Annotated in this window: 52 protein-coding genes and 1 tRNA gene (1 of these 53 only partly in view); 31 read left to right on the top strand and 22 right to left on the bottom strand. The window is 73.8% G+C overall.

The genetic code is table 11. The features are described from left to right. Both ACGF3A_RS26900 and ACGF3A_RS26895 read left to right on the top strand, forming a co-directional pair. On the top strand, positions 1–183 hold the 3' portion of the coding sequence (locus tag ACGF3A_RS26900) for a hypothetical protein (protein ID WP_393732902.1). It extends 183 nt beyond the left edge of the window; 183 of the gene's 366 nt are visible here — the last part of the coding sequence; its start codon lies off the left edge, out of view; the stop codon is at positions 181–183. A 53-nt stretch (positions 184–236) separates the two neighbouring features. Beyond that, entirely contained in the window at positions 237–494 is a 258-nt protein-coding gene (locus ACGF3A_RS26895) for a hypothetical protein (protein ID WP_393732901.1), read from the top strand. 116 nt (positions 495–610) lie between these two features. Here the strand turns inward: ACGF3A_RS26895 and ACGF3A_RS26890 are convergent, their stop codons facing one another. After that, positions 611–1,174 carry a putative immunity protein gene (locus tag ACGF3A_RS26890; RefSeq protein ID WP_393732900.1) on the bottom strand — a complete coding sequence of 188 codons (564 nt, stop codon included), beginning with the start codon at positions 1,172–1,174 and terminating at the stop codon, positions 611–613. 152 nt (positions 1,175–1,326) lie between these two features. Further along, positions 1,327–2,265, bottom strand: coding sequence for a LysR substrate-binding domain-containing protein (locus tag ACGF3A_RS26885; RefSeq protein WP_393732899.1), 939 nt, complete (start codon positions 2,263–2,265; stop codon positions 1,327–1,329). Positions 2,266–2,381: 116 nt separating this feature from the next. Between ACGF3A_RS26885 and ACGF3A_RS26880 the strand changes: the two genes are divergently transcribed. The 6 genes from ACGF3A_RS26880 to ACGF3A_RS26855 all read left to right on the top strand — a co-directional run bounded on the left by ACGF3A_RS26880 (position 2,382) and on the right by ACGF3A_RS26855 (position 8,928). Continuing rightward, positions 2,382–3,632 carry a M24 family metallopeptidase gene (locus ACGF3A_RS26880; RefSeq protein WP_393732898.1) on the top strand — a complete coding sequence of 417 codons (1,251 nt, stop codon included), beginning with the start codon at positions 2,382–2,384 and terminating at the stop codon, positions 3,630–3,632. 5 nt (positions 3,633–3,637) lie between these two features. Then, positions 3,638–4,984 carry an MFS transporter gene (locus tag ACGF3A_RS26875; RefSeq protein WP_393732897.1) on the top strand — a complete coding sequence of 449 codons (1,347 nt, stop codon included), beginning with the start codon at positions 3,638–3,640 and terminating at the stop codon, positions 4,982–4,984. Beyond that, positions 4,981–6,264, top strand: coding sequence for an NAD(P)/FAD-dependent oxidoreductase (locus ACGF3A_RS26870; protein WP_393732896.1), 1,284 nt, complete (start codon positions 4,981–4,983; stop codon positions 6,262–6,264). The genes ACGF3A_RS26875 and ACGF3A_RS26870 overlap by 4 nt, the downstream gene beginning before the upstream one ends. A gap of 101 nt (positions 6,265–6,365) precedes the next feature. After that, a complete protein-coding gene (locus ACGF3A_RS26865) occupies positions 6,366–7,172 on the top strand; it encodes a class I SAM-dependent methyltransferase (RefSeq protein WP_393732895.1) in 807 nt (268 codons plus the stop codon). An 86-nt stretch (positions 7,173–7,258) separates the two neighbouring features. Continuing rightward, positions 7,259–8,179: a permease gene (locus ACGF3A_RS26860; RefSeq protein ID WP_393733387.1), complete on the top strand. Its 921-nt coding sequence runs from the start codon at positions 7,259–7,261 to the stop codon at positions 8,177–8,179. Continuing rightward, positions 8,176–8,928: a TIGR03943 family putative permease subunit gene (locus ACGF3A_RS26855; protein ID WP_393732894.1), complete on the top strand. Its 753-nt coding sequence runs from the start codon at positions 8,176–8,178 to the stop codon at positions 8,926–8,928. Before ACGF3A_RS26860 ends, ACGF3A_RS26855 begins: the two co-directional genes overlap by 4 nt. 17 nt (positions 8,929–8,945) lie before the next feature. Here ACGF3A_RS26855 and ACGF3A_RS26850 read toward each other — a convergent pair whose 3' ends face one another. Genes ACGF3A_RS26850 through ACGF3A_RS26835 form a run of 4 tightly spaced genes read right to left on the bottom strand, consistent with a single transcriptional unit; the run spans position 8,946 to position 12,824 of the window. After that, positions 8,946–9,917, bottom strand: a complete 972-nt coding sequence (locus ACGF3A_RS26850) for a sugar kinase (protein ID WP_393732893.1) — start codon at positions 9,915–9,917, stop codon at positions 8,946–8,948. Continuing rightward, entirely contained in the window at positions 9,914–10,579 is a 666-nt protein-coding gene (locus ACGF3A_RS26845; RefSeq protein ID WP_393732892.1) for a bifunctional 4-hydroxy-2-oxoglutarate aldolase/2-dehydro-3-deoxy-phosphogluconate aldolase, read from the bottom strand. The genes ACGF3A_RS26850 and ACGF3A_RS26845 overlap by 4 nt, the downstream gene beginning before the upstream one ends. Next, positions 10,579–11,925: an MFS transporter gene (locus ACGF3A_RS26840; protein ID WP_393732891.1), complete on the bottom strand. Its 1,347-nt coding sequence runs from the start codon at positions 11,923–11,925 to the stop codon at positions 10,579–10,581. The genes ACGF3A_RS26845 and ACGF3A_RS26840 overlap by 1 nt, the downstream gene beginning before the upstream one ends. Positions 11,926–11,981: 56 nt before the next feature. Then, entirely contained in the window at positions 11,982–12,824 is an 843-nt protein-coding gene (locus tag ACGF3A_RS26835) for an IclR family transcriptional regulator (RefSeq protein WP_393732890.1), read from the bottom strand. 86 nt (positions 12,825–12,910) lie between these two features. On the opposite strand from ACGF3A_RS26835, the gene ACGF3A_RS26830 reads away from it, so the two are divergent. Beyond that, entirely contained in the window at positions 12,911–14,089 is a 1,179-nt protein-coding gene (locus ACGF3A_RS26830; RefSeq protein WP_393732889.1) for a mandelate racemase/muconate lactonizing enzyme family protein, read from the top strand. 77 nt (positions 14,090–14,166) lie between these two features. Then, the gene (locus ACGF3A_RS26825) at positions 14,167–15,072 is read left to right on the top strand and encodes a dihydrodipicolinate synthase family protein (RefSeq protein WP_393732888.1); all 906 of its coding nucleotides are present in this window, start codon (positions 14,167–14,169) and stop codon (positions 15,070–15,072) included. 40 nt (positions 15,073–15,112) lie between these two features. On the opposite strand, the gene ACGF3A_RS26820 is transcribed toward ACGF3A_RS26825, so the two are convergent. Beyond that, positions 15,113–15,622 (bottom strand): MarR family transcriptional regulator, encoded by a 510-nt coding sequence (locus ACGF3A_RS26820; RefSeq protein ID WP_393732887.1) that lies wholly within the window; start codon positions 15,620–15,622, stop codon positions 15,113–15,115. 65 nt (positions 15,623–15,687) lie between these two features. Between ACGF3A_RS26820 and ACGF3A_RS26815 the strand changes: the two genes are divergently transcribed. Genes ACGF3A_RS26815 through ACGF3A_RS26805 form a run of 3 tightly spaced genes read left to right on the top strand, consistent with a single transcriptional unit; the run spans position 15,688 to position 17,883 of the window. Beyond that, positions 15,688–16,530 (top strand): SDR family oxidoreductase, encoded by an 843-nt coding sequence (locus tag ACGF3A_RS26815; protein ID WP_393732886.1) that lies wholly within the window; start codon positions 15,688–15,690, stop codon positions 16,528–16,530. Further along, positions 16,527–17,087 (top strand): anthrone oxygenase family protein, encoded by a 561-nt coding sequence (locus tag ACGF3A_RS26810; protein ID WP_393732885.1) that lies wholly within the window; start codon positions 16,527–16,529, stop codon positions 17,085–17,087. The genes ACGF3A_RS26815 and ACGF3A_RS26810 overlap by 4 nt, the downstream gene beginning before the upstream one ends. Before the next feature lie 10 nt (positions 17,088–17,097). Beyond that, the gene (locus tag ACGF3A_RS26805) at positions 17,098–17,883 is read left to right on the top strand and encodes an IclR family transcriptional regulator (RefSeq protein WP_393732884.1); all 786 of its coding nucleotides are present in this window, start codon (positions 17,098–17,100) and stop codon (positions 17,881–17,883) included. On the opposite strand, the gene ACGF3A_RS26800 is transcribed toward ACGF3A_RS26805, so the two are convergent. Next, positions 17,877–18,590 carry a DUF6928 family protein gene (locus tag ACGF3A_RS26800; protein WP_393732883.1) on the bottom strand — a complete coding sequence of 238 codons (714 nt, stop codon included), beginning with the start codon at positions 18,588–18,590 and terminating at the stop codon, positions 17,877–17,879. The genes ACGF3A_RS26805 and ACGF3A_RS26800 overlap by 7 nt on opposite strands. Positions 18,591–18,739: 149 nt before the next feature. Here ACGF3A_RS26800 and ACGF3A_RS26795 point away from each other — a divergent pair, with 149 nt between their 5' ends. Continuing rightward, positions 18,740–20,293, top strand: coding sequence for a PucR family transcriptional regulator (locus ACGF3A_RS26795; RefSeq protein WP_393732882.1), 1,554 nt, complete (start codon positions 18,740–18,742; stop codon positions 20,291–20,293). 15 nt (positions 20,294–20,308) lie between these two features. Here the strand turns inward: ACGF3A_RS26795 and ACGF3A_RS26790 are convergent, their stop codons facing one another. The 3 genes from ACGF3A_RS26790 to ACGF3A_RS26780 all read right to left on the bottom strand — a co-directional run bounded on the left by ACGF3A_RS26790 (position 20,309) and on the right by ACGF3A_RS26780 (position 24,119). Next, positions 20,309–21,433, bottom strand: coding sequence for a serine hydrolase domain-containing protein (locus ACGF3A_RS26790; RefSeq protein ID WP_393732881.1), 1,125 nt, complete (start codon positions 21,431–21,433; stop codon positions 20,309–20,311). Between the two features lie 169 nt (positions 21,434–21,602). Continuing rightward, positions 21,603–23,612, bottom strand: a complete 2,010-nt coding sequence (locus ACGF3A_RS26785) for a RiPP maturation radical SAM C-methyltransferase (protein ID WP_393732880.1) — start codon at positions 23,610–23,612, stop codon at positions 21,603–21,605. 36 nt (positions 23,613–23,648) lie between these two features. Beyond that, the gene (locus ACGF3A_RS26780; RefSeq protein WP_393732879.1) at positions 23,649–24,119 is read right to left on the bottom strand and encodes a hypothetical protein; all 471 of its coding nucleotides are present in this window, start codon (positions 24,117–24,119) and stop codon (positions 23,649–23,651) included. Between the two features lie 216 nt (positions 24,120–24,335). Between ACGF3A_RS26780 and ACGF3A_RS26775 the strand changes: the two genes are divergently transcribed. The 3 genes from ACGF3A_RS26775 to ACGF3A_RS26765 are packed head-to-tail and all read left to right on the top strand — an operon-like array spanning position 24,336 to position 25,891. Continuing rightward, on the top strand, positions 24,336–24,914 hold the full coding sequence (locus ACGF3A_RS26775; RefSeq protein ID WP_393732878.1) for a hypothetical protein: 579 nt from the start codon (positions 24,336–24,338) through the stop codon (positions 24,912–24,914). A 10-nt stretch (positions 24,915–24,924) separates the two neighbouring features. Further along, positions 24,925–25,521, top strand: a complete 597-nt coding sequence (locus ACGF3A_RS26770; protein ID WP_393732877.1) for a TIGR03086 family metal-binding protein — start codon at positions 24,925–24,927, stop codon at positions 25,519–25,521. Positions 25,522–25,549: 28 nt separating this feature from the next. After that, on the top strand, positions 25,550–25,891 hold the full coding sequence (locus ACGF3A_RS26765) for a hypothetical protein (RefSeq protein ID WP_393732876.1): 342 nt from the start codon (positions 25,550–25,552) through the stop codon (positions 25,889–25,891). On the opposite strand, the gene ACGF3A_RS26760 is transcribed toward ACGF3A_RS26765, so the two are convergent. Both ACGF3A_RS26760 and ACGF3A_RS26755 read right to left on the bottom strand, forming a co-directional pair. Beyond that, positions 25,888–27,420, bottom strand: coding sequence for a serine/threonine-protein kinase (locus ACGF3A_RS26760; RefSeq protein ID WP_393732875.1), 1,533 nt, complete (start codon positions 27,418–27,420; stop codon positions 25,888–25,890). The two genes, ACGF3A_RS26765 and ACGF3A_RS26760, sit on opposite strands and share 4 nt — an antisense overlap. 108 nt (positions 27,421–27,528) lie before the next feature. Beyond that, a complete protein-coding gene (locus ACGF3A_RS26755; protein ID WP_393732874.1) occupies positions 27,529–28,905 on the bottom strand; it encodes an MFS transporter in 1,377 nt (458 codons plus the stop codon). Between the two features lie 354 nt (positions 28,906–29,259). Here ACGF3A_RS26755 and ACGF3A_RS26750 point away from each other — a divergent pair, with 354 nt between their 5' ends. The 9 genes from ACGF3A_RS26750 to ACGF3A_RS26710 all read left to right on the top strand — a co-directional run bounded on the left by ACGF3A_RS26750 (position 29,260) and on the right by ACGF3A_RS26710 (position 40,712). Next, positions 29,260–30,279 (top strand): LacI family DNA-binding transcriptional regulator, encoded by a 1,020-nt coding sequence (locus ACGF3A_RS26750; RefSeq protein WP_393732873.1) that lies wholly within the window; start codon positions 29,260–29,262, stop codon positions 30,277–30,279. Positions 30,280–30,376: 97 nt separating this feature from the next. Continuing rightward, positions 30,377–30,447: transfer RNA gene (locus tag ACGF3A_RS26745), tRNA-OTHER, on the top strand. Positions 30,448–30,483: 36 nt separating this feature from the next. Then, positions 30,484–31,884 carry an SDR family oxidoreductase gene (locus ACGF3A_RS26740; RefSeq protein WP_393732872.1) on the top strand — a complete coding sequence of 467 codons (1,401 nt, stop codon included), beginning with the start codon at positions 30,484–30,486 and terminating at the stop codon, positions 31,882–31,884. Beyond that, positions 31,881–33,092 carry a ribonuclease inhibitor gene (locus tag ACGF3A_RS26735; protein WP_393732871.1) on the top strand — a complete coding sequence of 404 codons (1,212 nt, stop codon included), beginning with the start codon at positions 31,881–31,883 and terminating at the stop codon, positions 33,090–33,092. Before ACGF3A_RS26740 ends, ACGF3A_RS26735 begins: the two co-directional genes overlap by 4 nt. 138 nt (positions 33,093–33,230) lie before the next feature. After that, positions 33,231–34,457 carry a hypothetical protein gene (locus tag ACGF3A_RS26730; RefSeq protein WP_393732870.1) on the top strand — a complete coding sequence of 409 codons (1,227 nt, stop codon included), beginning with the start codon at positions 33,231–33,233 and terminating at the stop codon, positions 34,455–34,457. After that, positions 34,444–36,081, top strand: a complete 1,638-nt coding sequence (locus ACGF3A_RS26725) for an AMP-binding protein (protein WP_393732869.1) — start codon at positions 34,444–34,446, stop codon at positions 36,079–36,081. The genes ACGF3A_RS26730 and ACGF3A_RS26725 overlap by 14 nt, the downstream gene beginning before the upstream one ends. Positions 36,082–36,083: 2 nt before the next feature. Then, complete coding sequence (locus ACGF3A_RS26720; RefSeq protein WP_393732868.1) at positions 36,084–37,280, top strand: CaiB/BaiF CoA transferase family protein; 1,197 nt, start codon at positions 36,084–36,086, stop codon at positions 37,278–37,280. Then, a complete protein-coding gene (locus ACGF3A_RS26715; protein WP_393732867.1) occupies positions 37,277–38,119 on the top strand; it encodes an enoyl-CoA hydratase/isomerase family protein in 843 nt (280 codons plus the stop codon). The genes ACGF3A_RS26720 and ACGF3A_RS26715 overlap by 4 nt, the downstream gene beginning before the upstream one ends. A gap of 109 nt (positions 38,120–38,228) precedes the next feature. Continuing rightward, on the top strand, positions 38,229–40,712 hold the full coding sequence (locus ACGF3A_RS26710) for a PQQ-binding-like beta-propeller repeat protein (RefSeq protein ID WP_393732866.1): 2,484 nt from the start codon (positions 38,229–38,231) through the stop codon (positions 40,710–40,712). Between the two features lie 15 nt (positions 40,713–40,727). Here ACGF3A_RS26710 and ACGF3A_RS26705 read toward each other — a convergent pair whose 3' ends face one another. The 5 genes from ACGF3A_RS26705 to ACGF3A_RS26685 form a co-directional block, all read right to left on the bottom strand. Beyond that, positions 40,728–41,405, bottom strand: a complete 678-nt coding sequence (locus ACGF3A_RS26705; protein ID WP_393732865.1) for a VOC family protein — start codon at positions 41,403–41,405, stop codon at positions 40,728–40,730. Continuing rightward, on the bottom strand, positions 41,402–42,265 hold the full coding sequence (locus ACGF3A_RS26700) for a phosphotransferase enzyme family protein (RefSeq protein WP_393732864.1): 864 nt from the start codon (positions 42,263–42,265) through the stop codon (positions 41,402–41,404). Before ACGF3A_RS26700 ends, ACGF3A_RS26705 begins: the two co-directional genes overlap by 4 nt. Positions 42,266–42,283: 18 nt before the next feature. Further along, positions 42,284–42,853 carry a GNAT family N-acetyltransferase gene (locus ACGF3A_RS26695; protein ID WP_393732863.1) on the bottom strand — a complete coding sequence of 190 codons (570 nt, stop codon included), beginning with the start codon at positions 42,851–42,853 and terminating at the stop codon, positions 42,284–42,286. Between the two features lie 57 nt (positions 42,854–42,910). Continuing rightward, positions 42,911–43,342, bottom strand: a complete 432-nt coding sequence (locus tag ACGF3A_RS26690) for a PaaI family thioesterase (protein WP_393732862.1) — start codon at positions 43,340–43,342, stop codon at positions 42,911–42,913. 101 nt (positions 43,343–43,443) lie between these two features. Next, complete coding sequence (locus tag ACGF3A_RS26685; RefSeq protein WP_393732861.1) at positions 43,444–44,694, bottom strand: rRNA adenine N-6-methyltransferase family protein; 1,251 nt, start codon at positions 44,692–44,694, stop codon at positions 43,444–43,446. 303 nt (positions 44,695–44,997) lie between these two features. Between ACGF3A_RS26685 and ACGF3A_RS26680 the strand changes: the two genes are divergently transcribed. Both ACGF3A_RS26680 and ACGF3A_RS26675 read left to right on the top strand, forming a co-directional pair. Then, the gene (locus ACGF3A_RS26680) at positions 44,998–45,768 is read left to right on the top strand and encodes a D-Ala-D-Ala carboxypeptidase family metallohydrolase (RefSeq protein ID WP_393732860.1); all 771 of its coding nucleotides are present in this window, start codon (positions 44,998–45,000) and stop codon (positions 45,766–45,768) included. 38 nt (positions 45,769–45,806) lie between these two features. Continuing rightward, positions 45,807–46,394 (top strand): hypothetical protein, encoded by a 588-nt coding sequence (locus ACGF3A_RS26675; protein WP_393732859.1) that lies wholly within the window; start codon positions 45,807–45,809, stop codon positions 46,392–46,394. Positions 46,395–46,427: 33 nt separating this feature from the next. Here ACGF3A_RS26675 and ACGF3A_RS26670 read toward each other — a convergent pair whose 3' ends face one another. Then, a complete protein-coding gene (locus ACGF3A_RS26670) occupies positions 46,428–48,185 on the bottom strand; it encodes an ankyrin repeat domain-containing protein (RefSeq protein WP_393732858.1) in 1,758 nt (585 codons plus the stop codon). A 39-nt stretch (positions 48,186–48,224) separates the two neighbouring features. Further along, the gene (locus ACGF3A_RS26665) at positions 48,225–49,592 is read right to left on the bottom strand and encodes an aminopeptidase P family protein (RefSeq protein ID WP_393732857.1); all 1,368 of its coding nucleotides are present in this window, start codon (positions 49,590–49,592) and stop codon (positions 48,225–48,227) included. Positions 49,593–49,684: 92 nt separating this feature from the next. Here ACGF3A_RS26665 and ACGF3A_RS26660 point away from each other — a divergent pair, with 92 nt between their 5' ends. Next, positions 49,685–50,740: a proline racemase family protein gene (locus ACGF3A_RS26660; RefSeq protein ID WP_393732856.1), complete on the top strand. Its 1,056-nt coding sequence runs from the start codon at positions 49,685–49,687 to the stop codon at positions 50,738–50,740. Positions 50,741–50,752: 12 nt separating this feature from the next. Here the strand turns inward: ACGF3A_RS26660 and ACGF3A_RS26655 are convergent, their stop codons facing one another. Next, positions 50,753–51,379: a MerR family transcriptional regulator gene (locus ACGF3A_RS26655; RefSeq protein ID WP_393732855.1), complete on the bottom strand. Its 627-nt coding sequence runs from the start codon at positions 51,377–51,379 to the stop codon at positions 50,753–50,755. Between the two features lie 112 nt (positions 51,380–51,491). Between ACGF3A_RS26655 and ACGF3A_RS26650 the strand changes: the two genes are divergently transcribed. Beyond that, entirely contained in the window at positions 51,492–53,705 is a 2,214-nt protein-coding gene (locus ACGF3A_RS26650; RefSeq protein ID WP_393732854.1) for an MMPL family transporter, read from the top strand. Here ACGF3A_RS26650 and ACGF3A_RS26645 read toward each other — a convergent pair. Further along, positions 53,654–54,625: a GlxA family transcriptional regulator gene (locus tag ACGF3A_RS26645; RefSeq protein ID WP_393732853.1), complete on the bottom strand. Its 972-nt coding sequence runs from the start codon at positions 54,623–54,625 to the stop codon at positions 53,654–53,656. The two genes, ACGF3A_RS26650 and ACGF3A_RS26645, sit on opposite strands and share 52 nt — an antisense overlap. 112 nt (positions 54,626–54,737) lie before the next feature. Between ACGF3A_RS26645 and ACGF3A_RS26640 the strand changes: the two genes are divergently transcribed. Then, positions 54,738–55,337: a hypothetical protein gene (locus tag ACGF3A_RS26640; protein WP_393732852.1), complete on the top strand. Its 600-nt coding sequence runs from the start codon at positions 54,738–54,740 to the stop codon at positions 55,335–55,337. The last annotated feature ends 177 nt before the right edge of the window (positions 55,338–55,514 follow it).

Genomic DNA, 55,514 nt, shown 5'->3' with positions numbered 1-55,514 from the left:
GACTGGCTCACCGGCCAGCTCGGAGAGATCGCCCGCGTCCCCGCCTCCGACGAGGACGGGGACCGCGTCCAGGGGCTCTTCCTGGCCAGCCACGAGATCGACGGCATGAGCGAGTGGCAGGTGCGTGAGGGGCGGCTCTTCGTCGCACCGGCGGACCGCCGGTACCGGTACCTCGACGAATGATCCCCCGCTCTCCGCCCTTGCCGCGCGCGTGCCCGGACGGTGATGCTGTGCCGGTGCCAGGACAGCGGAAGAGGAAGAGCCAGCGGCGGCACGCGGCTGAGCGGATGGCCGCTCGCACCAGTGGTCCGGGCCGCTGGGAGGTGGTCTTCGAGACCCAGTCGGCGGCCGAGTGGCGGGAGGGGCTGCGCCGCCTGCGTACCGAGGCGGCGGACATCGACTGGGAGCTGACCCGGATCGACACCCTCTGCGGACGCCTCCAGCAGCCGACCACGTACCGGCTGAGCCGCTTCGTGCCCGCCACGGGCCGGTGAGTGCCGGAGTCACCGCGTCATGGAGGCGGCCAACTCCCGTGCCCTCGCGCCCAGCCGTTCCGTATCCGCGCTGCCGGGCCAGGAGGGCAGCGGGACGTCCACGTCGTCGGACTGGCTCATGACGAGGGGTGCGGGCGGAGCGCCGCGTCGAGGTCGCGGATCAGCTGTCCGACCCGTCCGCCGCCGGGCGGCGCCGCCGGATAGCGGCGCAGTACGTCCACGACCGTGCCGTCCGCCAGGGCGAGGGCCGCGAACCGGGCGAGGTGGGCCGCTCCTACGTCCGGGTCGTCGCCTTCGGCCAGCTCGTACGCGCGTGCCGTGTGGGCGGCAGAGGCGAGGATGTGCTTGACCTGGGTGGCCTTCGCGAGGGGGTGGAGGTAGGCCGCGCCGCAGGTGTGGGCGGCGGCGCGGGCGGCGTCGCTCGCCACGGGCGCCCCCGCGTCGCGCGTCTCCTGGGCCGCGCGGTGCGCCGCCCACGCGCCGTCCCGGATCGCCTTCGTCCGCTCGGCCCCGTCCGCGAACGCCCGCGCGGCATCGAGGGCGGCGCGCGGGCGCCGGTCGTCGGGGCGTGCACGCTCGTAGAGGGGAAGGGAGGGCCGCGCGCACGCCACCGCGTAGCCGGTCACCGCGCGGAGATCGGACCGGCTGAGCTCGATCGTCGCGGTGTCGTCGTCCGCCATGGGGCCGTCCTCCCGGAGAAGATCACCTTTGCTTCGATCGTATCGTTGAACCAACGGGTGGAGACTTTCGCGGGATTCGCGCTTACGGCGACGCCTGAAGCCTCAAATCGAGTCGGCGGCCCGCGCTGACGGCTCTCGGCGCGTCGTGGGCGTCAGCTCAGCAGGCGGAGTGAGCTTGCCGTGTCCAGGGCGGCGCGGAGGAAGGCCTGTTCCGAGGGGCGGTCCCTTGTCGAGGTCTTGCGGATGACGGTGATCCGGCGTTCGACGGGGCTGCGGAAGGGGAAGACGTCGACCCCGGCGGGCCGTAGGGGCATCGCGAGTTCGGCGACCATGGTGACGCCGAGACCGGCCGCGACCATGGCCATCGCCGTCAGCTGCTCGTCGATCTGGTGCGCGAGGTACGGGGTGAACCCGGCCGCCCGGCACACCGCGAGCAGCACCCGGCCGAACTCGGTGTCGCTGCCCGACGCGACCCAGGAGCAGTCGGCCAGATCGGCGAGTTCGACCGGGGCTCCCAGGTCCGTACCGGCGGCGTCCTCGCCGAAGGCGCCCCGCGGCGTGACGAGATGGAGGTGCTCCACGCCGATGGCCGTGGACTCCAGGGCCGTGTCCCGCACGCCGGACCCGGGCACCGCCGGGTAGTCGAGGACGAACGCCAGGTCGAGGTCCCCGTCCCGTACGGCCGCGTGGGTCTCCTCCGGAACGACCTCGCGGGTCTTGACCCGTACGCCGGGGTGGCGCTCGGCCAGCGTCGTCAGTGTGGGCGGCACCAGCGTGCCCGCCAGGGTCGCGAGCACGCCCACGGTGAGGTCGGCGGTGAGGGTCTCCCGCGCCTGTTCGAGTGCTGTCCGGGCGCGTTCCTCGGCGGCCAGGACCTCTCCGGCGTGCCGCGCCAGCACCTGCCCTATCTCGGTCAGCCGCACCCGGCGCCCCACGTGCTCCAGCAGCGCCACGCCGACCTCGCGCTCCAGCGCGGAGAGCTGCTGGGAGACGGCCGAGGGCGTGTAGTGCAGCGCCTCGGCGGCCTCCGTCATCGTGCCGCAGCGGGAGAGCTCCCGGAGCATCCGCAGCCGCTTCAAGGAGAGTTCCATTTACGGAACCTACAGCGATACCTGAAGGACTTGTCGATGGACGTGAAGAAAGCGGAGGGATCAGACTTCTTTTCCAGTGAGGTCGTCAGGAAGCCCCTCGTCAGGAGGAGAGTCGCATGGCTGGTACGGCGCACGGCGGGCACGGCCCCGACATCACGCAGCTCGGCAGCGCTCCGGCGCCGAGTTGGCTGACGGAGCAGAGCGCGGAGAGGGTACGGGCGGCCGAGGGCCCGGCCTTCGATCCGGCCGAGTACGCGGCGCGGCTCGACGAGCTGCGCGGCCGGATGTCCCGGCTGCCGCTGGACGCGATGCTCGTGTTCCGGCCCTCCAGCGTGGAGTACCTGTGCGGCTTCCACACCGCCGAGACGGCCCCGCAGCCCCTGCTCGTCACGCCGTCGGACACCCACCTCTACATCCCCGACCTGGAGGTCGGCAGGGCGCTGGCCAGCTCCCTCGTCGGCAACCTCCACTTCTGCGGCTACGCGGACGCGCTGCGCGGCCTCGAACTCTTCCTCCAGCACGTGGCCTCGGTGCTGCCCCAGGGCGCCCGGGTGGGCGTCGAGACCGGGCACCCCTCCACGCCGCCGCGCGCGCTGGACATCCTGCGCACGCACGGCCTGGTGGCGGTCGAGCCCGACTATCTCGTCGAGCGGGCCCGCCTGGTGCTCTCCGCCGCGGAGCTGAGCCGGATGGAGGAGGCGGCCGCGGTGACGCAGCGGGGCGTCGAGGCGGGGGTGGAGGCCGCCCGGGCCTCCGGCGTCACCGACTCCTCGGTGGCGGCCACGATCGCCGCCGCGCTCTACGACGGCGCCGACTCGGCATCCGCCTGGGGCCCCCTCGTCGTCGGCGGGCGGCGGAGCGGCATCCCGCACTCCAGCTGGGTGGGCGACCCGCTGGTGGGCGGGCCCACCTTCATGGAGTTCGCCGGAACGCGCTCGCGCTACCACGCGCCCGTCATGCGCACCGTCGTACGGGAGGGGCCGCTGAGCCCCGCCGACCGGCGGCTCGCCGACCTCGCGCGGACGGCCGTGGCGGCGGTGCTGGAGCACGCGGCGGAGGGCGTCACCGCCTCGGACGTCGCCACGCGGGCGGGGAAGGCGCTGGGGCGGCTCCCGGACGACGTGATGTTCCATCAGCTCTTCGGCTATCCCGTCGGCCTGGCCCACAAGCCGCACTGGATGGACGGCGCCCCCTTCTACCTCACCCCCGACAACCACGAGCCGCTGGTGAGCGGGATGGTCTTCCACATCCCGGGCTCCTTCCGCTCGTTCGGGAACGCGTGCGTGGGTCTGAGCCAGACCTTCGTCGTGGAGCGGAACGGCACCCGCGCGCTGACCCACGGCGCGGCCGACGTCATCGAGCTCTGAGCCGGATGAGCGAGGTGCGGGAGACCGCCGGTCCGCGCGAGTCCGAATCCGCCCTGCGACGGCGCGCGGTGACGGCCGCGATGATCGGGAACGCCACCGAGTGGTACGACTACGCGACCTACGGCTATCTCGCCGTGGTGCTGGGAGACGTGTTCTTCCCGCAGTCGCAGCCCGGCCTCTCGCTCCTCGCCTCCTACGCGACCTTCGCGCTGGCCTTCGCCATCCGCCCGCTCGGCGCCTTCGTCCTGGGACCGCTGAACGACAAGATCGGCCGGAAGAGAACCCTCTCGCTCACCATCCTCACCATGGCGGCGGCCACCTGCGTCATCGGGCTGCTGCCCAGCTATGCCACGGCCGGGGTCATCGCCCCCGTCGCGCTGATCCTGGCGCGGCTCGTCCAGGGCTTCGCGGTGGGCGGGGAGTACGGCGGCGCCTCCACGTTCGTCGTCGAGTACGCCCCCGACCGGCGCCGCGGATTCTGGGCCAGCTGGCTGGAGTGCGGGGCGCTGGGCGGCTTCCTGCTGGCCTCGGGGCTCACCACCGCGCTCACCTACGGGCTCTCCGACGCGGCGATGGAGTCCTGGGGCTGGCGGATCCCGTTCCTGATCGCCCTGCCGCTCGGCACCATCGGGCTCTACCTGCGGATCCGGCTGACCGACACGCCGAGCTTCCGGGCGCTCGCGGAGGAGGAGGCCAGGCCCGAGACCCCCGTCAAGGAGGTGCTCACCGGCCACCGCGCCCGGGTGCTCATCTGCGGCGGCATCGTCATCTACTCCAGCATCGGCACGTACGTCCTGCTCACCTACCTGCCCAGCTACCTCTCCGAGGAGCTGGACATGGCCTCGGCGACCGCGCAGGTGCTGGTCTTCGTCGCCGGGGCGCTGCTGACCGCGGGCATCCCGTTCGCGGGCATCCTCTCCGACCGCCTCGGCCGCAAGCCCCTCCTCGCGGGCGCCGCCGTCGCCTACGCCGTACTGGCCTACCCCGCCTTCCGGCTGATCCAGCACGCCAGTTGGGGCAGCGCGCTCGCCGGGATCATTCTCCTGACCCTCTGTCACATACCGATCCTGGGGACGACCACCGCCACGCTGCCCGCGCTGTTCCCCGCCCGTGTGCGGGGGACCGGGGTGGCGATCGGCTACAACGTCTCCTTCGCCGTGTTCGGCGGCACGGCACCGCTCCTGATGACCTACGTCGTCGACCGGACCGGAAATCTGGACGTCCCCGCCTTCTACCTCGTGCTGGTGGCGCTGGTCACGCTGATCCCGGTGAGCCTGATGCCGGAGACCGCGCGCAAACCGCTCGACCGACCCGCCCCTTCACCGGATGCAGCAGAGAGGACTTCGAGGTGAGTGCCATCACTGGACGTACAGCCCCTGGACACGTCGCCGTCGTGGGCGCCGGAATGGCGGGGCTCTCCACCGCGTGGTTCCTCCAGCAACGCGGCGTGCGCGTCACGGTCCTGGACCGTACGGGCGTCGCCGCCGGGGCCTCCTGGGGGAACGCGGGCATGCTGAACCCCTCCTTCACCGTGCCGCTGCCCGAGCCCTCGGTGCTGCGCTACGGCGTCAAGTCCCTCTTCGACCGCTCCTCCCCGGTCTCGATCCCGCCCGCGGTCGACAAGGAGCTCTGGGCGTTCCTCCTCGCCTTCACCCGCAACTGCACCGCGGCGCGCTGGCAGCGCACGATGGCCGTGTTCAACGAGCTCAACCGCGCCTGCCTCACGGCGTACGAGCAGCTCGTCGACAGCGGCGTGAAGGCGCCCGTGAAGAGCGCGGACCCGCTCGTCATCGCCTGCCGCGACAGCGCCGACCAGCGGCACGTCCTGGACGAGTTCGCGCACATCAGCGCCTGCGGCGGCGACGACGCGTCCTTCGAGACCGTCTCCGGCAAGGAGCTGCGCGCCCTCGAACCCGTCCTCAGCGCCGAGGTCCGCACCGGCATCCGCGTGTACGGGCAGCGCTTCATCAACCCGGCCGACTTCATGAAGACCCTCGCCGAAGCCGTACGGAACGGGGGCGGGGAGATCGTTGAGGACTACCCCGTGGGCCGGGTCCTCGACCGCGGCGCCGACGGCGTCGAACTGCTCCCCGCGGCCACCGCCCCCGCGCGCGAGACGGTACGCGCCGACGCGGCCGTACTCGCGGGCGGCGCCTGGCTGAACGGCCTGGCGCGGCCCTTCGGCGTACGGGCACGCGTCCAGGCGGGCCGGGGCTACAGCTTCACCGTGCGGCCCCGGGACATGCCCGTCCACCCGATCTACCTGCCGGGCCAGCGCCTCGCCTGCAACCCCCTGGGGGACCGGTTCCGCGTCACCGGGACCATGGAGTTCCGCGCGCCGGACGCCCCGCTGGACCCCCGGCGCATCCGGAACATCGTCGAGGCCGCGCGGCCGATGTTCAGCGGCATCGACTGGAACGACCGCCACGAGGAGTGGGTCGGCTCCCGCCCCTGCACCCCGGACGGCCTGCCGCTCGTCGGCCGTACGCGCTCGCCCCGGGTGCACATCTCCGGGGGGCACGGCATGTGGGGCATGGTGCTCGGCCCGCTCACCGGCCGGATGCTCGCCGACTCCCTGACCGGCGAGGGCGACGCGCACCCGCTGCTCCGCCACCTCGACCCGCTCCGCTGAACCGGCCGCCGGACGACTCCGCCCGTGACTCTGATTTACTGGAAATGATTGTCGTCACTGGCGGAGTGCCGCGGAGTGCCGCGGAGTGTTCAGGGGGTGCCATGACCGGCCAAACGGATGCCGGAGACGTGTTCACGGCGGGGGCCCGGGAGTTCCACGCCTGGTCCGAGGGGCTGTGGGATCCGATCGGGAGAGCGACCGCCGAGGCGGCCGCTCCCCGTACGGGACAGCGGGTGCTCGACGCCTGCTGCGGTGCCGGGGCCTCGGCGCTCCCCGCCGCACGGGCGGTCGGCCCCGCCGGGGTGGTCGACGGCGTCGACCTCTCCGCCGGGCTGATCGCCCTCGCCCGGCGCCGGGCGGAGGAGGAGGGGCAGCACCATCTCCGCTTCCACCAGGACGATGTGACGACCTGGCCGCGCCGGGACCTGCCGTACGACATCGCCCAGTGCGCGCTCGGGCTCTTCTTCCTCCCCGACATGGAAGCGGGCGCCAGGACGCTCATGGGGCACCTCCGCCCCGGCGGGCGGCTCGTGCTCACGGTCTGGGAGAACGGCGCGCTGGGAGCCTGGGGCGCCGCCTTCAAGGAGGCCGTCGAGAGCGAACGCGAGTGGCCCTCGGACCCCGAGCTGCCCCGGCGGCTGGGCCTGATCGACACCGTCCCCGCCTTCCGCTCCTGGCTCGGCGCACTGGGCCTGCGCGAGGTACGGGTGGAACAGCACGGCGTCCCGGCGCCGTTCACCCCGTCGAGCGCCTGGCAGCTCGTCATGGGCAGCGGCATCCGCCAGGTCCTCGACGGCATGGAACCGGCCGCGGTGGAACGCGTACGCGCGCGGTTCCAGGAACGCCTCGGCGCCGGATCCGACAGCGACCTCGACGTGCGGATCCTCGTCGGAGCGGGCTCGGCGTGACGGACGGCGCGGGGACGGCGGCGACGCCCTCGCCAACGTCCCCGGCTGGACAGTCCGAACGCACCGCGCGCTGGCTCTCGGTCGTCATGGTGGCCGGAGTCGCCACGCTCGGGCTCGGCGGGCCCGGCCTGCTCACGCACCCGGGGTTCCTCGCCTGGCAGACCGTCGCCGTCGCGATCACGCTCCAGGCCGTGCCGTTCCTGCTGCTCGGCACGGTGGTCTCCGGAGCCGTCAACGCCTTCGTCCCGGCGGACGCCTTCACCAGGGTGCTGCCCCGCCGGCCGGCCGCCGCCGTCCCCGTCGCGAGCGCCGCCGGAGTGGTGCTGCCCGGCTGCGAATGCGCCTCGGTGCCGGTGGCGCGGAGCCTCATCGGCCGCGGGGTGACCCCCGCCGCGGCGTTCGCCTTCCTCCTCTCGGCCCCCGCCGTCAACCCCGTCGTCCTCGTCTCGACGGCGGTGGCCTTCCCCGGACGGCCGGAGATGGCCGGGGCGCGGCTCGTCGCCTCCCTCGCCGCCTCGGCCGTCATGGGATGGCTGTGGCTGAGATGGGGCAAGGAACGCTGGCTGCGGATGCCCGCGCGGCGCCTCGGACATGAGCCGGGGCGCGGCCGCTGGGAGGAGTTCCGGCTCGGGTTCCAGCACGACTTCCTGCACGCGGCCGGGTTCCTCGTCCTCGGCGCCATGGCCGCCGCCACGTTCAACGTGGCCGTGCCCCGGTCGGTGATCGACACCTTCTCGGAATCGCCGTGGCTCTCGGTGCTGTTCCTCGCGCTGCTCGCCGTCGTGCTCGCCGTGTGCTCGGAGGCGGACGCGTTCCTCGCCGCGTCGCTGACGAGCTTCTCGCCCACGGCGCGGCTCGTCTTCATGGTGGTGGGACCGATGGTCGACCTCAAGCTGATCGCCATGCAGGCGGGGACGTTCGGCAGGCCCTTCGCCCTGCGGTTCTCGGCCGCCACGCTGCTGGTCGCGGTGGTGTGCGGGGTACTCGCGGGGTGGGCGCTGCTGTGAGGAGACCCTTCCAGGCGCTGCTGCTCGTCCTCGCCGGTGGCGCGCTGCTCCACGCCGCACTGCTGAGCGACCTCTCCCTGCGGTACGTGAAGGAGGGGATGCGGCCCCTCCTGATCGGCTCCGGAGCGCTGCTGCTCGCGGCCGGGACGCTCGCCGCCGCGCGCGACGGATTCCCCTTCCTCGCCCGTTCCGGGACGGCGGACTCCGAGGAGAGCGCCCACGGCCATGACCACGGCCGTGGGCCCGGCGTCGCGTGGCTGCTCTTCCTGCCGGTGCTCGCCGTGCTGTTCTTCCCGCCGCCCGCCCTCGGCTCGTACACCGCCGCGCGCGACAGCGACCGGGCCGCCGACTCCCTGGGCGAGGACAGCGGACCGGTCGCGCCCCTGTCCCGGAAGGACCCGGCCCCGCTCTCCCTCACGGAGTTCACGATCCGCGCGCGGCAGGACGGCGGGGAGACCCTGCGCGGGCACACCGTGCTGCTGAAGGGCTTCGTCACCCCAGGACGGCACGGCACCTGGTACCTGACGCGGATGATCGTCAACTGCTGCGCCGCCGACTCCCTCACCGTGAAGGTCGCCATGCGCGGAACGAGCGCGCCACCGGCCGACAGTTGGGTGACCGTGACCGGCACGTTCCGTCCGGGCGCGGACCGGAAGACGCCCGCACGGCCCGTACTGGAGGTGCGGACGACGAAGAGCGTCCCGGCCCCGTCCAGCCCGTACACGGACTCGACCCCGGTGAACGGGTAGACGGGCGGCGGGGTGCGTCAGCGCGCCACCGCACCCGCCTCCGCTCCCGCCGTCCCCAGCCGGTCGCGTTCCGGCAGGCCCTCCCAGTCGCCCTCCGCCGCGACGCACAGCGCCGCGACGGCCGCCGCGCGGCGCATGCGGTGCTCCTCCGGCAGGTCGTCGAGCAGGGCCGAGAGGTATCCGGCGACGAAGGCGTCGCCCGCGCCGACCGGATCGACGGCGGTGACGGGGACGGCCGCCACGGGGACCGTCCCGGCGGGGGAGACGGACACGGCGCCCGCGGCGCCGTCGGTGATCACCACGGTGTGCGGGCCGTACGCACGCAACGCGCGGCCCAGCGCGGCGAGTCCGTCCGCCGGGGCGCCGCAGAGCAGCGCCGCCTCGTCGGCGCTCGCGAACACCACGTCGGCCAGCGGCAGTACGGCGCTCCAGGCCGTACGGGCCTCGTCCTCGCCCCACAGGCGCGCCCGGTGGTTGAGGTCGAAGGAGACCGTGCCGCCCGCCGCCCGTACCCGCCGCATGGCGGTGTGCGCGGCGTCGCGCGCGGTGGCGGAGAGGGCCAGGGCGATGCCGGAGCAGTGCAGGACGCGGGTGCGTTCCAGGAGGCCGTCCGGCAGGTCGGCGGGGGAGAGCCGGGATCCGGCGGAGCCCGCGCGGTAGTAGTGGACGCGGCCCTGGCCCGCGGACGGCCGTTCCTTGAGCATCAGCCCGGTGGGGGCGAGCGGGTCGGTGACGGCGTGGACGTCCAGGTCCTCGCCGCGCAGCCGGGTGAGGACGAGGCGGCCCAGCTCGTCGTCGCCCACCCGGCCCACCCAGGCGGCGGGGTGGCCCAGCCGCCTGGCCCCGATGGCGACGGTCGACTCCGAGCCCGCCACCGAGAGCCCCAGCCCGCGGGCGTGGCGCAGGGGCCCGACATGGTCGGGGGAGAGGGCCGCCATGGTCTCCCCGAGCACGGTCAGGCCGGTGCGCGCCGCCCTGGGCCCGCTCATCGGGCACCCGCCACGGTGGCGAAGTGCCGCGCGCGGGCGGCCAGTTCGGACAGGGACCCGCCCTCCAGCGCGTCGCCGAGCAGCGGCGAGCCGACGCCCACGGCGCGTGCGCCCGCGGCCCGGTAGACCGGGACGTCCGCGGCCGTCACCCCGCCGGTGGGGACGAGCGGGATGTCGGGCAGGGTGCCGCGTACGTCCTCGACGTACGGCGGTCCCAGCCGCGCGGCGGGGAACACCTTGACCGCGGTGGCGCCCGCCCGGTGCGCGCGCAGGAGCTCGGTCGGGGTCAGGGCGCCGGGCAGGCTGCCCAGCGCCGCGTCCCCCGCCGCACGGATGAGCTCGGGGTCGGTGTGCGGGCTCACCACGAAGCTGCCGCCCGCCTCGTGGACGGCGGCCACCTCGTCGAGGGTGGTGACGGTGCCCGCGCCGAGGTGCACGGCGCCCTCGAACTCCCCGGCCGCCCGGCGGATCGCCGCCAGGCTCCCGGGCGTGGGGACGGTGATCTCGATGAGGCGTACGCCCGCGTCGGCGAGCGTCCGCACGACGTCGAGCAGGGGGGCCGCCGGACGGCGGGTGCGCAGGATGGCGACCAGGCCGTGCCGTTCGAGGGCTTCGGCGAATCCCGGAGCCGGGGGAGGGGAAGGGGGAGTGGAGGAGGACATCAGCCGGTCACCGTCTTCTCCGCGCGGGGGCCCGCCGTCTCGCGGACCCCGAGCACGACGGCGACGAGGGTGATCAGCCCGGCGAACATCAAGTAGTAGGACGGCGCCAGGTCGTAGCCCGTGGAGCTGACCAGCCAGGTCGCGATGTAGGGCGCCGTGCCGCCGAAGAGGCTGACCGAGATGTTGTACGGGATGGCGATGGCGCCGGTGCGGATCCGGGCCGGGAACAGCTCGGCCATGCTGGCGTTGGCCGCGCCGTCGTACGCCGCGATCGGCAGGCCCAGGAGCACCATCGCGGCGACCGCGAGCGGCGCGTTCTCGAACGACATCAGCAGCAGGCAGGGCCAGGCGAGCACGATCAGGCCGACCGAGCCGCCGATGAGCAGCGGCCTGCGGCCGACCTTGTCGGAGAGCAGCCCGGCGCAGGGGATGAGGAGGGCCACCGCGCCCATGCACACCGTCGAGGCGGCGAAGGACTGGGCCTGGCTGAAGTGCATGGTGTCGGTGAGGTAGCTGACCATGAAGGTCTGCAGGATCCAGTGGGCCACGCCCTTGAGGACGATCACCCCGGCGAGCACGAGCATGGGCCTGCCGCTCGTACGGAACGTCTCCTTCATCGGGGCCGTGGCGACCTCCCCGGCCTCCTCCATGCGGACGAACTCGGGCGTGTCGTCGAGCTTGAGGCGCAGATACAGGCCCGCTACGCCCAGCGGCAGGGCGAGCAGGAAGGGGATGCGCCAGGCGTAGGCGCTCATCTGGTCGTCACCGAAGCTGAGGGAGAGTACGAGGGCCACCCCGGCGCCGCAGACGAAGGCGACGAAGCCGAGCGCCGCGCCGTAACTCGTGTAGTAGCCGCGCCGGTTCCTGGGCGCGTACTCGAAGAGCAGGCTGACGGCGCTGGAGGTCTCGCCGCCCGCCGCGAAGCCCTGGACCAGCCGGGCCAGTACGAGCAGCAGCGGGGCGAGGGTGCCCACGGTGGCGTAGGTGGGCAGCACGCCGATGGCGAAGGTCGCCGCCGAGGTGATGAGGACGGTGATCGCGAGGACCCGGTTGCGCCCGACGCGGTCGGCGAGCGGGCCGAAGTAGAGGGCGCCGACGGGGCGGATGGCGAAGCCCACGGCGAAGATCGCGAAGGTCGAGAGCAGCGCGGCCGTACGGTCGCCCTGGGCGAAGAAGTTCCCGGCGATGACCGAGGAGAGCGTGCCGTAGATGCCGATGTCGAACCACTCGACGAAGTTGCCGATGCTGCCCGCGATCAGGACGCGGCGGGACGGCGTGGCGGTGACGGGCCCGGCGTCGGCTTCGGGCGCTGGGGACGGGGTGTGCTGGGTGGTCTGCTCTGGCATGGGGTGCCTCGCGTGGGTGAGGGTCGGGGATCGGGTACGACGGGGTGCGGCGGGGGTCAGGACGGGCGTCCGGCCTCCCGGGACCGGGGCCGGGGCTGAGGCCGGGACCGGGGTGGCGGCAGCGGGGCGGGGACGTGGCCGAGGGCCAGGCTGACGGCGTCGGCCGCCTCGACGACCCGCCGTCCGAGCGTGGCCTCGCGCTCGTGGAGCGCCATGGCCGAGAGCGTCCCCGACACGGACAGCGCGGCGACCACGGTCCCGGTCCGGTCCCGGACGGGCGCGGCGACGCAGGCCCGGCCGAGGGCCAGCTCCTCCACCTCGCCGGCCCAGCCCCGCTCGGCCACGCGGGCCAGCTCGGCCCGCCAGGCCGCGGCGTCGGTGAGGGTGTGCGCGGTGCAGGCGCGGTAGGGGCCGGGGCCGAGGTGGCGGGCGCTCTCCTCGGGGGTCATCCCGAGGGCGAGGCACTTGCCCATGGCGGTGGCGTGCAGCGGGTTGCGCTGCCCGAGCAGGGTGTACGGGCGCGGGGCGAGGCCGCCCTCGACGTGGTGCAGGTAGAACAGCTCGCCGCCCCGGCGCACCGCCAGATTGGCGCCCAGCCCCAGCTCCCAGGCCAGCCGCTGGGCGACGGGCCGGGCCTCCCGGTGGACGGGGTGGTGGTTCAGCGCGGCCCCGGCCAGCGAGAGGACCTCGCCGCCCAGCTCGTAGCACTGGCCGTCGGGCGCGCGCTGGACCAGCCCGGCCGCCTCCAGCGTGGCGAGGATCCGGGAGGCCGTGGAGAAGCTGAGGCCGGTGGCCCCGGCGAGGTCGGAGACCCGCTGGGCGGGGCGGCCGCGGCGGAGGGCCCGCAGGACGGCCGCGGCGCGTTCGACGGACTGGTTGCCGCCTGACTGAGAGCGCATAGCCACGATATTAGGCATGCTTGCTCTATTTACAAGAGCTATGCAAACTATGGATACAGCACGTCACTGTGAGAGAGGGGCGCCGCATGACCCGCATGGCCCGCATCACCGAGGTACGCACCCACGTCCTCAAGCTCCACGGCCCCCGGGCCTACCTGGGCCGGCTGGAGGACGGAGCCGAGCTGACCCCGGAGCGGGGGTACGTCGTCCGGGAGCCGTGGCGCAGCCTCTACTCGGGGCGGTACGAGACGCTGCTCGTCGAGATCCGCACCGATGACGGCTGCCGGGGCTGGGGTGAGGCGCTCGCGCCCGTCGGCCCGGAGATCCCGGCTGCCGTCGTGGACCGGCTGCTGGCCGACCAGCTCGTGGGGCAGGACCCCACGCGCGTACGTCCGCTGTGGCACCGCATGCGCGACCTGATGCGCGAGCGCGGCCACCTGACGGGGCATCAGGCCGATGCCATGGCCGCCGTCGACATCGCCCTGTGGGACCTGCACGGCAGGCTCACCGGGCTCTCCGTCGCCGAGCTCCTCGGCGGGGCGCACCGCGAGCACGTGCCCGCGTACGTCTCCGGCCTGCCCGAGCCGACCGACGAACTGCGCGCCGGGCTCGCCGCCTCGTACGCCCGCGAGGGCGCCACCATGGTCAAGCTGGCCCTCGGCAAGGGCGTCGAGGCCGACCTGGCCACCTACGACGCGGTGGCGGCGGCGGCGCCCGGACTGCGGATCGCGGTGGACGCCCACTGGGCGTACCGCATCGGCGAGGCCCTCACCCTCGGCCGCGAACTGGACCGCCGCGGCGCCCTGTTCTACGAGGCGCCCCTCGCCCCCGAGGACGTCGAGGGCCACCGCGAGCTGGCTTCGCGGCTCACGACGCCGGTCGCCGTCGGGGAGGCGCTGCGCAACCGCTACGAGTTCGCGGACTGGATCGGCCGCCGCGCCCTGCGCCTGGCCCAGCCCGACGTCGCCCGTACGGGCATCACCGAGGCCGTCTCCGTCACCGAACTGGCCGCCGCCGCGCACGTCCCCGTCGCCTGCCACCACTCCGTCGGCCTCGGCGTCGCCCTGGCCGCGGGCATCCACCTGAGCGCCGCCACGGAGGACTGCCCGTTCTTCGAGTTCCAGGCCGACTCGCTGTCCGTCGCGCAGAGCATCCTGCGCACCCCGCTCGACGCCACGCCCACGGGCTTCGTCCTGCCCACCGGACCGGGCCTGGGCATCGACGTGGACGTGGAGAGGATCGCCGAACTCACCGCGGCAGCCTGACCCCGACCACCTCGTCCTCGACCGCCTCGTCCCCGACCACCTCGTTCCCGACCACCTCTTCTCAGGAGAACCCACCCGTGACCGCACTGCCCCACGGCCTCATCCCGATCCTCGCCACGCCCTTCTCCGACGACGGCGCGCTGGACCTGCCCTCGCTCCGCTCCCTGGTCGAGTTCCAGCTCGCCAGCGGGGTCGACGGGGTGGCCGTCTTCGGCATGGCCAGCGAGGGCTTCGCCCTCACCGACACCGAGCGGGCCGCGATCCTGCGCGAGGTCCGCGCCGTGGCCGGACCCGATCTGCCCCTGGTCGCAGGGGTCAACGGCACCAGCACCGTCACCGCGCGCGAACTCGCGCTGCGCGCGGTCGAGGGCGGCGCCGACCACCTCATGGTCCTGCCGCCGTTCCTCACCAAGCCCTCGCCCGCGCAGACGCTGGAGTTCTTCGCCGGGGTCGCGGCGGCGACGGAGGCCTCCGTGATGCTCCAGGACGCCCCCGGCGTCACCGGGGTCGCCCTCGGTGTCGAGCAGATAGCCGCCCTCGCGGCCGAGCCGCGCATCACATCCGTCAAGATCGAGGTCCCCGCGCCGCCCGCCAAGATCGAGACGGTCGTCGGGAGGACCGGCGGGGACTTCGCCGTACTGGGCGGCCAGAACGCGCAGTACCTGCTCGACGAGCACGCCGTGGGCGCCGTCGGCACCATGCCCGCCTGCGAGTTCTCGGACGTCCTGCGCGAGGTGCTGGACGCGCTGGACGAGGGCGAACGGGCCCGGGCGCGCGCCCGTTACCGCGCCCTGCAGCCGCTCATCCACCTGGGCGTCCGCGCGGGCCAGGCCTGGGCGGTCCACAAGGAGGTCCTGGTCCGGCGCGGCATCATCGCCTCGGCGGCGGTACGCCTGCCCGCCGCGCCCCTGGACGCGGTGACCCGGCGTGCGCTGGACGAGGTCCTGGAGGAGGGCGCGGTCCCGCTGACCGGACGCCCGTAGGCGGCTTCGCCCGTCGGCCCGCGCCCGCGGCGGACGGGCCTCAGTCGGTGGTGCCGGTGGTGTTGGGGGTGTCGGGGGCGGCGAGGTCCTGGGCGGCGGTCTGGCCCGCGGCCGTGGCGCGGGTGAGGAAGTCGGTGAGCAGGGCGAGGTCGGTGTCGCTGTAGTCGTCGCAGATCGCGTCGATCGCGGAGTTCATCCCGGCGTAGAGGGAGATCAGCTCGCCGTTGCGTTCGCGGAGGGCGCGGATCCGCATGGCCCGCCGGTCCTCGGGGTCGCGCTCGCGGGCGATCCATCCGGCGCGTTCGAGCCGGTCCAGGATCCCGGTGAGCGTGGCGGGATGGAGGTTCGCCTGGCGTGCGAGTGCCGTCGGGGTGAGCGGTCCGGTGCGGTTGATCAGGTCGAGGCAGTCGAGATCGACGTCCTTGAGCGAGACGCGGGCGCTCACCTGCCGGTCGAGCAGGGTCAGTTGGAGGCTCAGCTCCCGCAGGGCGCCCTTGACCTCGGTCGTCGCGCGTCGCCGGTCGCGGGGGCTTGGTGTTACGGAACTCATAATGTACGGTCCTCAAAGGAAAGTATTACGACTCCCGTACTTTACGGGATGGAGAGGACCGCGTCATGTATCTCATCACCGGTGCCACCGGCCCCATCGGCAGGCCGCTCGTCGAAACCCTGCTCGCGGAGGGAGCCGCCGTACGCGCAGTCAGTCGGGACCCGTCGGCCGCCGGGCTCCCGGCCGGGGCCGATGTCGTGGAGGGCGATCCGCGCAAGCCCGAGACACTCTCGTTCCAAGGGGTCTCCGCGCTCTTCGTGCACCCCCGGGCCGTCGGCGAGGAGGCCGTGGGCCGCCTGCTGGCCGCGGCGGCCGAGCAGGGCGTACGACGGGTCGTCGTGATGTCGGCGATCAACGTCGAGGACGAGCCCGCGCACCAGCCCTCGCGCTTCAACGGGGACCGCAACAAGGAGGTCGAGGAGGCCGTCGTCCAAGGGCCGCTGCCGTGGGTGAGCGTGCGCCCGGCGTCGTTCGCGCTCAACACCCTCGCGATGTGGGCGGGCCAGATCCGGGCGGGCGACGTGGTGCGCGGGCCGTACGCGGACTTCGCCGAGGCCTTCGTGCACGAGAGGGACGTCGCCGAGCTGATCGCCCGGGCCCTCCGGGACGAGACGCTGGACGGCCGCCGCCTCCCGGTGACCGGACCGGGGTCGCTCACCCATGCCGAGGCCGTGACGGCCATCGGCGAGGTGCTCGGCCGCCCGCTCCGGCACGAGGAGATCCCGGCGGAGGCCGCCGCGCGAGCCATGGCCGGCTCCGGCGGGCTCCCCGAGCCGTTCGTCCAGGCGCTGATGGCCCGCTACGCGCGCGGCGAAGGGCGCCCCGCGACCGTCGCCGGACCGGGCGCGCGGACGTTCGAGCAGTGGGTGACCGACCACGCGGCGGCCTTCGGGGGCGAGGGGCGATGACCACGCGCCTCGCCCGCCCCGACCGCCCCGCCCGCCTCGCACGTCTCGCTCACCTCGTGGGGCTGCTGTGCGGCGGCCTGTTCGCGGGGTTCCTCGTGGCGGTGCTCGTGCTGGAGAACTCGCTGCGCTCCTACGAGGCCTCCGTCTACACCCAGGTCCGGCAGGTCGAACTCGACGGCCTGGACAAGCTGGCTGCCGCGACCCTGCTCCCGGCGGCGGCCGCCACCGCGCTCCTCGTCGTCCTGGCCTTCCGGGCGCGGGCAAGGACCCGTTGGTTCGCGCTGGCGGCGCTGGCGCTGATGGCCGTGGTCCTCGTGGTGACCGTGAGCGTCAACCTGCCGGTCAACGGCGATCAGCTCGACTGGTCCGTCCGTACACCGCCCGCCGACTGGGCGGACGCACGGGACCGCTGGCAGCTCGCCCACGCGCTCCGCACCGCCCTCGCTGTCGCCGCCTTCGCGCTGCTGGCGACCGCGAGGGTGCTCCGTTCGCCGTCGGCACCGGGCGGGCCGTCCGCCGTCCGACGGGGTGCGGCGCCGTCTCGGGCGACGATGTAGCATCCACGATATGGATGCTACATCTCGTGTTGGCGGTGCCGGGACGCAGAGCGTGGAGCGGGCCCTGTCCCTGCTCACCCACTTCACGGACGAGCACCCCGAGCGCAGGATCGCCGAGTTGGTGGAGCTGACCGGCCTCGGCCAGTCGACGGTCTCCCGGCTGGTCAGCGCCCTCGAATCGCTCGGCTATCTGGCCCGCGACGAGCGCAGCGGCCTCCACCGGCTCGGCCCCCGCCTGGTGGGGCTGGCGGGGATCGCCCTCAACCAGTCGCCCGTCCACCGGGCCGCCCGCCAAGTCGCGCAGAACCTGGCGCACGAGACCGGCCTCGGGGCCAACGTCGCGGAGCGCCAGGGCGACCAGATGTTCTACCTCTGCCACTTCGAAGGCCCGCGCGCGGGCCGTAACTTCACCCTGACCGGCCGCCTGGCCCCGCTGCACGCCACCGCCATGGGCAAGGCCCTGCTCTCCGGCCTGAAGGACGACGAGGTCGAGAAGGTGATGGGCACGGCGTACCCCGCGTACACCACGCACACCGCCACCACCCTCAAGGCCCTGTGCGCGGCCCTGGACGAGGTGCGCACCCGGGGGTACGCCACGGAGGTCGAGGAACTCGCCCTCGGCCGCGCCTGCCTGGCCGTCCCCGTGCGGGACCGCTCCGGCGGCGTCGTGGCCGCGCTGTCCGTCTCGGGCTCGCTGTCCGCGATGGACCTGGGCACCCGGGAGCGCGAACTCGCGGGCCAGGTCATCGAGTTCGCCGACGAGATCTCGACGGGCCTGGGGTACCTGCACTACTGACCCACGCGGAACCCGTACACGCTGATGGTGAACGGATCCAGCGGCGCGGGCGGCAACTGCGGCGCCGACTCCGCCGTGAAGCCGAAGTCGTGCAGCAGGTACGCCTCGCCCAGGTGCAGGGGATGGAACGGGGGCGGTCCCTCGTACCCGTCCCACGGCGGGCGCTCGCCCCGCCAGTAGGGGAGTTCGAAGTCGCGCCGCTCGCCCTCCTCCCAGGCGCCCTGCTCCAGCACGGCCAGCACGCCGCGCTCCTCCGCCCCGCCGGTGCGGACCGAGGCGTAGAAGCTGTCGGTGACGCTGCTCATGTGGTGCACGTACAGCCGCTGACCGGGCCCCGGCCGCAGGTGATCCGGCAGCGTCTCGGGCTGCGCGGCCAGTCCGGCGGCCACGTCGGCGCAGCACACGAGGTCCACGCCGGGGAACGATGCCGCGTAGACCATGCCGTCCGGCGGGAGGAGGGCCTCCGCCAGCGGGAGGCTCCCCACCGCCGTCAGGCGGGCGCCGGGCAGCGCCCGCGCCGCCACCTCGTGCGCCGTGCCCGGCTGAGCGGTCAGCCCGTCCCGCAGTGCGGCGTGCGGGTTCCGCCCCCACGCCAGCAACGCCGTCTTCGCCCCCACGCGTACCTCCCACGGTCGCCTGTCACCCGGCCTGCTGTGCTGCTCGTGCTGCCCGTGCTGCTCGTGCCGTCCGTGCTGCCCGTAGTTCATCAGGTTCTCCGGGAGGACAGAACGGGACGGCTGATTTCCCTCCCCCGGAAGGCCGGTGTCTCCCCGCCGATGTGCGGGTTGTGGCGGTGAACGACGGAGACATACGTTCCTGGGAGTCCGGACCGGGGGCCGACGTGGGAGGAGCACCCATGGACGCCTTCACGCTCGGCGACCTGATGGACGTCGTCGGCAGCGCCGCCCTGCGGCTGCACACCGCGCCCGCGGGCCGCGCCGTCCCGGTGACCGAGGCGGTGCTGTACGACGCGCAGGCCCCGCTGCCGTCCGCGCCCGGAGCCCTGCTGCTCGCCGTCGGCGTCCGCGCGCCCGAGGCCGGGCCGCTGGTGCGCGCCGCGGCGGAGGCCGGGATGACCGGCGTCGTGGTGCGGGGCCCGGACGGGCCCGTCGGCGAGGCCGAGGCGCGCGGCGTGGCGCTGCTGGCGGTCGACGAGGGCGCGGCCTGGCACCACGTGCACCTGACGCTCTCCTCGGCCCTCGGCGCCCGCCCTGACCACGGGGGCGGACCGGGCGGCCTGTTCGCGCTGGCCGACGCCGTCGCGGCGGCGACCGGCGGGGCGACGGCCGTCGAGGACCCCCGCCAGCGGATCCTGGCCTACTCCACCGTGCCGGGCCAGCCCGTGGACGAGGACCGCCGTCAGGGCATCCTCGGCCTCCAGGTCCCGGGCAGCGTGGCGAACGGGCACCAGGTCCGTACGGTGTTCGGCGCGGACGGGCCCGTGCGGCTGCCCGCGCTCGCCCCGGGCGTCCTGCCGCGCCTCGCCGTCGCCGTCCGGGCCGGGGGCGAGACCCTCGGCTCCCTCTGGGTGGTGGACAGCGGCACGCTCGCGCCGGACGCCGAGGAGACGTTGGCCCAGGGCGCGTCCACCGCGGCCCTGCTCCTGCTGCGCGCCCGCGCCTCCCAGGAGCTGACCCGCCATCAGGACACGGAGCTGGTGCGCCGCCTGCTCGACGGCTCGGCGGACGTTGCGGCGGCGGCGCGGCGGTTGGGCTGGGACTCGGTCCGCGTCGCCGCGTTCGCCCCGGACTCGGCGGCGAGCGTGCCGGACGCCGAGCGGACCTCGCTGCGACTGCTGGACCTCGTGCGCCTGCAGTGCGAGGCGCGCTACGGACGCCACGCGTGCGCGCTGCTGGACGGGGTGGTGTACGCGCTGCTGCCCGCGCCCGGAGGGGCAGGGGACCCCGCGCGCGTACCGCTGCGGCACGAGCGGCACCGGCGGCTCGCGGAGGACCTCGTGCGCCGGGCCGGACAGTCGTTGCGCGTGCCCGTACGGGCGGCGCTCGGCGAGGTCGTGCCCTTCCTAGGCGGAGTGCCCGGCTCGCGCGCCGACGCGGACCTCGTCCTGCGGCTGCTGGACGACGAGCTCCCCGTCGCCACGGTCGACGAGGTGCGCCCCCGGGTGACCCTGCTGCTGCTCTCCGAGATGATGCGCGAGCGGCGGGCGTTGCGGTCCGGGGCCTGGCGGCGGGTGCTGGCGGCGGACGCCGAGCACGGCACGGAGTACGCCCGCACCCTGACCGCCTGGTTCGACGCGGGCTGCGACGTGGCGCGCGCCGCCAAGGCGCTCTCCGTCCACCCCAACACCTGCCGCTACCGCCTCAGGCAGGTGGGCCGCCAGCTCGGCGTCGCGCTCGACGACCCCGACGAACGGCTGGTCCTCTGGCTCCAGTTGCGGACCCTCCCGTGACCGCGCCACGGCGGCTCAGCGCAGCTCGCGGAGGAGCGTGTCCACGACGGAGTCCACCTTCGCCTCGTCGAACGACTCCGAGCCGATGAGCAGCGTCACCGCTCGTCGGCCGTCGTCGGAGACGGCGTTCCTGACCTTGTGGCCGGTCTCCATGTAGCCGCTGTGCCCCCAGCTGACGGAGCCGGGGACGCGCTCGTACCGCTCGACCCCCAGGCCGTAGCGCCCGCCCTCGCCGTCCTCGACGGTCCGCCGCATCTCCGCCAGCTCGGCCGGGCCGAGCAGCTCGCCGCTCCACAGGGCTGTCCAGAACGCGGTCGTGTCGGCGCCGGTGGAGACCAGCGCCCCCGAGGCGTCGGCCGCCGAGGTGTTCCACTCCGTCTTGTCCACCAGCTTCTTCCCCGGCCGCTCCACATAGCCGCGCAGCTCGGGGCGGGGGAGCGTGGTGCGGTCGCCGGGCCAGTGGGTGTCGCGCAGCCCGAGACGCCGGACGATCCGCCGGTCGATCTCGGCGCCGATGCCGCGCCCGGTGATCTCCGTGACGATCAGCCCGGCGAGGTTGTAGTTGGTGTTCGAGTACGAGAAGCCCGAGGGCGCCCTCTCCGGCGGCGGCAGGGCCAGCGACTGTTCGACCGTCCGCAGCGGTTCGACGTGGTCCCAGCGGTGCGCCTCCAGGTCTTCCCAGAACGGCGCCTCCAGATAGTCGGGCAGGCCGCTGGTGTGCTGGAGGAGCTGACGGACCGTGATCGCGCGGCCGTCGTAGTGCCTGGTGCGGATCAGGCCCGGCAGATGGTCGTCCACGGTGTCGTCGAGCCGCAGTCCGCCCTCGCCCACCAGCTGGAGCACGACCGTCGCCGTCCAGGTCTTGGTGTTGCTGGCGAGGCGGCTGTGCTCGTCGCCGACGGCCTCGCGGCCCGTACGGAGGTCGGCGAGGCCCACCCCGGCGCTCCGCACGCCGCAGCGCGGGCTCTTCACCGTCACGGTCATCCCCGAGGCACCGGCCTTCCGCAGCTCCTTCAGCGCGGTCTCGAACGGCCCGGTGTCGCACTCCGGTGCGGTGCGCGGTGCGGCCACCGCGAGCGGCGCTGTCACCAGCGAAGCGGTGAAGGCCAACCCCGCGGCCAGACTCGTCCTGCGTCGCATGTCGTCTCCCTCCGACGGACGGGCGTCGGGCCACTCTAGGAACGCCACCGCACCGCCGGATTGTGCGCGCGGCCAAGCATCGACCTGCGGATTTGTCCTGCTGGACCAACTGGACCAACTGGGCCAAGAGGGCGCGGCTCCCCGTCCTGCCGCGAGCACGTGAGGGGGGTCAGGTGTAGAGGGAGCCCCATTCCTTCGGCCAGCCGCTCTCCTGGTGCCGGTCCGAGACCTCCTTCGGGAGGGCCAGCCCGAGGATCAGCTCTCCCTCCCGCCAGATCAGCCGCTTCTCGTCCAGTTCGCCGAGCGCGGCGTCGAACGCGGCATCGAACGCGGCGTCGCTGAACTCCGTCCCGGCGGCGGCCATCGCGCGGCGTACGCGGGAGATGTTGAGCGGCCGGTGCCCGACCTCGCGGAGGATCGCGGACGCGGTGACCGAGAGCGCGTAGGTCTCGCCGTCGGAGAAACGGCTGTCGTGGACGCGCAGCCGGTCTCCGTGATTCCCGTGCTCCTCGTAGGAGAGCTCGACGAAGCGCGTCCTGTGCAGGGATTTCCAGTGGTCGACCTGCACCACGATTCCCCAGTAGGCCGTCTTGAGTTCCCGCGAGTACGGGAAGTTCCGCTGGAAGTAATAGGCGTAGTTGTCCAGCGAGAAACCGGTGGCCGAGAGGAACTCCGCGGAGAAGAGCGCGTCGTAGCACTCGTGGTGCACCGGCCTGGTGCGGATGCCGAAACGCCCGGGGTTCTCCTGGAGCGGCGCGAACCTGGTGACGACGGTCTCGGTCCGCGAGACGGGCGGCGTCAGATGGTAGAGGCGGGGGAGCTGACGCAGCATCTCCGCGTACGCGTCGACCTGGTCCCCCGGAAGGCCGTAGAGGATGTTGTACTGGACCGTCAGCCGATGGGCGTAACCGGATTTGAGCAGGCTGACGTTGTCGATTCCGCGGACTCCCTTGTCCATCTCCTTCAGCACCGGGGTCGCGAAGGATTCGATGCCGGGCTGCACGGCGACGAATCCGGCCCGCGCGAGGAGTTCCACGCGCTCCGGCGGCTGATTGGCCTTGATCTCCGCGTGCAGCTTGAAGCGCGGCTCCCGCGCGGCGAGTTCCGGCAGCAGTCCGGTGTAATACGCCTTGGGCATGATGTAGTCGGAGAACCTGAAGGTGACGTTCCCGTGCCGGGCCCGCAGCTCATCGAGCATGCCCAGGACCAGGCCGGGGTCCTTGAAGCGGTACTGCAAAGTCTCGTCGTCGATTCCGCAGAACACGCAGTGCTTCGTCTGACCCCACCAGCATCCGCGCGAACTCTCCACGGGCAGCACCTCGGTCCCGATCCGGATCGAGTGCGCGGCCTCCAGCGCTGCCAGATCCCGATACCAGTCGGAATAGTCCGGTACGGGACTGTCGTCGAGCGGAACCTTCCTGGCCCGGATGATGCGCGGCGGCGCGCCGGGCGGTGCGCTGGGCGACGTGCCGGGCGACGCGCCGGGCTGCGCGCCGCCCGGCCCCGACGCGGCGGGCCCCTGGCCCAGGGCCCACCGCGCCAGCCTCACGATCTCCTCCTCCCCGTCCCCGACCACGAGGTGGTCGACGCACGGGAACGCCTTCACGACCTCGGTGCCGGGCGGCCCCTCCAGCGCGTAGCCGCCGAAGACCACGGTGATGTCCGGGTCCCGCCGCTTCACGGCGGTGGCGAGGGCGAGCGAGGCCATGGTCTGGTCGAAGAGACAGCTGAAACCCACCATGCGCGCCCCCGAGGCGAGAACGGCGTCCGCCGCGGAGGCGACGAGCCGCGGCACCACCTCGTGCCGGGCCGTCATGATGAGGTCCAGGACCGATTCCGCGGTGGGATAGGCGTCGTACTTCCGGCCCTCCCGCGCGTAGGTCATCACGCGCTCCACGACGGCCGCCCGCTGCTGCTCCCCGAGTTCCCGGTCGATCTCCCCGCTGAAGACGAAATCGTTCAGCCCCCAGGAATCGGCCAGGTACTGATAGGTGTCGAGCGTCGTCCAGCGCAGCAGCTCGGGAGCGAAGTGGAATACGCGCGCCGCGATTCCCTCCCGGTCCAGGCAGGATTTCAGGATGCCCAGCCCCAAAGAGGGCTCCAGTACGGGCGCCCAGGGCATGCTCACCAGGGCGACGTCACACGCGGGACCGTCGCCCGCAGGGCCGTCGAACGACATGCTCTGTTCCCTCCTTCCGCCCGGCACCGGGTGGCCCTAGATCTTCACCACTCCGCTGGAATCGACGACTTGCGGACGCGGCCGGTCCTTCGGACCGAAGACGACCACGATGACGACGGCGACGACCACGACCGCCACACCGGGACCGATCGCTGCCTTCCCCTGCTCCGTCCGCAGCGCCTCGATGCTCCCGGCCCGCTTGAGTTCCGCTGCCGCGTTCTTCGAGATCCGCATCTTGAGCCTTTTGGCGACACCGGCCGGATCGGACACGAGGTCGTCGAGGTACCGGCCGTCCTTGACCGCCGCGTTGTAGAGATCCATGAGCTGGCCGGCGTCGGAGTCCGACAACTGGATCCCCAGGTCGGAGATCTGCGGCTGAATGACCGAGTACGCCGATTCGAGCTCGGTCGCCGAGGTGATGTGCGCGCGCATACGCTCCCAGTCCGCCGCGAGGCGCGAACTGTGGAACAGCGGCTGCTCGAACGCGATGTCCGGGTTTTCCCGCACTGACTCTGCACTCATTCTTTCCTCCGAGGAGCGTCGCGGCGAACAACGGCGAACAACGGCGAACGCGGGAGGAGATCCCGGCCGCCGCGGTGACCGGGACCCTCGCTTGTATTCGCGGCGCCCCGGCCCCTGGATTGCGGGGGAAGGAGGATTCCTGCGTTCGGCTCTACGATCCGTACGACACGACGACGCCGGACAGGGGAGGGGACGGGCAGTTTGGACAGCTCGACGAGTCAGATCGTGATCGCGGTGCTGGGCATCGGCGGCACCCTCGCCGCCGCCGTGATCACCCAGCGCGGCGCCGACCGTGCCAGGGCACGCGAGCTGGCGCACGCCAGGCAACTGCAGCAGGACGAACGGGAGTACGCCACGCGCCAGGCCCGGCTGGAGGCGCGCCGGACGTGTTACGCGAGCCTGAGCGCCGGATCGCGCGACCTGGCCAATGTGATGACGAAGGCCCTCCACGCCCTGGAGAACGGGGAGATGACCGAGGAGCTGAGGGCGGATCTGGACCGGGCGCGGCGCGAGCACCGGCTGTGCCATGCCGAGGCCCAGATGGTGCTGCCCGACTCCGTGGCCTCGGCGGCCAGCACGGCGAACCGCCATCTCGGCGACCTCCACGGCCTGTTGATCCGCCTCGCCGCAGGCACGGAGCAGGAGGGCGAGAGCCTGGCCGTAGCCTGGGAGAACATGGACGCGCTGTGGGACCCGCTCTGGCACATGCGCCACGTCATGCGCGTCGATCTGGGCATCACGGACCCCGACGCCGACCCCGGTGTCAGTGGGGCCCGGTAGGTTCCGCGACATGACACGCGACATGACTCCCGAGGTGACCCCTGACCCCCGTCCGCTCTTCGCCCGCGCCCTCGACCAGACCGGGAAACTGGTCGAGTCGGTGGGTCCCGACGAGCTGAGCGGACCGACCCCCTGTGCCGAGTACGACGTACGGGCGCTGCTCGGACACGTCGTCGGCGTGCTGCACAAGCTCGCCGGCGTCGGCACCGGGGCCGATGGGCGCGAGTTCCCCGATGTGGTCGAGGGCGTCGCCGACGACGGCTGGGCGCGTGCGTTCGCCGAGGCCCGTGGTGAGACCGAGCGGGTGTGGGCGGAGGACGAGCGGCTCGACCGTATGGTGACGCTGCCGTGGGCCACGCTGCCCGGCCGGGTCGTTCTCGACGCGTACACCCACGAGTTCACGGCGCACTCCTGGGACCTCGCCCATGCCACGGGCCGCGTCGCCGGGCTCGACCCGGACCTCGCCGAGCGGGCACTCGTGGCGTTCCCGAAGTTCGCGCCGCCGGAGGAGCGCGGCGAGGAGGAGCTGTTCGGACCGGCCGTCCCCGCACCCGAGGACGCCGACGCCTACACCCGCCTGGCCGCCTATTTGGGGCGCCGTCCCTAGGCTCTGTCGTGGCGCGCCGATCGGACTGGTGTCCGGGCTGGCGGTCGGCGGCCTCTCGGAACTGCGCGATCCGGGAGCCGGTACGCGCCACACCGGGCGCCGTTCCGTCCGCGGGCGCGGCTTCCACCCCGTGGTCGGCGCGCTCGTCGGCCTCCCCGTCGTACTGCTCTACGCGCTCTGCGCCGGGTTCGGCTCCGGCGTGCTCTTCATCGGCTGCGCCTTCGGGGTCCACCGCGAGAACGTGCTCTACCGTGGCATGGGCTCCCTCAAGGACGCCTACGAACGCGGCACCCTGCGCACCGCGGGCTCCCGTTACGAGTTCCGCCACGCCCGCCTGGAGGCGACGATCCGCACACGTCCGCCCTGTTAGGGACTCCCGTGGTTCTGCGGCCCGCTGGACTCCGCGCCCCGTTTCACCCCGGCCCGGAGCCACGGTTCGAGCCAGCCGTCCTGGAGGAGGTCGGTACGGACGGACCGGGCGGCGATCACATAGCGGTGGCTGTACCTGTCGTACGCCCGGTGGTGACCGGAGTCGAAGTCAGCGCGGTGCGGGGTGCCGTCGTCATGCACCTGGGCGGACCAGAGCGTCACCCGCCAGCGCGTCGCCTCGCCCAGCAGGAGCCCGAAGACGTTCTGGGCCGTCGCGACATCGGGCATCGGCATGACGGTGACGGAGACCAGGATCGGGGGATTCGGGCTGCCCTGCTCCAGGTAGACCCCGGTCATCACCTCGGGGCAGCCGCAGGCGGTGAGCACGGACACCAGATCGGAGGGGCCCGCCTCCCCGCTCGGCCGGGGGCCCGCGGCCACCCGTACGTACTCGGCGTCGACGTCGTTGACGAACCGCGCGGGCAGCAGGGCGTCCGCCGTGAACGGCGTACGGTCGGTCGTCCTGCTGTCCCACGACGCCTCGTCCACCGCGCCGTCGTCCCGCGGGCTGCCGGTGGTCGCGCTGCCCATGGGCCGGAGCATCCCGGCGAGTTCGGCGCGCTGCTCGTCGATCAACCGTCGCACCCGCCCGGGCCAGGGGGCGGCGGAGGCGGGGACGTCGGCCAGGAGCTCCCGGAGGTCGGACGGACCGGGCCGTGCGGCGGGGTCCTTGGCGAGGCACGCCGCGGCGATCTCCCCCAGCCGGGGAGGGAGCGCGGACAGATCGGCCTCGGCGTGGACGACGTTGTGGAGCACGCCCGGGAGCGAGGGGCCCGCGAACGGGCTCGCGCCGGTGCAGGCCATCACCAGCACGGCGCCGAGCGAGAAGATGTCGCTCGCGGACGTGATCTCCCCGCCCTCGGCCTGCTCGGGCGACATGTAGGCGGGGGAGCCGACGAGCCACCCCGTACGCGTCATCCGGGTGCTGCCCGTCGCGTCGTCGGTGGCCAGCGAGACACCGAAGTCGATCACGCGGACGCCCTCGTGGCCGGGGAGGGGGAGGCCGAGATCCATGGGTTCGCCGGTGAGGAGCACGTTGTCCGGCTTCAGGTCCCGGTGCACCAGTCCGGCCCGGTGGATCTCGTCGAGCGCCGCGACCAGGCCTTCGGCCAGCCGCAGCGCCGCCGCCTCCGGGAGCGGCTCGCCCTCGTGCCCGCTCTCGATCACCTGCCGCAGCGAAGGACCGGCGACGAACGCCGAGGCCAGCCACGGTTCGGGCGCGTCCAGGTCGGCGTCGACCACCGGCGCGGCGCAGTGCCCCGGCACCCGGCGCGCGGCGGCGACCTCCCGTCTGAACCGGCCCCTGTGGTGCTCGTCGTCGTGAAGACCCTCGCGGATCAGCTTGACCGCCACCAGCCGCCCGTCCGGGGAGACCCCCAGGAACACGCGGCCCATCCCTCCCCGTCCCAACTCGGCCAGCAGCGGATACGGCCCGACCTGCCGCGGATCGGAATCTGCCAGGGGCTTCACCCAGCCACCTCCTCGTGGCACAGATGATGACCTCTGGGAGGGGCCAACGGTAGATCGGCGCCGGATCCGACAGCGAGGGGGCCGCCGCGTGGCCGCTCACCCCCTCCGTCAGCCGGCGGAGTCCGGTGCCCGCGGGGTGACCAGCGCGTCCTCCTGCGCACCGCGCGCGTCCGCGCCCCGTACGCCCGCGTCCCGTGCGTCCGCGTCCCGTACGTCCGTGCCCACCGGCAGCCGCGTATCCGCCGTGCGGCCCCCGCGCCTGCGGACGTGGACCGCGACGCCGACCAGACCGGCGACCGCCACCGCTTCGAGGCCGATGAGGTAGAAGGCCGGGGAGAGCTTGTTGCCGCTGGAGTCGACGAGGGCGGTGACGATGTACGGGGCGAAGCCGCCGAACGCCGCGTTGGCGATGGAGTAGACGATCGACAGGTACGAGTTGCGGACGTTGCCCGGTGTCAGTTCGGACAGCATCGCGGGTGTCGGCCCGGCGGTCAGCCCGAGGGAGGCGGCGAAGAGGACGACGGAGACGCCGATGCCGAACACGCCGCCCCGGATGAGGAGTTGGTAGCACGGCACCGCGAGCACGCCCAGCGCGACCGCGCCCGTCACCATGACCTTCCAGCGCGCGTACCGGTCGGAGAGCCAGCCGCCGAGCACGATGAATCCGGCGTACGCCGTCAGGCCGACGAGCGAGGCCGTGAGCCCCTCGGAGAGGTTCCGGCCGAGCACGCCGTCGAAGAAGGTGGGCAGGAACTGCAGGGTGACGTAGCCGCCCGCCGTCCAGGAGACGATCGCCGCGGTGCCCGCGATGATCATGCGCCAGTGGCCCCGGAACACGTCCTTGACCGGGCTGTCGGCTACCTCGCCCTTCTCCTGCATCTCGGTGAAGGAGGGGGTCTCCTCGACGTGGCGGCGGATGTACCAGCCGCCGACGCCCAGGGGCAGACCCAGCAGGAAGGGGATGCGCCACCCCGTCGAGTAGAGGAAGTCGTGGCTCATCCAGCTGGTGAGGGCCGTGCCGAGGCCCGCCGAGATGGCGAGCGCGAGGGCGATGCTCGCCGCCTGCGCGGAGCCGAACAGCCCGCGCCGCCGCTCCGGCGCGTGCTCGAACAGCAGTGACGCGGCGCCGCCGAACTCACCGCCCGCCGAGAGCCCTTGGATCAGCCGCAGCACGGTGAGCGCGATCGGCGCGAGGACCCCGATCGAGTCGAACGAGGGGAGGGCGCCGATCAGCGTCGTGGCACCGGCCATGGTGAGGATGACGACCGACAGCACCCAGCGCCGCCCCCGCTTGTCGCCGAGGTGGCCGAAGATGACCGCGCCGACCGGGCGCAGCACGAAGGCGGCCCCGAAGACGGCCAGCGTGGCGAGGAGGCCCGTGAGTCCGTCGGAATCCGGGAAGAACGTTTTGGCGAGAACGGGCGAGAAGTAACCGTAGATGGCGAAGTCGTACCACTCGACGAAGTTGCCAGCGGCTGCTGCCACGACGGTTTTGGTCTTGCCGGACCCATTTTTCCGCACCGGGTCTCCTTAGGCGGTCGGACGGGCGACTCCGTCGCACGGGATGCGCGGTCCACGTCGCTCGGCGCTCGAACCAGGCCGTTGCACGATCTGGTATGACGTTTTACCAGTCAAGCTAAGCGTCTGCCGGTACGCCGTCAAGCAACGGTCTGAGTGCCGTGCGTTGCCGCGAGTGACGGGGGAGGGGATCCGCCGGGGCGGGGACGGGGCGATCCGCCCGGCGGGGACGGAGCGATCCGTCCGGCGCGGACGGGTGATCCGGCGACGGCGGGATGATCAAGCTAGTGTGTGGAGCAGTCTTGGGGAGGAATGCGCGCGATGGTCACTCTCGCCGACGTGGCGAAGCGGGCAGGGGTGTCGGTCGGGGTCGTCTCCCGGCTGCTCAACGGGGACGACACCCTCCGGGCCCGCGAGGAGACGAAGCAGCGGGTCAGGGCGGCGGCCGCCGAGCTGGAGTACACGCCGAACTACGCCGCGCGGGCCCTCCGCAAGGCCAGGGTCGGCGTCATCGGCCTGGCCGTGCACGACGCGAGCAATCCCGTCTACAGCGAGATCATCGCCGGTGCCCAGGCCGAGGCGGCGAAGGCGGGATACGCCCTCATGCTCGCGGACGTCGACGCGCTCGCCACGGACGACGAGATGTTCAAGCGGTTCGTCTCCGGCGGCGCGATCGACGGGCTGCTACTGCAGCGCGCCGGGACCGCCGCCGACTCCCTCGTCTCGAAGATCGCGTCCGGCGAGGTGCCGACGGTCCTGCTCAACGACCGTACGAGGGGCGCCATCGGCAGCGTGGCCGTCGACGACTACGCGGCCGCCCACCTGGCCGTCTCCCATCTGATCGAGCTCGGCCACCGGGACGTCGCGCTGCTCCAGGTCGACGGGCCCCGCAGCCGCGCGGACCGCAGGCGCAAGGGGTGGGCGGAGGCCCTGGAGGGGGCCGGTCTGGAGGCGCCGAAGTCCCGCGTCTTCTCCGGCGGGCACACCGCGGAGCAGGGCTATCGCGGCATGACCGAGTTGCTGTCCGCGCGCACGCGGCCGACCGCCGTCTTCGCCGCCAACGTGCTCGCGGCCGTCGGCGCGCTGAGCGCCGCGCACGACATGGGGGTACGGGTGCCCGGCGACGTCTCGCTGGCCGGGCTCCACGACGTCTTCGTCGCCAACTTCCTCCAGCCCCGTCTCACCGTGGTGAAGCTCCCCCTCTTCGAGCTCGGCGCCCGCGCGGTCACGCTGCTCCTGGGCCAGATGGAGAACGAGCCCGCCCGCCACGAGAGCGTCCAGGAACCCGCACCGGTCATGATCCCCCGGGAGTCCACCGCCCCGCCGCCCGACGGGGGCTGACCCCGTCGTCCGGCAATCGTGCAGAAGGGTTCCCGATACTCCGGTGAACGGCGGGGCTGGATGGGGCATAGTGGGCCCCCGTAATTCTGTGGTTCATGGTCCCGTAGCGCAGAGGCAGGCGCACCGCCCGGCAAGGCGGACACGCCGGTTCGAATCCGGTCAGGACCACCCATCGGTACGGAACGGAGTGCGGCGGGAGCGGCTGTGGGGGACGTCGACACGACTGCGCTGACCGAACTCTCGCGTCTGATCCGCGAGTTCGGTGAGCTGCCGCCGGACGACCCGGCGCGGCTGCGGGCGGAGCGGGTCGCCGAGTCCTTCGCCCGCGAGGGCAGGCGACAGCGTCGTCAGGAGCGTCGCGGCCGGACGGGCGGGGCGGACGCCGCGCTCCGCGCGCGGACGGCCATGGGCGGCAGCCGCCGCCGCGACGACGCCCCCCTCGCCCTCCCGCCGGGCACGAGCGCGTCCGCTCCCGTCGGCGAGCTGGCCACACCGCGCCGCTGCTACGTGTGCAAGCAGCCCTACCAGCAGGTCGACGCCTTCTACCACCTGCTCTGCCCCGCCTGCGCGGCCGACAACTCCGCCCGGCGCGGGCTGCGCACGGATCTGCGGGGCCGCCGTGCGCTCCTCACCGGCGGACGCGTGAAGATCGGCTTCCAGCTCGCCCTGATGCTGCTGCGCGACGGCGCCGAACTCGTCGTCACCACGCGTTTCCCGCACGACGCGGTACGCCGCTTCCGGGCCGCCGCCACCGACGCGGGCGGCGGCCCGGAGGCGGGGTGGCTGGAGCGGCTCACCGTCGTCGGCATCGATCTGCGTGATCCGCGTCAGGTGCTGGGCCTGTGCGAGGAGCTTCGGGCGAGCGGCGGCCCGCTCGACATCCTCGTCAACAACGCCGCCCAGACGCTGCGCCGTCCGCCCGAGTCCTACGCGCGGCTCGCGGCGGGCGAACGCGAGGAGCTCCCCGCCGGAGCACCGGAGGAACTGGTGCGGCACGCACCGGGGTTCACGCCGCTCCCCGCGCTCTCACCCGCCTGGCCCGCCGCCGAGCTGGAGGGCACGGGCGGCCCGGGCCGCGTCCTGGACGCCGTGGACGAGGCCGGACTGCTGCCGGACTCCGCCCCGGAGAACTCCTGGTCGGCCCGGCTCGGCGGGCTGGACCCCGCCGAGGTGCTGGAGACCCAGCTGGTCAACTCCCTGGCGCCGGCACTGCTGTGCGACCGGCTGCTGCCGCTGCTGCTGGCCTCGCCGCACCCGCGCCGCTACGTCGTCAACGTGACGGCCGTCGAGGGCCGCTTCACCGTACGGAACAAGACGGGCGGGCATCCGCACACCAACATGGCCAAGGCCGCCCTCAACATGTTGACCCGTACCAGCGCGGCCGAACTCGCCACGCAGGGCGTGCACATGTGTGCCGTGGACACGGGGTGGATCACCGACGAGAACCCGGCGCCGAGGAAGGGCAGGATCGCCGCGCGCGGCTTCCGCACCCCGCTGGACGTCGTCGACGGCGCGGCCCGCGTCTACGACCCGATCGTGCGGGGCGAGGCAGGGCACCCGGTGTCCGGGGTGTTCCTCAAGGACTACCAGGAGGCGGCGTGGTGAGCGGACAGGGTGGACCGGGAGTGCCGGGTGGATCGGTCGCTCCGGTCGGCCTGGAGCCGCTGCTCGCCTGGCTGCGCGCCGGACACACCGCCGGGGAGCGGGTGGACTTCCCCGCCGGGACGGTGCTGCCGGACGGCCGTCTCGACCTGTGCAAGTCGCAGATCGGCCCCGCCGGAGCCGCGCTGGTCGTGGACGCGCTGCGGACGCGCGCCGAGGTGGAAGGGGAGGGCGGGGCGGACGGGGAGGGCGCGGCCCCGGGGGCGATCCGGCATCTGCTGCTGGGTACGGACGGGCTGGGTGACGACGGCGCCGCCGAGGTCGCCGCCCGCCGCGCGGGCACCGGAGTGCAGACGCTCTACCTGGGCTGCAACGGCATCTCCGGCACGGGTGCCTGCCGCATCGCGGACCAGCTGCGGGCCTCGCCGCAGGCCGTGGCGGGGCTCTGGCTCAAGCGCAATCCACTGGGCGGCCTCGCCGGGCACGCGGGTGCGGAGCTGGTGGCGGCCGCCCCCGGACTCAGCACCCTCGACCTGGTGCAGACAGGACTGGACGCCCCCGGGGCGGCCCGGCTGACCCGGGCCGTCCTCGACTCCGGGCGCCGCTTCGAGCGGCTCTACCTGGGCGGCAACCCGCTCGGTCCGACCGGCGCCGAGGCGCTGGCGCCACTGCTGGAGGCGGGGGTGCTGGACGAGCTGTACCTCTCGGCCGCCGGTCTCGGCGACCCGGGCGCGCGCACCGTGGCCGAAGGGCTGCGCCGCGCACCGCGTGGCCGCCTGCGGCGGCTCTCGCTCGCCAGCGACGGTCTCGGCGCTGCCGCTGGCGCGGAGCTGGTCACCGCGGCGGCAGCGGCGGACGTCGAACTGCTGGACCTGGGCCGCGTCAAGGCAGCCGCGGTCCTCGGCGCCCCGGACAACCGCGTCGACACGGAGGCCGCGACCACGATCGCCGCGACGCTGTCGGCCGGTCCGCACCGGCTGCGGCACCTGGTGCTGAGCGACACCGGCATGCGCAGCGCGCAGGCGCTGCCGCTGCTCGCCGGGGCGGAGCGGGCGGTGACGCCGACCCGGTTCGTGCTCGGCAAGGGCATCGCCACGAGCGTGCGGCGGCGCCTCGACGCGCTCAGCGCCGAGGTCCCGTGGCCGGTGGTGCCACGGGCCGTGGCAGCGGTCCGGAGCGTGCACCGCACCCCGCCGCCGGGCCTGAGCTGACCCCGCCACCCGGACTCGGTTGACCCCATCCCCGTAGCAAGACGCAAAAGGCACCTTTGCTCGGTGCGGGGGTAGCGGTTACGGTGATGGTAAGACGTTTTACCAATGGCCTCGCCGAGTGCCGGAGAAGGAGCCTTGATGCGGGACCCGAGTCGCCTGCGGGGGATCACCTGGGACCATCCGCGCGGTATCGACGCCCTGCGTGCCGCCGGTGCGGAGTTCGAGCGGGGGACCGGCGTCGCGATCGAGTGGACCGTGCGGTCGCTGCGGGAGTTCGAGGAGACGCCGGTGGCCGAGCTGGCGGGGGAGTACGACCTGGTGGCGCTCGACCACCCGTTCATCGGGGACGCGGTGGACGCCGGGGCACTGATGCCGCTGGATCCGGTCTTCTCGGCCGACGAGTTGTGCGAACGGGACGAGGACTCGGCCGGGCCGAGCCATGCCAGTTACCGCTGGCAGGGGCGGCAGTGGGGCGGCGCGGTGGACGCCGCGTGCATGGTCGGCGCCCATCGCGCCGGGGCGGTCGACCGTGCGGAGATACCGGCCAGGTGGGACGACGTATCCGCGTTCGTACGGCGCCACGGGCGCGAGGCGGTGCTGCTGGCGGCGAACCCGACGCATCTGTGGGGCACCGTGCTCTCCCTGTGCGAGGCCGAGGCGAACACCGCCGTCGGACCCCGTGACCGCTGGCGCCGGGGCGCGGACGGGCGGCCGGAGTGGTGGGGGGACGCGGGGGTGGACCCGGCGCTGCTGGGGGAGGCCGTCGAGCGGGCGCGCCGGCTGCTGACGCTGTGCGACCCCGCGTCGCTGGGCGCCGATCCGATCGCCGTGCTCGAACGTATCGCCGACAGCCGGGCCCTCTACTGCCCGCTGGTCTTCGGCTATGTCACCTACGCCAGGCCGGGCGCGCGCGACGCGCTCGTGGCGTTCACCGACGCGCCCCGCCTCGGTGACGATCCCGTCGGCACGTTGACCGGCGGGGTGGGACTCGCGGTCTCCTCCCGTCCGGCCCCGGCCCCGGGCCCGGACCCGGACGCCGGAGGGAACGCCGGACGGGACGCCGCCGCGTTCGTACGCCTCGCGACCTCAGCGCGGACACAGGGCGGGGTCGCGCACGACGCCGGAGGGCAGTCGGGGCGCCGTTCGGTGTGGCGGGACGGGCGCGTCAACGACGAGGTCACCGGCTTCTACCGGGACACCCTCGCCACCATGGACCGCTCCTTCCTGCGGCCCCGGCTCCCCGGCTATCCGGCCTATCAGCGCGCGGCGGCGGAGACGCTGCACCGTGGCCTGGTGAACGGCGAACGGGGCCACGACCTCGTGACCGAACTCGGCAATCTGTGGCGCAAGCATGTCCGCGTCTGACGGCCCCGCCACGCCGGCGACCGGCCCCGCCACCGTCGCCGAGCAGTTCGTGCAGGCGGAGGCCGCGTACGGCGACCGGCGGGCGCTGCGCTCGGCGGAGGCGGGGTCCCGGTGGCTGACGTTCGCGGAGGTCGCCGAGCTGGCCGGTACGGCCGTCGCGCGGCTGGCCGCGCGGGGTGCCGTCGCCGGTGACCGGGTCGTCCTCGCCCTCCCCAACAGCGTGATGCTCCGCGTCCTCGACCGTGCCGTCCTCGGCTCCGGGCTCGTGCGGGTGGCGGTCTCGCCACGGCTGCACCCCCGCGAGATCGCGGAGATCGCCGCCGACTGCGCCGCCCGCGTGGTGTGCTGCGGCGCCGGTGCGGAGGAGGCGGTACGGGCGGCGCTCGCCGACGCCGGGGCGTCCGCGACGGTGGTCGTTTGCGCCGACACGGCACCGGGCCCCCGCCGCCCGGCGACCGACCCCGCTCCCGTCCTCACCCCCGCCGTCCTCGCGGCGGGGGCCGAATCCCCGCCGTCCGGCCGACCCGCCCCGGCCCCCTCGGACGTCGCGATGCTGATGTACAGCTCGGGAACGACGGGCCGTCCCAAGGGCGTCGTCGTCACGCACCGGACCTGGGTGGCGCAGACCGTACGGGCACTGGGGGCGCTGCCCCCGGTCGGCCCGGACGACGTCGTGCTGGCGGTGGCGCCCATGAGCCACTTCGGCGGGTCGATCGGGCTGGACTGTGCCGTGCGCGGCGCGGCGACGGTGACGATGGGTCACTTCGACGCCGACGCGGTCCTGGAGGCCGTCGCGGCGTTCGGCGTGACGGTCCTTCCCCTGGCGCCGATCATGCTCGAACGTCTCGCGCGCGCCGCCCCGCCGGAGGCGGCCCCCGTGCCGGGCGTCCGCGCCGTCCCGTACGGCGGTTCACCCCTCCCCGCCGACGCGGCGGCGCGCGCCGCGCGCGTCTTCCCCGCCGCGCTCACCCAGTTCTACGGGCTGGCCGAGGCGCTGGCGCCGCTGACGGTGCTCACCCCGGCCGACCATGCCTCCGGAGTGCCCGGCCGCCTGGCGTCCGCCGGGCGGGCCGCGCCCGGTGTGGAGCTGCGCCTCGTCGACGGCGAGGTCGAGGTGCGCTGCGACACCGTGATGGCCGGGTACTGGAACCGTCCGGAGCTGACCGCTGCGGCCTTCCGTGACGGCTGGTTCCGTACGGGCGATCTGGCCGAGATCGACGCGGACGGCTACGTACGGCTGACCGGCCGCTCCAGCGAGGTCATCGTGACCGGGGGGTTCAACGTCCATCCGGCGGAGGTCGAGCGAGTGCTCGCCCCCGTCGCCGGGATACGCGAGGTCGCCGTCGTGGGGATGACGCACCCGGTGTGGGGCGAGGGCGTCACCGCCGCCGTCGTCCTGGACGGCGGCCCGCGCACCGGCGCCCCCGGCGGCACCCCCAGCGAGGAGACGCTCGCTGCCCTCGCGCGCGCCTGCGCCTCGGCGCTCGCGGGCTACAAGAAGCCCGTCGCGGTGCACGCCGTACCGGAGATCCCGAGGAACGCCGCGGGCAAGACCGACCGCGCCGCGTTGCGGGAGCTGTTGCGAAAGACGCTGTCCGACCGATCCGACCGAGAGGAACACTGACCATGCAAGCGCTCGACGCGATACGCGTGCTCGACTTCACCCAGATGATGCTGGGCCCGTTCGGCACCCAGGTCCTGGCCGACTTCGGCGCGGACGTCATCAAGGTCGAACGGCCCGCGGGGGAGTGGGAGCGGGACCTCGCGATGATGGGCGGGTACGTCGACGGGGAGTCGGCGGCGTTCCTCGCGATGAACCGCAACAAGCGTTCGGTGGCCCTCGACCTCAAGGACCCGCGCGCCAGGGACGCGTTGCTCAAGCTCGGGGCGACCTGCGACGTGGTCGTGGAGAACTTCCGCCCCGGCGTGATGGACCGGCTCGGCCTCGGCTACGAGGACTTCAAGGCGGTCAGGGAGGACATCGTCTACTGCTCCGGGTCCGGCTGGGGGCAGGAGACCAGCTTCGCCAGGGCGGGGCGGCCCGGACAGGACCTCCTCATCCAGTCGATGTCCGGCCTCGCCGCCGCCACCGGGCGCGGCACCGATCCGCCGACCCCGGCGGGCACGGCGATCGTCGACCACGCCACCGCGCTCACCCTCGCCAACGGCATCATGGCCGCGCTCCTCGCCCGCGCCACGCACGGCGTGGGCCAGCGGGTGGAGGTGGACCTCTACTCGACCGCGATCGCGATGCAGTGCCAGGAGATCTCGGCGTTCGTGAACCAGGGCACCGACTACCGGCGGTCCGCTTCCGGCATCGGCCAGGCGTGGCTGTCCGCGCCGTTCGGCGTGTACGAGGCCAGCGACGGCTGGCTGGCCGTCGCGATGGCGCCGCTGGAGACGGTCGCCGAGGCCGTCGGCGCCCCGCACCTGGCCGACTTCGACGCCTGGACCGAACGGGACGAGGCCAAGGGCGCGTTGGAGACCCTCACCCGTACACGTACGGTCCAGCACTGGCTCGACGCGCTCCTCCCGCGCGGCGTCTGGGCGGCCCGCGTGCGCACCACCCGGGAGGCGGTGGACGAGCTGCGAGAGGAGGGCTCCGAGCTGCTGGTCACCGTGGAAGGACCGGCGGGGACCCCGGTCGAGCTGGTCGGCAGCCCCGTCACGTTCAGCGCCACCCCCTGGCGGCAGCGGCTCGCCCCGCCGCGTACGGGGGAGCACACCGCCGAGGTGCTGGGCGAGGTGCTCGACGCGGAGAGCCTGGCAGACCTGGTGGGACAGGTCGGACCGGCCGGACCGGTCGGGGAGGTGGCCCGGTGAGCGCCCGCGAGGAGCTGCCCGCCGTGACGGCGCGCGAGGCCGAGCGGCCGTACCGCCACCTGGTGGTCCAGGACCACGCGGTCGAGGACAGCGGCGTCGTACGGGTGCTGAGGATCGACCGCGAGGAGAAGCTCGGCGCGCTCTCCGGCGAACTCGTCGCCGCGCTCGGCGAGCAGCTCGTCCGCGTCCGCCAGGACAGCGCCGTACGCGCGCTCATGCTCACCGGCACCGGGCGCGGCTTCATCGCCGGTGCCGACGTGGGCGAGTACGCGGGCGTGAGCACCGACGCGTTTCTGGAGTACCAGCGCGCCTCGCGGCAGGTCTTCGACGCGCTCGAAGCCCTGCCGCAGCCCACCGTGGCCGCCGTGAACGGCTACGCCTTCGGCGGCGGTTTCGAGGTCGCGCTGTGCTGCGACTTCATCCTCGCCTCCGGCCGCGCCAGGTTCGCCCTCCCCGAGGTCACGCTCGGCCTGATCCCGGGCGGCGGCGGGACGCAGCGGCTGGCGCGGGCCGCGGGCACCCGGTTCACCAAGGAGTTGGTGATGACGGGGCGGCGCGTGCGGCCCGACGAGGCCGCGCGGCGCGGGCTGGTGAGCGAGGTCGCCGAGCCGGAGGAGCTGGGCGAGCGGGCCCTCCGCTTCGCCGTACGCCTCGCCACGCGGGCCCCGCTCGCGGTCCGTACGGCCAAGCGGATCGTGGACGGCGGGGTGGCGCAGGAGCTGGGGGCCGCGCTCTCGGCCGAACAGGCCGCGCTGGGCGCGCTCTTCGGGACCGCCGACGGGCAGGAGGGCATCCACGCCTTCCTGGAGAAGCGCGCCCCCCGCTTCACGGGGGCCTGAGCGCCGACCCTGAGACCTCACAGGTTGACATCCGTACTGGTTGACAGCGCGCGCCGCGGCCCCGTTAGCCTCCGCCCTTACGGCCAGGGGGAATCGGGGGACAGCACTCATGGGACGACTTGCGCCTACGCGCGCCGAAGCGGCCGCGGCGCTCGCGGTGCTCTGCGCACTGCTCGCCATCGGCGCCTGCACCGGCGGGGGATCCGGCGACGGTGACGAGGACAAGCCGCGCGCCGCGGCGCAGCCGAAGAAGCTGAAGAAGGCGTGGGAGGCGTCCCTCGGGCAGGGCAGCCGGAGCCACAGCGGCTATGTCGTCTGGACCGGCGAGGGCGTCCTCGCCCTGCGGGACGGCGAGGAGCTGCGCGGATACGACGCGCGCACGGGCAAGAAGCGGTGGACGCTGAAGACGCCCAAGGGCACGAGCGGCGTCTGCGGGACGTCGGCCGAGCCCAACGCGGCCGGGCTCGGCGGGGTCTTCTTCACCGCGGAGAAGGAGAAGGGGAAGAAGGGCGCCTGCACGTACGCGGGGACCGTGAACCTGGCGGACGGCGAGGTCGGATGGGCCCGGGACGTCGGCCGGAAGCCGGGCGGCGGGGAGGGCGACATCAGCGTCGGGGACGAGGCGGCCACCGTCACCCTCGACTGCTACGGCGTGAAGCAGTTCCGCACCCGGGACGGCAAGCCGCTGGGGACCCGGCTCAAGAGCGACAAGGCGTGCGCGCACGACGTGGACCACAACGGCCGTCACCTCGCCGTCCGCGAGGCCCCGGTGGGGAACGCGAAGGAACGGGTGCCGGGCTGGATGCCCGCTGCCGAGGGCGCCCCGGCCCACTTCGCGCTGTACGAGGACGGGAAGCCCGAGCCCGTCTGGCGTACGAAGGCGGACCGCGTCGCCGACAAGCTGCGCGGCATCGTCTCCGACGAGCCCCTGGTCCTGGACATCAGCAGGGACGGCCACCGTCTTCTCCAGACGTACGACTCCGACGGCAGGCCCGTCCACACGATCGGCAAGCAGCTCAGCGGCTTCTCCGGGGACGGCGGCACGCAGGACGACGGTCAGAGGGACACCGGACCGTACGTCCGCGGGGACACGCTGGTCATGGGGTACGAACGGGACTCGGCGCTGTACGCGTACGACCTGCGCACCGGCGAGGTGCGCTGGAAGAAGCGCAGGGACGGGGCACGCGTGCTCGGCGTCTGGAGGGACAAGCTGCTGGCCGTACGGCAGATGAAGGGTGGCAAGGGCAGCAAGGGGCTGCCCGTTCCCTGGCTGGTGACCCTCGGGACGGAGGACGGCAAGGAGCGCACCATCGGCCGGATCGCGGAATCCGGCGTACAGCCGCAGATCGCCGCGGTCTGGGACGACGAGCGGGTCTACCTGCGCCGCGCGGACAGGGAGGGCAGGATGAGCGTCGTCGCCTATCCGCTGCCGCGCTCGGGCGGCGACACGCGGCGCTACGCCGCCGAACCCGCGCCGCGCGCGGTCGGCACCCCGGTGGCGGAGCGCGGCTGGCGCAAGGGCGACCTGCGGCCCGACAAGGTCGGCACCGCGTGCGAGGCCGTTTCACCGACGGCGCGCAAGGCGATGCGGGTGTACCGGAAGGGGATGCCGCCGCCCGTCGGCTGTGCCTGGGAGGAGCGGTACACGCCCCGGCACGCGGACCGGGTGCTCGACGTGACAGTCACCGCCCACCAGCCGGGCGAGGACGAGAAGCCCGGCCTCTCCTCGCCGTCCCCCGGCGGGCGTGAGCCGACCCCCGCCGTCGAGGTGGCCGAGAAGGCGTTCAGGAAGGCGGGCCGGGAGAAGGACGAGGACGCGTTCGACGACGACGTCGACAGGCCGCTGGCCGACGCGCACCGCCTCAGGGGCCTGGGCGACGAGGCCAAGTCGAACGCGTTCGGCTCGATGCGCGCCGGGATCTCCAGCGCCCACGTCCTGGTCCGCCACCGCAATGTGACGGTGCGGGTGAAGGCCCGTACGAACACCCTCACGTCGTACCGGTGGGGCGAAGTGCCGCCGCGGCACCGGGCGGAGGCGGCGGCGCGCGTGGCGGCGGCCGACGTGCTGGAACGGCTCGGCGCCGACGTCCCCGCCGCCGCGAAGCGCCTCGCGCGCCCGGCCGGGGGCGGAATCACGAAGGCCGAGCCCGTCTGCGCCCGCCTCCGCTCCGAGGCGGCCGGGCTCGCGCCGGGCGTCAAAGCCCTCGACACCACCCCGAAGGGCGGCTCCGACGGCCGCGTCACCGGCTGCCACTGGGAGTCCGAGACCGATCTGTCGCCGAGCCTGACCGTACGCGTCAAGGCCTTGCCCGACTCGCCCCTGACCGGCGACGGCGCGACGAAGCAGGCGAAGGCCGAGATCACCTCGGCGGACGGCGCGGGCGGTGCCGAGCTCTCCGGCATCGGGGACGAGGCCCGCCTGGAGCGCGACACCTTCCGCCACAAGGCGGAGATGACCCGCACCCACACGCTGACCGCGCGCAAGGGCAACCTGGTGATCTACGTCGAGTACCAGCGCTGGCACCACCCGTCCAAGCCCCAACTCGACGCGGGCGTACGGCGGGTGGCCCGGCGCGTGCTGAGCGCGTACTAGCCCCTGCGAGATCCCCTAGCGGTCGTCGCGCCCCTGCCAGGTGGTGACGCAGACCTCGTTCCCTTCGAGGTCGGCGAGCACCCAGAAGGCGGGGGCGCGGGCCGCCGACAGGAGTCGGCCCCCGGCCGCCAGCGCGGCCTCGATCCGTCGGCTGGCCTCGTCGTGCGGGACGCTGACGTCGAGATGGAGGCGGTTGCGCTGCGGGCGCGCCCGGTCCATCTGCTGGAACCAGACGGCCGGGCCCTGCCCGGCGGGATCGACGAGCGGGTCCTTCGGCCCGTCGGCGCCCGCCTCGGCGGCGTAGCCCAGCACCGCCTTCCAGAACGGCCGGATCGCGGCGATGTCCAGCGCGTCGACGGCGATCTCCACCAGCTGGACGGACTGCCGTGCCCCTGGCGCCAGCCCGGCCTTCTCCACGGCGGCGGAGATCCGGTGCGCGAGTTCGACGTCCCGGCTGGTGACCGCCGCGTGGTCCAGGGACTGCAGCGCGAGGACGACCCTGTCCGGGCGGGCGTCGACCCGGAGATGGCCGTCGGCGTCGTCGCCGCACACCGCGACGGCGTCCGCCGCCACGCCGACCGCCTGGGCCAGCGACCCCACCGGCACCGCCGTGCGCAGCGTGCCCAGCACGAGGCGCCACCCCTGGTCCTGGACCGCCTCCGACGCTTCCCGCCGGCTCAATGTCTGCTTCATGGCCGCATCCTTGCCGCTCGTACCTGGCTGAGCCACTCCGTTCCCAGGCGGCGCCCGTCGGGGAACCGGTCGTCCCGGTCCCAGCGCCAGGTGGTGATCATGGCCAGCACGAGGGTCCGACAGTCACGCAGCAGGCCGGGACGGGCGCCGGGGTAGTGCGCGCCGACCTCCTCGGGCGCGTGGGCGAGGTCGAACTCGACGGGGCCGCGGCAGCACGTCTCCAGGTCGATGAAGAGCGGCCCGTGCGCGGCCGTGGCGAGCAGGTTGCCCGGGTGCGGTTCGCCGTGGAGCAGCTGCTCGGGGCCGCCGCGCCCGGCGACCGTACGGCGCAGGCTCCGCAGGGTGTCGCCGAGCAGCTCCCGGTCCGCGTCGGCGAGCGCGGGTGTGCGGTCGCGGTCCGCCACGAGCCGCTGGGCCTGCTCTACCCGGTCCGTGAAGTGCGGCACCGGGACGTCGGAGTCGGAGTCGTGGAGCGTACGCATGCCGCCGTGCAGCCGTTCGAGGGCACGGGCGTAGTCGGGCGGCGGGATCTCGCGGGGCGCCCCGGGCGCCTCGGAGGTCGCGTAGTAGGTCCAGAGCGTGACCGCGAAGCCGTCGCGCTCGTGGACGTACGGCTCCACGCGAGGGTCGAGCGCGGCCACGGGGCACCCGGCCGCGGCGAGCCGTGGGGCGAGCTCGACCTCGAACCGGGCGGCCTGACCGGCCACGGGCGCGACGCGGGCCAGGACGTCGCAGGGCAGCAGGCGCAGGGTCAGCCTGTTCGAGTCATGGAGAACGGTCGCGTCGTCGGCTCTCAGGCTGAGCGACGCGGCGGTCGTCCTGGCCGCGGCCACGGCCCGCGGGAGGTCCGATGCCTGCATCGCCGCGATCCCGCCCGCCTAGCCTCGTCCGTTCCGCGCGGCCCACTCGGCGCGGGTGAGCTCGTACTCGACCTCGCCGTGCTCGCTGCCCGGGATCGCCTCCGGCCAGTCGCCGACGAAGGTGCGGACGAAGGAGAGGCCGGACTTCTCCATGACCCGGCGGGAGCCGGCGTTGACGGCCATGGTGTTGGCGGTCACCCGCTCGACGCCGAGCTCCGTGAAGCCCTTGTCGATCAGGGCGCGGGAGCCCTCGGTGGCGTAGCCGTGACCCCACGCGTTCCGGTTCAGCCGGTAGCCCAGCTCCACCACGGCGGGGGTGTCGTCCGCCAGCGGGCGGAACTCGAACCACCCCAGGAAGGTGCCGGTGGCCCGCTCCTCGGCGGCCCAGAAGCCCCGGGTGCCGAGGCCGGGGTGGTCGTGCAGGAGCCGGGGCAGGGTCCGCCGCCGGACGGCCTCGGGCGTGGTGGGGCGGCCGCCGTTGATGAACCGCATGACCTCCGGGTCGCTGTCGAGCGCGAGGAGCGCGTCCGCGTCGGCCGGGGTGAAGGCGCGCAGCACCAGGCGGCCGGTCTCCAGGAAGGGGGACATGGCGTGATCATCCCGAGGGTACGGCCGGACCGCCACCGGATTTCGCGGCGGCGGCCCTCAGCCCTCCGGGGCGGGCTCGGGGACCGCGATCGTGCCCTGCGCCACGGCGCACAGGGTCTCCACGCCCTCCTCGTCCACGGCCGACATGTCGCAGCGGCACACGACCCGCGAACGCCCGGCCCGCACCACCTCGGCGCGCGCCCGCAGCAGGACGCCCTGGGCGGGGCGCAGATAGTCGATCGCGAACCCGGAGGTCAGCAGCCGGGCACCGGCCACGGTGCCCGCGGCGAAGGTCAGGGTGTTGTCGGCGGCGTAGGCGAGGACACCGCCGTGCAGGAAGCCGTTCTGCTGGCGCAACTCGTCGCGGATGTCCAGCTCCAGCGTCGCCCCGCCCTCGCCGAAGGACACCAGGCGAGCGCCGAGCAGCTGGCTGAACGGCTGGGCCGCCAGCACCTTCCGGGCGAGCGCCAGATCCGGGACGTTCGTCACACCACACCTCGATTCGCCGATCCGAAGGGCCAGTGAATCACGGGCCGTTGAGGCCCGTGCGCCCCGTGCCGCCCCGCGACCTCCCTGGCTCCGAGGCACTCTCAGTGGGTGGCGGGGAGGGGGCGGTCGGGGGTGTCGAGCCAGGGGTGGTGGGTGCCGTCGGGGGCGACGGTCAGTCCGTAACGGTCGTGCGCGGGGCGTCCGTTGCCGTCCCACCAGTGCCAGGCGCTCTCCACCTGGTCCCACAGCTTCCGCGGACCGCCCTGCCAGATCTTGGCGGGGGCGTCGGGCTGCCAGGAGGCGGCGGCCCAGGAGCGGTCGGTGAGCGAATACCACCAGCCGGAGTGGGCCCCCGGGCAGGGGCGGCCGAGGCGGTGTGCCGTACGGGGAAGGGCGAGGCCGAGGGCCCAGCGGGCGGGGGCGAAGGGGGCCGTGCCCAGGTCCTGCGGAGCGAGCCGGGTGGTGGCGGGCGGTCCGGCGGCGCTCCAGTCGGCGGGAGCGTAGTCCTCCGTGCGGGGGTCGGGAGTGCGCTGGCCGCGGGCCTTCATGAATTCGAGCGGACGCAGGAACGGGCCGGAGGCCGTCCCGTCGGCGTGGCCGGTCAGGCGGAGGAGCGCGTCCTGATGGCTGTAGTCGGTGCCCCAGGGGGCGAGGAGGAGCCCGCCGGGCCGGAGTTGGGCCACCAGGTGCGGGGGAACGCGGCGGAGGGCGACGGTGGAGAGGATCCGGTCGTAGGGACCGGGACCGGGACCGGAGCTGGGGCCGTGGCCGATCCCGGTGCCGTCGGCGGTGAGGACGGTGGGATGGTGGCCCGCGGCCCTGAGGCGGGCGCGGGCGGTCTCGGCGAGGTCCGGGTCGATCTCGACGCTGGTGACGTTGCGGCCGCCGAGGCGGTGGGCCAGGAGCGCGGTGGTCCAGCCGGTGCCGGTGCCGATCTCCAGAACGCGCATGCCGGGCTCGGCGTTCAGCGCGTCGAGCATGGCGGCGACGAGGTGCGGCGTCGTCGAGGACGAGGTGGGGACCTGGCCGGGCCCGTCGCCGGTGTGCCGTCCGTCGTCCCACTGGGTGACGATCGGCACGTCGGCCTCGGCCCATCGCCGCCAGGCGAGGGGGTCGGTGCGCCGGTCGGCGGGGGTGGCGGTGCCGGTGTCCATGTCCCAGGGCCATATGCGGTCCGGCAGGAAGTGCGCGCGGGGCACGGCGCGGAGGGCGTCGGACCAGTCGCCGGAGACCGAGGGCGCGGGCAGGGGTGCGGGCGGAGGCGTGGGCGTAGGCGCGGGGGCGCGGTCCTGCCCGTCACGGCCGGAACCGCTGTCGCGCCCGGCCTGCCCGGCGCGTGCGCGGGTGGTCATGCGCCGCCTCCGCCGCGGGCCGAATCGTCGCCCGGCGGGCCGCCGTCCGGGCTGGGCGGCTCGGGCGGGGGAGTCCATGGCTTGTCGGAGGGTTCGCCCCGGTGCTTGTCCATCACGCTCCCCTTCACCGCGTTGCCCGGCCTCCGACGGTACGGGCTCCTGGCCTGGGACGGGAGGGCGCGCGGGCCGGGGAGCGGGGGCGGCGCCACTGGCTCGCCCATTGGCAACTCCAACAGACTGTTGACGTGCACCTGTAAGGGCAGCCACTCTCGGGGCCTTTGACGCCCCCCACAGGAGGTCCCGATGCACAGACGTTCCGTACAGGCGGCCATCGGACTGGCGGCGGCCCTCGCGACCGCGGTCGGCGCCACCACCATCGCGCAGGCGGACACGGCGCCCGGCGCGGCCCAGCCGGTCGACACCAGGCTCGCCGACGGCTGCTACACCTGGAAGACGGAGCTCGCCGAAGGCGCCTCCGGCGACGCGGTCACCCAGCTCCAGATCCGGCTGGGCGGCTACCCGGCCTCCGGTGAGGTCCTGGAGCCCGACGGCGAGTTCGGCCCGCTGACCACGGCCGCGGTCAAGCGCTTCCAGAAGGCGTACGGACTCCCCGAGACCGGCAAGGCGGACCAGGCGACGTTCGACAAGATCTACGGGCTGCAGAAGGACGACTGCAGCCCGGCCCACTTCGACTTCGCCGAGCTCAACACGTGCAACTCCGACTGGAGCGGCGGCATGGTCTCCGCCGCCGACGCCAAGGAGCACGCCAAGCGCACCATGTGGAAGCTGGAGGCGCTGCGCCACGCGATGGGGGACAAGCCCATCCGGATCACCAGCGGCTTCCGCTCCAAGCAGTGCAACGCGGACGTGGGCGGCGCCCCGAACAGCCGTCACATGTACGGCTACGCGGCGGACATGGGCGTCACCCCGCACAGCCTCTGCGACATCGCCAAGGCGTCCCGCAACCACGGGTTCAACACCATCCTCGGGCCCGGCTACCCGGACCACGACGACCACATCCACGTGGACCACAAGGACAGCAAGACCTGGTCGGCGCCCGACTGCGGCATCTGACCGGACCGCCCCCTCCTCCGACCCAGGGAGACAACGCCATGAAGAGCACCCGCAGACCCTGGTCCACCCGGACCCGTATGGCGGTGGCCGTGGCCGCCGGAGCCACGCTCGCGCTGACCGTGCCGGGCGTCGGCCACGCCGCGCCGAGCGCGCCGAGCGCCCCGAGCGCCCCGAGCGCCCCGAGCGCCGCTGACGGCGTCGGCGTCCTGGCCAAGCTGTCGCACTCCCAGGCCACCGGCAAGTTCAAGGCGGCGGGCATCACCTGGACCTCCAGCGGTGGCTGCTCGGACCGGAACAAGCCCAACTGCACCTCCTTCGACCAGATCAACTCCGCCACCGTGGACGGCGTGATCACGCTCAAGTCGGCCAGCGGCTGCGCCATCCGGCTCACCGGCGGCACCGAGACCGGCCACGCGGGCGGCACGTACAGCCACTGGAACGGCTACAAGGTCGACTTCGGCCTCTCCAACTGCCTCAACAACTACATCCAGGGCACCTTCACCTCGATCGGCGGCTCGAAGTGGAAGTCGGGCAGCGGCAACATCTACTACAAGGAGGGCAACCACTGGGACGTGACGTACCACAACTGCGGTGGCTGCTTCGCCGGTCAGCGGGCCACGGGCTGACCGCCTGACCGTCTGATCGCACCTGACCGCGCCTCACCGGCGGAGCCGTGGCGGCAGCTCGACCCAGCGACGTGGGGCGCGGCGGTCGACTGCCTCCCGGCCGTCGGTGAGGCGCAGGCCCGCCGCGGCGCAGGCGTACGCGAAGACGTCCGCGCCGTGGGCGACGTCGGCCCCGCGCTGCCAGAAGCGGAAGTGCCAGTGGGCGGGCGGGTCCGACTCGAAGGGGGGCAGGCCGATCTCCTCGTGCCCGGCGGACTCCCCGTCGCGCGCCAGGTGGCCGAAGGTGCCGCCCTTGGGGTTGAAGTAGATCCCGTACGCCGCGGTGCCCGCGGATATCGCCTCCAGCAGCGCCCGGTCGCCCGGTATGTACCCCTGCTGGGTGAGCACGCAGCCACCGGGGGTGCCGGGCACGCGCGTCACGCCCACATGGTGGAGGCCCGCGTCGAAGTCCCGCACGTCGAAGGGCGCGTTGTCGGCGTCGGCTCTGGGGCACTCCGCCGGGTCGGCGCCCAGGCGGCGGATCACCTCGTCCTCACTCAGGTCCCGGACGAAGCAGACCCCGAGCCCCTCCGTCCACCGCCGCTCGTGCGTGCTGAACGCCGCGATCAGCGCGTCCGCCTCGCGGAAGGCGGCGGCCTCCTCGGCGGGCAGCTCCTCAGCACCCGGCAGCTCCGCGACGAGCTGGGCGAGCGGCGTGGTCAGCAGCAGAAGCCCCGGTGACCAGGGGCCGGTCTGTGGCGTCCAGGCGTCGGCCCCGGCGGCGAGCAGCGCGCGGACTCCGGTCTCGTCCACGGCGCACGCGGCGTGCCAGAGCGGGGTGCGCCCGTGGTCGTCCCGCGGGTCGGGCCCGGCGCCGTGCTCCAGCAGCGCGGCCACCGCCTCCCCGGCCCCACGCTCCGCCGTCAGGTGCAGCGGGGACTCCCGCCACCCCGGGAGCCCGTCGGGCGGCGCGCCGCCGTCGAGCCGGGCCCGGACCAGCGCGGCGTCCTCCCAGTCGCGGAAGCCCATCCGCTCCCAGTCGGCCCGCGGCACGTAGCGCACGCGCGCCTCCTCCTGGCGGCGCAGCGCGGCCCGCTGGTGGGAGCTGAGCGGCGGGGCGAGGAAGGCGGGAGGACCGCTGATCTCGATCTGGGTGAAGTACCTCGGCTGCCCCGCCGGGTCGGGCCGTTCGAGCCCCGGCCAGACCTCGACGGCTTCGGCCGCCGCCGCGCGCAGGGCCGAGGCGTCGACCGCCGTACGGGTCTCGGGAACGCCCTCGTCCGGCCATTCGACGACGAGCCGGGTCTCGCCGGGCGGCGGCAGCTCCGCGAGATAGAGATCGACGCCGGTCCGGAACGTGGACCGGTGCGGCTGCCCCAGGCTCGTGTCCAGCGGGATCAGCCCGGTGGCCTGCTGCGTGGCCGACACGACCTCCTTGCCGGTCTCCGGATCCGTCCACGTCATCCGGCGCTGCTCCGGTGCGTCCAGCGACGTTACCCGGCGGCCGTCGGAGAACCGGAGGCCGACCCTGAGCCCGCACTGCCCCCGCGCGTCGGCCTCCTGCCAGTGGACCCTGCGGTGGACGGACAGATGCAGCGTCACCGCACCCGGCCACACCGACCAACCCGTCATCACCACCCGCGCGTGCGGGCCACCGCCGACGACCGCGCGCTGCGGCACGAGGACCGGCGCGTACCAGTCGACAGGCGGCGTGTACCGCCCCGCGTCCTCTCCCGGCGGCCCTAATCGCACCACCGCGGTCCGCTCGGGGGCCGGTTCCCCGGGAAGCACCAGATCGTCGAAGAATCCCATGTGCCGATCGTGGCAGGAGGGTCTGACATTCCCTCAGCGTCAGGACTCGCGGAGCGTCCCCGTCCACTCCTCGACCTCGTCCGGGGTGCGGGGCAGCGCCCCGGAGAGCAGGCGGGCGCCGCCTTCCGTGATGACCAGGTCGTCCTCGATACGTACGCCGATGCTGCGGAGCTCGGGCGGGAGCGTCATGTCGTCGGGCTGGAGATAGAGCCCCGGCTCGACCGTCAGCACATGGCCCTCGGCGAGGACCCCGTCGAGGTACGTCTCGGCGCGGGCCTGGGCGCAGTCGTGGACGTCGAGGCCGAGCATGTGGCCGCTGCTGCAGAGCGTGTAGCGGCGGTGGAGGTCGCCGTCCGGGCTCTTGAGGACGCCCCACTCGGCCAGCCCCTCGGCGATGACGCGCATGCCCGCGCGGTGGAAGTCGCGGAAGCTGGCGCCCGGCCGCAGCGCGGCGATGCCCGCCTCCTGGGCCGCCAGCACCAGCTCGTACACCTGCCGCTGGGCCGAGGAGAACCGGCCGGAGAGCGGGAGGGTGCGGGTGATGTCCGCCGTGTAGAGGGTGTCGGTCTCCACGCCCGCGTCGAGCAGCAGGAGGTCGCCGGGGTCGAGGGGGCCGTCGTTGCGTATCCAGTGCAGGACGCAGGCGTGGGCGCCGGACGCGGCGATCGTCTCGTAACCGGTGCCGTTGCCCTCGGCGCGGGCCCGGAGGTTGAAGACGCCCTCGATCCAGCGTTCGCCCCGGTGGTGGGCGAGGGCCTGCGGCAGGGCGCGGGCCACGTCCTCGAAGCCGGAGACGGTGTGCCGCACCGCGAGGTCGAGCTGTTCGACCTCCCAGGCGTCCTTGACCAGCCGCAATTCGCTGAGCGCGCGCGTGAGTTCGGGGTCCTCACCGGCCAGGCGGCCGGGCGGTACGTGCGCGTACCGGTCCAGGTGGGCGCAGCGGAGGCCGGTCATCCGCTCGGCCTCGTCCAGGTCAGGGCGGCGCCCGACCCAGAACTCGCCGTAGCGCCGGTCCCGGTAGAAGGCGTCGTCCCCGCCCCCGCGCGGCGAGCGGGGCCGCAGATGGAGCACGGCCTCGTGACCGTGCGGCCCCGAGGGCTCCATCACCAGCACGTGCCCGGCCTGGTCCTCCCCGGCGAGACCGGTGAGCCAGGTGTACGCGCTGTACGGGCGGAAGCGGTGGTCGCAGTCGTTGGAGCGCACCCGCAGCTCTCCGGCCGGAACGATCAGCCGCTCGCCGGGGAAGAGGGCCGAGAGCCTCTCCCTGCGCGCGGCGGTGTGCCGGGCGGCGGGCAGCGGTGCGACGTCCGCCGCCGGTGCCGGGGCCCAGTCCTGGGCGAGGAAGCTCCTCAACTCCTCGGACACGGGCAGGTCGTGGCTCACCGTATGGATCCCGGACTCGTTCATGGACACTCCTTCGTGCGCACGAGGCGATCAGTACAATTTCACATTGCACTGTCTGTTCCCCGGACTCAAGCCCGATTCCCCACGGAGGTGCCATGACTGCCATGACTGCCATGAACGGACAGGCCCAGATGATCAGCACCGTCGACTACCACACCGCCGGTGAGCCGTTCCGGATCGTGGTCGGCGGCGTACGGCCGCCGCGCGGCGCGACCATGCTCGACAAACGGGACGACGCCATGGCCCGCCTGGACGACGTGCGCGTGCTGCTCACCCATGAACCCCGGGGCCACGCGGACATGTACGGCTGCTTCGTCACCGAACCCGAGGACGCCGGGGCCGATCTCGGCCTGGTCTTCTTCCACCGTGACGGCTTCAGCACCGCCTGCGGGCACGGCTCCATCGCCGCCGCCGTCTGGGCCCGCACCACCGGCTACGCGGCGCCGCGCCCGGACGGCACCCTGGTCCTCGACGTCCCGTCCGGCCGCGTGACCTGCGCCGTCGGCGACAAGGGCGGCCACCCGTCCGTACGGTTCGTGAACGTTCCCTCGTACGCGCTCGCGCGGGACGTCGAGCTGTCGACCACGCACGGCCGTACGCGCGTCGACGTCGCCTACGGCGGTGCCTTCTACGCCATGGTCGACGCGGCCACCCTCGGCCTGGAGGTCACCCCGTCCCACCTCCCCCAACTCGTCCGCCTCAGCGCCCAGATCAAGGCCGGGATCCTCGGCCGCCACACCCTCACGGACCCCGGGGACGCACGGATCGGGGGCCTCTACGGCGTGATCTTCTACGACCGGCTGACCGCGGGCCCCGGACTCGTGGAGGAGCGGAACGTGACGGTCTTCGCCAACGGCCAGGTCGACCGCTCGCCCTGCGGCAGCGGCACCTGCGCGCGGCTGGCCACGCTGGCGGCGCGCGGAGAGCTGGACACGGAGGGGAAGTTCATCAACCGCAGCATCATCGACACCGTCTTCACCGGCCGCCTCACCGCCACCACCGCCACTACCGCCACCACCGCGCACGGCCACCCGGCGGTCGTCCCCGAGGTGCAGGGCACGGCCTACCCGACAGGCCACCACACCCTGCTGCTCCACCCCGGCGACCCGCTGCCGCGCGGCTTCTTCCTGCCCACGAGCACGGCGCCGTGACGGCGGCCCGCCTCACAGGCCGAACTCCTCGGCTGACCTGTGCACCTGCGCGAGGCGGCGCAGGCTGACCAGGAGGGTGTCGCCGAGGATGTTCCCCAGCACCACCCCCTCGGCCATGCTGTCGATGCCGTCGCGGCGTCGGACGACGTCCAGGTCGGTCGCGGCGACGGCGTCGGCGGCGCGCGCGTACTCCTCCAGCCGGTCGGCGAAGTCGTCCTGACCCAGCTGGCGCAGGGCGCCGAGGACCTCGGCCGCGGCGGCGAGCGCGGGGCTCCCGGGCGAGACCTTCCAGCCCAGCCGCTCGACGAGCGCGGTGATCTCCGCTGTCGCGTCCTCGCGCGCGTCGTCGTCGCAGTACGCGAGGGTCCGGGTGACGGTCTGCTGCGCCGCGCCCAGCAGCTTGTGGGTGCCGGTGTCCGTGCTGTCGAGCGCGGCGAGGACGTCCCGCGCCACGGCGACCGAGAGCCCGCCCACGTCGAGAAGGGCGCGGATCAGCCGCAGCCGGTGCACATGCCGCTCGTCGTACTGCGCCTGGTTGCGGCTGGTGCGCTCCCCGGGCGCCATGAGCCCTTCTCGTAGGTAGTACTTGATCGTTGGCGTCGGTACGCCGCTGAGCCTGCTGAGCTCCGCGATGCGCATTGCTGATCCTTCCGGCTGTCGAACTTCTGGGCTTGCGCTGCTCCGTCCCCATGATAGATAGTCCAGCTATCGGAAATAGAACTATCCACTATCTATTTTTCTGGGGGTACTCATGCTCGCGTCGTGGGGACGGCTGACGGCACGCCGTCGGTGGTGGGTCGTGGTCGCGGCGGTGCTGCTGGCCGTGCTGGGCGGCGTCTGGGGGACCGGTACGTTCGGGACGCTGACGGGAGGGGCGGGGTTCGACGACCCGCGGAGCGAGTCCGTGAGCGCCGACCGGAAGCTCGCCGGTCCGCTGGGCCGCGACTCCGCCGACCTGGTCGTGCTCTACAGCAGCGAGGACCACACCGTCGACGACCCGGCCTTCGCCGCGCCGGTCCGCGAGGCGCTGGACGACGTGCCCCGCGAGGAGGTCGCGCGCCTGGACTCGTACTGGTCCCTGCGGGAGGGAAGCGCGGAACGGGCCGGTGACTTCGTCTCCCGGGACCGCCATTCCGCCTACGCCACCGTCCAGTTCGCCGCCGACGGCGACCAGGACCAGGTGGCCGCGCTGGAGAAGATCAAGGACCGGTTCACGGTGCCGGACTCCTCCGGCGTCACCGTACGGTTCGGCGGCACCGCGGCCATGACCGAGCAGGTCAACGCCCGTACCGGCGCGGACATCGCCCGCGCCGAGATGCTCTCCATGCCGGTGCTGCTCGTGCTGCTGCTGGTCGTCTTCGGCGGCGTCGTCGCGGCCTCGCTGCCGCTGGCCGTGGGGGTCTTCGTCGCGCTGGGCTCGCTGGTCGTGCTCCGGACACTGTCCCTCTTCACGGAGCTGTCCAGCTCCGTGATCAACGTGATCACCATCCTGGGCCTCGGACTCGCCATCGACTACGCCCTGTTCATGGTCGGCCGGTTCCGGGAGGAGCTGGACGCCGGGGCCGACGTGGAGGAGGCGGTCGCGCGCACCACCGCCACCGCCGGACGCACCGTCGCCTTCTCCGGCCTGGCCGTGGCCATCTCCTTCGCCGGACTCGCGCTCTTCCCCTCCCGCTTCCTCAGCTCGATGGGGTACGCGGCCGTCGCCGTCGTGGTCTTCGCCGTCCTCGGCTCGCTCACCCTGCTGCCCGCGCTGCTGCGGTTCGCCGGGCACCGCATCGGCGCCGGACGGCTGCCGTTCCTCCGTACGGCGGGAGCCCGCCCGGACGGCAAGGGCCGCTGGTACCGCACCGCCCGTACGGTCATGCGGCGCCCCCTGCTCACCAGCGCGCTGCTCGTCGTCGCCCTGCTGGGGCTCGCCGCCCCGTCGCTCGGCGTGAACTGGGCCCGGCCCGCCGACTGGGTCCTCCCCTCCGGCGCCGACGCCCGCGAGGTCGGGCAAGAGCTCACCGACCGCTTCGACCACGACCCCACGAGGACCGTCACGGCCGTCGTCGACCTGCACGGCGGAAGGGCCGACGGGGTCGCCGCGTATGCCGAGCGGCTCGCGGCCGTCGAGGGCGTCGAGGACGCCGCCGTCACCGGGACGCACGGCGACCTCGCCCGGATCACCCTGCGCTACGCGCCGGACCCGATGTCCCGTGAGGCCCGCGCCATGGTCGGCGACCTGCGCGCCCAGAAGCCGCCCGCGGGCGCCGGGACCGAGTTCACCGGCATGCCGGTCTCCCGCGTGGACATCGTCGACATGATCGGTGAACGCGCCCTGTGGATGGGCCTGTTCGTCGCCGTCGTCTCGGCCCTCGTCCTCTTCGTCGCCTTCCGCTCGCTCGCCGTCCCGCTGATCACCGTGGCCATGAGCGCGCTGTCGCTGCTCGCCGCGTTCGGGGTGATCACCCTCGTCTTCCAGCACGGGTTCGGCGCGGGCGTGCTCGGCTTCGAGGCGGTGGGCGCCGTGGACGCGAACTTCCCCGTCCTCATCGTCGCCATCGCCTTCGGACTCGCCATGGACTACCAGGTGTTCCTGCTCTCCCGGGTCCGCGAGCGCTACCGGGCCACCGGCGACCCCGCCGAGTCCGTCGCCGTCGCGCTCCAGCGCACGGCGGGCGTCATCACCGGCGCGGGACTGCTGCTCGCCGTCGTGGTCGGCGGCTTCGCGGCCTCCTCGGTCACCTTTCTGAAGATGATCGGCGTCGGCCTCGTCCTGGCCATCGCCCTCGACGTCCTGGTCGTACGGGCCCTGCTGCTGCCCGCCGTGCTCGGCCTCCTCGGCCACCGCGCGTGGGGCACACCCGGACGCCGGACGGGCGGGCCCCGCCCACCGGCCCCCATGGCCGCCGTCGCGTGGCGGTGGCTCTACCAGACGGACCGGGGTGTCGTGCTGAAGCGGGACGGGGGGACGCCGTAGAAGTCGAGGAAGGCGGTCCGCATGCTCTCGGTGGTGCCGAAGCCGCAGCGCTTGGCGACGCCCGCGAGGGGGAGCGCGGTGGAGGTGAGCAGATGCGCCGCGGCCTCCGCGCGGGTGCGCCGTACGTACTGGGCGGGGCTCTGGCCGAGATGCGTCCGGAAGAGGCGGCGCAGGTGCCGGGCGCTGATGCCCGCCTCCGCCGCCAGCCCCGGGGCCGTGAGGTCGCCGTCGAGGCGGCTGCCGATGTGGTCGAGGATGCCGCGCAGGACCGGATCGGCGGGCGCGGGCGCGGCGACGTGGACGCTGATCTGCGCCTGGTTGGCCGGGCGTTGGAGATAGGCGACGAGGGCACGGGCCACGTCGCGCGCCACCGCGCCGCCGAGGTCCTCGGCGATGAAGGCGAGGGTGAGGTCGAGCGCGGCGGTGATGCCCGCCGAGGTGTAGACGGACCCGTCGCGTACGAAGAGGGGGCGCGGGTCCACCTTCACCTCGGGGTGGCGGCGGGCCAGTTCGTCCGCGAAGCCCCAGTGCGTGGTGGCCCGGCGCCCGTCCAGCAGGCCCGCGGCGGCCAGGATCCCCGCGCCGGTGCAGACCGCGGCGACGCGCCGTACGAGCGTGGCCAGGCGCTGGACGTGCCGGACGAGGTGCAGGTCACCGGCCGCTTCCATGGCCCCGAAGCCGCCGGAGACCACGAGGGTGTCGGCGGGCTCGCGGTGCAGCTCCAGCACGCCCTGCGCCTCCAGCCGCAGCCCGGTCGCGCAGGTGATGGCCCGGCCGCCGGGGGTCAGCAGCCGTACGTCGTACGGGGTGCCGCCGCTCTCGACGCAGGCCGCGGTCAACGCGGAGGTCACCGAGGCGATTTCGAGCAGCTCGGCTCCGTGGTAGCCCACGACCAGGATCGAACGGGTCTCCGTCTCCATGAAGGGTGACGATAAGCCGGATCCGGGCCCATGCGGCCCAGCTCCGCAGGATTGCGGACATCCGCGCCCTGCGGACGGGCCCGCCGGGGCGGTGCGGAGCACGATGACTGCCATGAACCCGTCCACGAGCGAAGCCATCGACCGTTCCGGCTCGTGCGGACACCCGCACGGGCACTCGCGCGGACACGCGCTCCGGCACCGCTGGCCCGCCGTGGTCGGCGCGCTCGCCGCCGTCTCGTCCTTCCTCACCGGCGCCGACCGGACGACCGTCGGGATCGTCGTCGCCATCGCCGCCACCTGCTACTTCAGTGCCGCGGCCCTCGGCCGTCCATGGGTCGCGTGGGCCGCGATACCCGGCGGCTCGGTCCTGATCGTCGCGGGCGGCGTGCTGGGCGCCGGACCGCTGGTCACGCTCGGCGTCGTCGCCGCGATCCTGACCGTGGTCGCCCTGGCGCTCGGGGTCTCCCGTACGCCCGTCACCGTCGAGGCGGCCGGGCTGCTCGCCTACGGCGGTCTCGTCGCGCTGGGCTTCGCGCTCGCGCCGACGGCGGGACTGGTCCTGGTCGCCGTGACGCTCGTCGCGCACGCCGCCTGGGACGTGGCGCACCTGCGGCGCGGCGGAGCGGTGGTCCCCCGCTCGCTCTCCGAGTTCTGCGTCGTGCTCGACGTGCTCCTCGGCGCCGCGATCCTCGCCGAACTCGTGCTCTTCTAGCCGTGGGCCGCCGGGTCGTGGTTGCCCTCTTCTCGGGGCTGGGCAGGGGCTGCCCCGTACGGTGGCGTTGCAGGCTGCGGCTGTCGTCGTGGCTGGTCGCGGGGGGGCCCCCCCCCCCCCCCCCCCACGGGGGCGGGGGGCGGCGGGCGCCCCCCCCCCCCCACCCCCCCCCCCACG

It is taken from the genome of Streptomyces sp. NPDC048172, from assembly GCF_043202595.1.
Taxonomy (GTDB): domain Bacteria; phylum Actinomycetota; class Actinomycetes; order Streptomycetales; family Streptomycetaceae; genus Streptomyces.
This window is presented reverse-complemented; position numbering and strand designations above follow the sequence as displayed.

Coding starts and splice junctions, on each gene's coding strand:
- ACGF3A_RS26890 (WP_393732900.1), bottom strand. CDS start 1,174: ATGGCGGACGACGACACCGCGACGATCGAGCTCAGCCGGTCCGATCTC.
- ACGF3A_RS26885 (WP_393732899.1), bottom strand. CDS start 2,265: ATGGAACTCTCCTTGAAGCGGCTGCGGATGCTCCGGGAGCTCTCCCGC.
- ACGF3A_RS26880 (WP_393732898.1), top strand. CDS start 2,382: ATGGCTGGTACGGCGCACGGCGGGCACGGCCCCGACATCACGCAGCTC.
- ACGF3A_RS26875 (WP_393732897.1), top strand. CDS start 3,638: ATGAGCGAGGTGCGGGAGACCGCCGGTCCGCGCGAGTCCGAATCCGCC.
- ACGF3A_RS26865 (WP_393732895.1), top strand. CDS start 6,366: ATGACCGGCCAAACGGATGCCGGAGACGTGTTCACGGCGGGGGCCCGG.
- ACGF3A_RS26860 (WP_393733387.1), top strand. CDS start 7,259: ATGGTGGCCGGAGTCGCCACGCTCGGGCTCGGCGGGCCCGGCCTGCTC.
- ACGF3A_RS26850 (WP_393732893.1), bottom strand. CDS start 9,917: ATGAGCGGGCCCAGGGCGGCGCGCACCGGCCTGACCGTGCTCGGGGAG.
- ACGF3A_RS26845 (WP_393732892.1), bottom strand. CDS start 10,579: ATGTCCTCCTCCACTCCCCCTTCCCCTCCCCCGGCTCCGGGATTCGCC.
- ACGF3A_RS26840 (WP_393732891.1), bottom strand. CDS start 11,925: ATGCCAGAGCAGACCACCCAGCACACCCCGTCCCCAGCGCCCGAAGCC.
- ACGF3A_RS26835 (WP_393732890.1), bottom strand. CDS start 12,824: ATGCGCTCTCAGTCAGGCGGCAACCAGTCCGTCGAACGCGCCGCGGCC.
- ACGF3A_RS26830 (WP_393732889.1), top strand. CDS start 12,911: ATGACCCGCATGGCCCGCATCACCGAGGTACGCACCCACGTCCTCAAG.
- ACGF3A_RS26820 (WP_393732887.1), bottom strand. CDS start 15,622: ATGAGTTCCGTAACACCAAGCCCCCGCGACCGGCGACGCGCGACGACC.
- ACGF3A_RS26815 (WP_393732886.1), top strand. CDS start 15,688: ATGTATCTCATCACCGGTGCCACCGGCCCCATCGGCAGGCCGCTCGTC.
- ACGF3A_RS26810 (WP_393732885.1), top strand. CDS start 16,527: ATGACCACGCGCCTCGCCCGCCCCGACCGCCCCGCCCGCCTCGCACGT.
- ACGF3A_RS26805 (WP_393732884.1), top strand. CDS start 17,098: ATGGATGCTACATCTCGTGTTGGCGGTGCCGGGACGCAGAGCGTGGAG.
- ACGF3A_RS26800 (WP_393732883.1), bottom strand. CDS start 18,590: ATGAACTACGGGCAGCACGGACGGCACGAGCAGCACGGGCAGCACGAG.
- ACGF3A_RS26795 (WP_393732882.1), top strand. CDS start 18,740: ATGGACGCCTTCACGCTCGGCGACCTGATGGACGTCGTCGGCAGCGCC.
- ACGF3A_RS26790 (WP_393732881.1), bottom strand. CDS start 21,433: ATGCGACGCAGGACGAGTCTGGCCGCGGGGTTGGCCTTCACCGCTTCG.
- ACGF3A_RS26785 (WP_393732880.1), bottom strand. CDS start 23,612: ATGTCGTTCGACGGCCCTGCGGGCGACGGTCCCGCGTGTGACGTCGCC.
- ACGF3A_RS26770 (WP_393732877.1), top strand. CDS start 24,925: ATGACACGCGACATGACTCCCGAGGTGACCCCTGACCCCCGTCCGCTC.
- ACGF3A_RS26750 (WP_393732873.1), top strand. CDS start 29,260: ATGGTCACTCTCGCCGACGTGGCGAAGCGGGCAGGGGTGTCGGTCGGG.
- ACGF3A_RS26730 (WP_393732870.1), top strand. CDS start 33,231: ATGCGGGACCCGAGTCGCCTGCGGGGGATCACCTGGGACCATCCGCGC.
- ACGF3A_RS26725 (WP_393732869.1), top strand. CDS start 34,444: ATGTCCGCGTCTGACGGCCCCGCCACGCCGGCGACCGGCCCCGCCACC.
- ACGF3A_RS26720 (WP_393732868.1), top strand. CDS start 36,084: ATGCAAGCGCTCGACGCGATACGCGTGCTCGACTTCACCCAGATGATG.
- ACGF3A_RS26710 (WP_393732866.1), top strand. CDS start 38,229: ATGGGACGACTTGCGCCTACGCGCGCCGAAGCGGCCGCGGCGCTCGCG.
- ACGF3A_RS26705 (WP_393732865.1), bottom strand. CDS start 41,405: ATGAAGCAGACATTGAGCCGGCGGGAAGCGTCGGAGGCGGTCCAGGAC.
- ACGF3A_RS26700 (WP_393732864.1), bottom strand. CDS start 42,265: ATGCAGGCATCGGACCTCCCGCGGGCCGTGGCCGCGGCCAGGACGACC.
- ACGF3A_RS26695 (WP_393732863.1), bottom strand. CDS start 42,853: ATGTCCCCCTTCCTGGAGACCGGCCGCCTGGTGCTGCGCGCCTTCACC.
- ACGF3A_RS26685 (WP_393732861.1), bottom strand. CDS start 44,694: ATGACCACCCGCGCACGCGCCGGGCAGGCCGGGCGCGACAGCGGTTCC.
- ACGF3A_RS26680 (WP_393732860.1), top strand. CDS start 44,998: ATGCACAGACGTTCCGTACAGGCGGCCATCGGACTGGCGGCGGCCCTC.
- ACGF3A_RS26675 (WP_393732859.1), top strand. CDS start 45,807: ATGAAGAGCACCCGCAGACCCTGGTCCACCCGGACCCGTATGGCGGTG.
- ACGF3A_RS26670 (WP_393732858.1), bottom strand. CDS start 48,185: ATGGGATTCTTCGACGATCTGGTGCTTCCCGGGGAACCGGCCCCCGAG.
- ACGF3A_RS26665 (WP_393732857.1), bottom strand. CDS start 49,592: ATGAACGAGTCCGGGATCCATACGGTGAGCCACGACCTGCCCGTGTCC.
- ACGF3A_RS26660 (WP_393732856.1), top strand. CDS start 49,685: ATGACTGCCATGACTGCCATGAACGGACAGGCCCAGATGATCAGCACC.
- ACGF3A_RS26655 (WP_393732855.1), bottom strand. CDS start 51,379: ATGCGCATCGCGGAGCTCAGCAGGCTCAGCGGCGTACCGACGCCAACG.
- ACGF3A_RS26650 (WP_393732854.1), top strand. CDS start 51,492: ATGCTCGCGTCGTGGGGACGGCTGACGGCACGCCGTCGGTGGTGGGTC.
- ACGF3A_RS26645 (WP_393732853.1), bottom strand. CDS start 54,625: ATGGAGACGGAGACCCGTTCGATCCTGGTCGTGGGCTACCACGGAGCC.
- ACGF3A_RS26640 (WP_393732852.1), top strand. CDS start 54,738: ATGAACCCGTCCACGAGCGAAGCCATCGACCGTTCCGGCTCGTGCGGA.